The following is a 57,671-nucleotide window of genomic DNA, read 5'->3' as shown; positions in this document are numbered from 1 at the left end:
CCCCTAATTAATATCATAATGTTTTCTATATGGACATTCGGAAAAAAGTCTAATATGAATCTGAGAAATTTTTGCAGAGCTATTTTAGTAGCAATAGTTATTGGATTTTGTTTAAAAGTTTTAAGAGACATATTTTATTTTTAGAGAAGAGGTGTATAATAAAAAATGATTTAGTATTATAAATATAAAATACTGCCATAAGAAAAAGGTTAAATAAAAGAAATACTTAAAGGAGGATTTTATGAAATACTTATTATTATGTTATCCAAGATGTACTACTTGTACGAAGGCTAGAAAGTGGCTTGATGAAAATAATATAGAATATGAAGAAAGAAATATTAAAGAAAACAATCCAACTGAAGATGAATTAAGGCAGTGGATTATCAAAAGTAATTATCCTATAAAAAAGTTCTTTAATACAAGTGGCAATGTTTATAAGGAGTTAAAATTAAAGGATAAACTGTCAGATATGAACGATGATGAGAAGATAAATATTTTATCTACAGATGGTATGCTTGTCAAAAGACCTATTATAGTAGGTGAAAAGTATGTTTTTGTTGGATTTAAAGAAGATGAATGGAAAAATATATTAGAGTAAAATGAAAATAGACTTCTAGAACAGAAATATATATTGATTGGTAAAATAAATTATGCTTTAGAAAACTTAAATAGTAAATATTTAATGAATGGGGACAATTGTCCCCATTAGTTTTACTTGTTTTTATTTAAAAAAGCTCTTACAGCCTCCACAGCTTCAACTTTAGTTGCCCAGGATGTAACAAATCGTACAGCAGTATTATTTTCATCTACCTTTTCAATAAACTCATATACGAACTCTTTTTCCATCTTTTTAAGTAAAGTATCTGGAAATATTGGAAATATTTGATTTGTATATGGTTCAGCATAAAACGTATATCCTGTTTCTTCAATGATTGATTTTAATATTTCAGCCATTTCATTTGCATGTTTTGCCAATTCAAAATATAAATCATCTTGAAATAATGCTTCAAATTGAATTCCTAAAACAAAGCCTTTAGCAGCCAATGCTCCCCTTTGTTTTATTAAAAAACGGAAGTCTTTTTTTAAATCTTTATTTAATATAATTAAAGCTTCTCCAAGTAACGCTCCATTTTTTGTTCCACCAATATAAAATACATCTACTAGATTGGCAATATCTTTAATATTTAAATCATTAGTTTTACATGTAAGGGCTGAACCTATTCTTGCACCATCTAAAAATAACAATAATTCATTTTTTTTACATATCTCATGAATTGATATTAGTTCATCTTTTGAATATATGGTTCCCAGCTCAGTGCAGTTGGATATATATACCATCTTAGGCTGTACCATATGTTCATCAGAATGATGATTTAGAGCTTTCTTTATAATATCTGGTGTCAATTTACCATCTTTGCAAGGCATAGCCACTACTTTATGACCTGTAGCTTCTATTGCACCAGTTTCATGAACATTTATATGACCTGTATCTGCTGAAATTACACATTGGTGTGGTCGTAAAAATGATGATATTACCAGCATATTGGTTTGAGTTCCACCAGGAATAAAATGTATATCTGCATCTTCTCTTTCAATTAATCTCTTAATATATTCTTTTGCCCTGTCACTATGAATATCTTCTCCATAACCTATATTGGGTTCATAATTCGAGCTCATAAGTAATTCTAAAATTCTCGGATGAGCACCTTCGCTATAATCATTTCTAAAACTATACATATCTATTCCTCCGTTTATAGTATTTTCTTATATATATAATACACCAAATAATTCTCAATTTAAACTTGTTTTAATAGCACTAATAAAATCTATTTATAAACAGTTCCAATACTTAAAATTTATGATAAGATAACAATATAGACATAATAAAAATATCAGGAATGAACTTTGTTCCTGTTATGATGGAAAGGAAGGATGAATGTAATGGAGAAAAACATGAATATAGGAATCATAGGGGCAGGAGTAGTTGCAGAAAGAATAATAAATGCTAGTAACAATCATCCAAAATCAAATATAAAAGGGATATATGATGTAAATACTAGTAGACTAAGAGAAATAACAGAGAAGTATAAGTTAAAAGCTGTAGATTCTTATAATGCGTTATTGGAGGATAAAGATATAGATATTATTTATTTAGCGGTGCCTCCAAAATATCATTATCCCATAGCTATGGATGTATTAAAGACAGATAAACATTTTATATGCGAGAAACCTTTGGCAAATTCAACAGATGAGGCAAAAGAAATGTATAAAACAGCTAAGGATAAAAATATAGTTCATGGAATGAACTTTCCTACTATATATATGAAGGCCTATGAAAAGATAGAGGAGCTTTTAGATGAGGGATTTATTGGTGATCTAGTTAGAGTTGAGTTTCAAGGTTATTTTACTCATTGGCCAAGACTGTGGCAAAAAAACGATTGGATAACATCAAGGGAGCAAGGTGGTTTTGTAAGAGAGGTGGTTACTCATTACATTCAAATGATTCAAAGGCTATTTGGAGATATAGAAGATATAAGTACTTTTATAGAATATCCTGCAAATCCGCAGATTTCAGAAGAAAGCATTATTGCTAGGGGAATGGTAAAAGGAGTTCCAGTGTTAATCAATGGAGTTACTGATGTAGGTATGGAAGAAGAATTATGTTTTAAGATATTTGGTACAAAGGGATCTATATATTTAAAGAATTGGAGAGAGCTATGGATAGCTACGAAAGATTCAGTCTTAGAGAAATTAGATATTAAAGAAGAAAATCATCTAGTTGATTTATTAGACAATGTATTTAAGGCAATAGAAGGAGAAAAGGCTAAGATTGTTGATTTTGAAGAAGGTTATAAAACTCATATGATTATAGAAAAGTTATTAGGCAGAGAATAAGTTTATAAAATAAAAAAAGGAGGGTGAATTCAAATGAACAAAGTGTTATTAGTTGTTGATATGCAAAATGATTTTATAGACGGTTCATTAGGTACAAAAGAGGCAGTAAGTATTGTTCCAAATGTAGTCCAGAAAATTAAAGAATTTGAAGGAAAGATAATATACACAAGAGATACTCACCAAGGAGACTATTTATCCACCCAGGAAGGCAGAAATTTACCTATAGAACACTGTATAGAAGGTACATTGGGATGGGAAATACATAAGGATATTCAAGAGATAATAAGCCCTCAGAATGTTATCTATAACAAAGTAACCTTTGGTTCAAAGGACTTAATTTTAGAACTAGAAGAAATGAATAAGAAAGAACCCATAGATGAAATAGAATTAGTAGGTATCTGTACAGATATTTGTGTAATATCCAATGCTCTTACTATAAAAACATTTTTACCAGAAGTGAAAATCTCTGTGGATGAAAATTGCTGTGCAGGCGTAACTAAAGAAAGTCATAAAAATGCACTAAATGCAATGAAAATTTGCCAAATACAGATTAAATAATATATCTTGCATAAATCTAATAGTTATTATACGATAATATAAATTAATTATTGGAGTGAATAATATGGAACTATTAAAACAGAGAATAAATAAAGATGGAGATATTAAGGAAGGGAATATAGTTAAAGTAGATAGTTTTTTAAACCATCAGATAGACGTAGAGCTATTAAATGAAATAGGTAAGGAGTTTAAATCAAGATTTTCCTTAGAAAAAATAGACAAAATACTTACTATAGAAGCATCAGGTATTGCCATAGCTGTTATTGTGGCACAGTATTTCAATGTACCTGTGGTTTTTGCAAAGAAAACTGATTCAAAAAATCTTGATAAAGATACATATGAAAGTAAAGTATATTCTTATACTAAGGATAAAACCTATACCATAAGGGTATCTAAGAAATATTTAAATAAGGGAGAAAACATACTTATATTAGATGACTTTCTTGCTAAGGGAAAGGCAGCAGAAGGATTAATAGATATAATAAATCAATCTAATAGCAATTTAATTGGTGTAGGAATAGTTATAGAAAAGGGCTTTCAAAATGGTGGCAAAAATTTACGAGATAAAGGTATAAAATTAGAATCCTTGGCTATTGTAGATTCCATAGAAAATGGTAAAATAATATTTAGATAATATTGTGTTAAATTAAAAAGATTATTCTTAAAAAGTTGAAGAATAATCTTTTTAATTTGATATAGAAGGACACAATTCCTAATTTTTTTTATATATAGTATAATTAATAGAAAAAGTATGTCTTTTTAGGACAGATGTCCTTTAAAATGATTTTAATTTACTATATACTTAAAGGAGCGAATTTAGTGAATATAATAGAAATTATCGAGTCTAATAAGATAATAAAAAAGATTCTAAAAGATTGCCCATACAGCATTCTTAATAAATGGGAAAGCATGAACTATACAAAGGGGCAAATAATCTGTCAACAGGGTATAGTATATGAATATTTTTATATTATAGTAAATGGATATGCCAACATATGTATAAATGGGGAGAATGGTAAAAAATATTCTCAAGCTATATATAAAAAGGGAGATTATTTTGGAGAACTGGAGATATTTGATAATAAGCCCTATGGATGTTCCATTGAAGCTTTGACAGATATTCAATTAATACGAATAGATAGAGATAGCTTTCTAAAATGGATAGATAAAGATAGACATTTCTCCCTACATATAATGAAAACATTATGTCATAATTTTTATACATTATCTAAATTAGCAGGAGAAAATACTCTATATTCCTTAAAATACAGAATATGTAATTATCTTTTATATAGAACAGATTCTGGAGTTAAATCGGGCACTGGAATACAAATTGATATAAATAAGGAACAGTTAAGTGAGCAGTTTGCAGTTACATCTAGAAGTATAAATAGAGTTCTTCAGCAGTTAAAGGAAAGTAATTTAATAGATGTATCAAATAATTATATTACCATAATAGATATTAATGGATTGAAACTTCAAGAAAAAACAAGTAAAAATGAATAACTATGAAATAGAATCGAGATAATCGATTTTATATAAAAAATAATATAAAATAAGGAGGTATTTTTCTTGAAAAAGAAACTTACGATTTTTTTAGTACTGATGCTGACAGTATCTTTAGCATTATCAGGTTGTAAAAAAGCTAATGATGTGCCAGGTGCTTCTAATAACTCAGGAGATACAGCTGGAGAAGGAGTAAAAGTAGGATTAGTATTAGCTGGTGGTTTAGGAGATCGTTCTTTCTATGATTCATCCCACGAAGGTGTAGAAAAAGCTAAAAAAGATTTCGGAATTGAGTATAAGGTATATGAATGTAGGAATGATTCGTCTTTATTAAATGATCAAGTAGTACAAGCATCACAATATGGTTCAATTGTAGCAGTAGTAGGTTTTGAATTCTTTGATGTTGTACAAGATGTTGCAAAAGAGTTCCCAGACGTTAATTATATATATGTAGATAATGAAATAGAAGGGATGGATAATTTAATTACTGTTTCTTATGCAGAAAATGAAGGAGCTTTTTTAGCAGGAGCATTGGCTGCTATGCTTACAACAGAAACATCTATAGAAGGTATAGATGACAGTAAACTAATAGGTATGGTTGGAGGAATGGATATTCCTGTAATCAGAAACTACCAAATAGGATTTGAAGCTGGAGCAAAGTATATTGATTCAGAAATTGAAATTCAAACAACATTTGCAGAAGACTTTGAAGACCCTGCAAAAGGTAAAGAACATGCAACAGTTCTTTATGGAAGAGGAGCTGATATTATATTCCAAGCAGCAGGAAAAACGGGAGAAGGTGTATTTGAGGCTGCTGCAGAACATGGTAAATATGCCATAGGAGTAGACTCAGATCAGCGTTATATTAATCCAAATAATATAGTTGCTTCAATGATTAAAGAAGTAGGAAAATCAATTTATGAAACTATAGAAAAAATCCAAAAAGATGAAGTTGAAAAAGGTAAGGTTGTTTACTATGGCCTAGCTCAAGATGGTGTGGGTATGGCTTATGGTACAGATGATATGATGCAATTTGCAACAGAAGATATGAAGAACACTCTTGAAGATATTAAGGCAAAAATCATTAGCGGAGAAATTACAGTACCAACAGGTAAGTAATAATTATTGGAGAAGTAGTTAACTACTTCTCCATTTTAAAACAGTTTTTGAGATTAAGAGGTGAAACTTAAATGTATGAAAAGGTTTTAGAGTTAAAAAATGTGTCCAAACAATTTCCTGAGGTATTGGCTAATGATAATATAAACCTTGATATTAGAAAAGGAGAAATTCATGCAATAATTGGAGAAAATGGTGCGGGAAAATCTACACTGATGAATATATTGTATGGACTTCATGAACCAACTACAGGAGATATTTATTATAATGGGAAACCCATCAAAATGACTAGTCCTTTAGATGCAATAAAAATAGGAATTGGTATGGTTCATCAACATTTTATGTTGGTTCCTTCATTTACTGTGGCAGAAAATATAGTATTGGGAACAGAACCTACAAAAAGAAAAATATTTGTAGATAAAGAAAAAGCTATAGAATCTACAAAAAAGTTATCAGAGACTTATGGTTTAACAGTTGACCCGAAGTTAAAGGTGGAGTCATTATCTGTAGGAGTTCAACAAAGAGTTGAGATACTAAAGGCTCTTTATAAAGGAGCAGATGTTTTAATATTAGATGAGCCAACGGCTGTTTTGACTCCACAGGAAACGGATGAATTATTTAAAGTAATAAAAAGATTAGTAGATGAATCGGGAAAGACAATAATAATAATTACCCATAAGCTTCAAGAAGTATTATCTATTTCTGATAGAGTAAGTGTAATGAGACAAGGAAAGATGATAGGCACTTTAGATACAAAGGACGCCAATGAAAAGATTTTAGCAGAAATGATGGTAGGCAGAGAAGTATTATTTAACAAAATAGACAAGAAGCATATAGAAAATAGAAAACATGAAGAAATGCTAAAGGTAGAAAAATTAAGGGCTAGAGATAATAGAGGTCTTATAGCTTTGAGAAGCATAGATTTAAGTTTAAAATCGGGAGAAATTCTAGGAATTGCAGGAATAGAAGGAAATGGACAGTCGGAGTTAGTAGAAGTCTTAACTGGACTTAGAGAAAAGGAAAGTGGACAAATATTTATCAATGGAGTTGAAATTTCCAATAAGTCTCCAAGGGATATAAGAGAGCTGGGTATTGCCCATGTTCCAGAGGATAGACTTGCCATGGGTCTATCTAAAGATGCCTCAATTTCAGAAAATATCCTTATGGGAAATCAGCATAATGAACCATATGCTATTAAAGGCATTCATTTGAATAAATCAAAGATTAAATCCAAAAGTAGAAAACTAATAAAAGAGTTTGATATAAGAACTCCTTCAGAAGATGTTTTAGTTGGGAATTTATCTGGTGGAAATATGCAAAAAGTAATTATAGCTAGGGAGTTTTCCTTTAATACTCCTATACTGATTATATCTCAACCAACTAGGGGAGTAGATATAGGGGCGATTGAATTTATTCATAGCCAAATAATTGAGAAGAGAAATCAAGGTTGTGCTATTTTGTTGGTTTCAGCTGAACTAGATGAAATATTTAGATTATCTGATAGGATAATAACTATTTATGAAGGAATTATTACAGGAGAATTTAAGGAAGGCGAAATTTCAAAGCAAGAAATCGGACTCTATATGACTGGAAAGAACATACAAATTTAAAGAAGGTGAATTAAATGGAAAGATTAACTAAGAATAAGAACCTCCAATATCTAAATTCCTTATTTATATCCATATTTGCATCACTTTTAATAGGAGCATTGATTATGATAGCAAATGGCAGAAGTCCATTAGTAGGATATGGGGCTTTATTAACAGGAGCATTTGGATCAAAGTATAATATAGCAACTACTTTTGCTAAAACTGTTCCCCTAGTAATTACTGGGCTGGCAACAGCCATAGCATTTAGGGCTGGAATATCAAATGTAGGAGGAGAAGGACAACTATATTTAGGTGCATTTGCTGCAGCTTATGTAGGTATTACCTTCACTGGATTACCAGGAATTATAGGTATAATATTAGCAATTATTGCAGGTGCATTAGTTGGAGGAGCTTATGGTTTTGTTCCTGCCATATTGAAAGTAAAATATAAAGTAGACGAAGTAATAACCACAATAATGTTAAATACAGTAGCCACACTATTTACTGCATATCTAGTTAATTACCCATTTGCTTCATCTCAAGGTAAAATGGGTGGTACAGAAATGGTAGCAGAACAATTTAGATTTTCTCGATTAGTTAAACTATCTACATTGAATACAAGTATATTTTATATGGGGATTATAGCTGTGGTGATTTATTATTTAATGGAGAAAACCTCCTATGGATATGACTTCAAAATAGTAGGGCAAAATAGTATATTTAGCAGATACGCAGGAATAAAAGATAAAAATCAAATGGTATTAGCCATGGTAATCTCAGGAGGATTATGTGGAATTGCTGGGGCATTGGAAGTTTTAGGAGTTCACTATAGGTTTTTACAGCATATATCCCCAGGATATGCCTTTGATGGTATGTTAATAGCATTAATCGTAAAAAACAACCCTATAGGTGTAGTATTGATGTCCATATTTTTTGGAGCATTGAAAACTGGTTCTATTGCTATGGAAAATTCCATAGGAATACCATCAGAGCTAGTATCAGTTATTCAATCCATAATAATTTTATTTATTGCAGGAGAAGCAGGTTTTAAAAATATATATAAAAACTGGAAGATGAAAAAGACAGCTAATAGTAAAGTAGGTGAAAAAATTGTTTAAGGAGCTTTTTAACCTAACATTATTACAACATACCATTAGAACAGCTACCCCTCTTATTTTAGCTGCATTAGGGGGACTTCTTACTCAGCAAGCAGGAATATTGAACATAGGTATGGAGGGAATGATTCTTTTAGGGGCATTTTTTGCAGTAGTAGGAAGTTATTTCTTTGGCAGTTCTCTTGCAGGAGTTGCATTGGCTGCTATTATAGGAATGGTTATAGGTCTAATATTTGCATTATTTGTTATAGACCTGAAATCAGATGAATTTGTAATAGGAATAGCCATAAATATGTTTGCAGGAGGACTTACTGTATTTCTATTGAGAAGTATATTTGGAGTGAAGGGTGCATTTTCTTCTCCAGATATAGTTCCTTTACCAAAACTAAACTTTCCATTTATGGATAATATAGAATTTCTAAATATAATATTTAATAATCATACTATATTTATTTATATTAGTTGGATTTTAGTAATATTTATTTATATGTATTTATACAAAACACCCCAAGGAATTTGGTTGCGTGGCGCAGGGGAATACCCTGATGCTTTGGAGACAGCTGGAATTAGTCCAAGAAAAATGAAATATACTAGTTCCATAGCTTGTGGAGTACTATGCGGACTAGCTGGTGCTCATTTATCCCTTGGATATTTAACCTTATTTACAGAAAATATGAGTGCCAATAGAGGGTTTATTGCATTGGCAGCCATAATATTCGGTAAAGCTAATCCAATAGGGACTTTTTTAGCTACCTTATTATTTGGGTTCTTTGATGCCTTAGGTGTTAGACTGCAGGTAGTGGGAGTTCCTGCTCAATTTACTCAAATGGTTCCTTATTTGGCTACTATATTTGCTCTAGTAATTGTGACTAAGAGACAGATGAATAAGGGGAAAAAGAATAAGGAAGAGGCGATAAACCTTGGTGAATAAGAAATATGATGTAGTCATAATAGGTGGTGGAATTGGCGGATATTATAGTGCTATGGCTTTAAAAAAAGGTGGGAAAACTGTAGCATTAGTAGAAAAGAACTCATTAGGAGGAACTGCTCTTAGATGGGGTGCACTACCTGTAAAAAAAGCTTTAGATTCTTTTAAAGGCATAAAAGATAAATATAATGAAACTAAAAACATTAGAGAAAACCTTATAAATAAATGGAATGAAGATTTAAGTATATTAGATAGTAAGATTAAAGAAGATTTAATAAATGAAAATATAGATATATATATTGGTAACGGCAAGTTTATAGACTCAAAAAGATTTACAGTAGAAGATGAAATATTGGATGCTCAGTACTTTATTATTGCAACAGGAACTGAACCCCATAGTATAAAGGAAATTCCCATTGATGGAGTAAATATAATAACTCATAAGGAAGCTATTGATCTAACTCATATTCCAAAGAGTATAACTATTTTAGGTGGAAATGTTGAGGGAATAGAATTTGCAGCACTATATGCTGAATTAGGTGTAGATGTTATTGTTATAGAAAAAGAAGATGGTATTTTATCTGGAAACGATGGAGATTTAGTAGAACCTATAGAAACTCATTTAATATCAAAGGGTGTAAAAATAATAAAAGGTATAGGGGCCAAAAGTGCAAAAGTAAGTAAAGGAGCAGTAGAGACACTGTTAGAGGATGGAACTATAATTTCCACTGAAAAAGCATTGGTAACATTCATGAGAAAACCTAATTTTCCATTGGGAATTGAAAATACCAATATAAAAACAAATGAAAATAATATAATAGTCTATGAAAATTTATTGACTGATGAACAAAATATTTTTGCCATTGGAGACATCAATGGAATTTTAGGAATGGCTCATGTGGCTATTCAACAAGGATTAAGTGTAGCAGATTATATACTGAACGGTATACCAGTGGACACATCATACTATATTTTACCACGAGCAGTATTTACTTTACCAGAAATGGCAGGTGTAGGTAAGCAAGAGCTAGAATTAAAAGAGGATGGTATTTCATATAAAATAGGAATCGCCTTATTTAAAGATTCTTGGAGAGGCTGGGCAAAGAATATAGATTGCGGTTTTGTAAAGGTTATACTAGATGAAGAAAATAAGATTCTAGGATTATGGATGATAGGAGAAAATGTATCTGAATATATCGGATTAATAGGTTCTGTGATAAAGGACGGAAAAACAGCAGATGACCTATTATCTAATTTAATTATTCATCCTAGTTTAGGAGAATCAATACGAGAAGCTTTATTACAAGGAAAGAATAGAAGGTGATAAAATGAAACAGCCTCATATATTATGTGAGTCAAAAGATATCTCTGAATATGTAATACTTCCAGGAGACCCAGCAAGGGTTTTAAGAGTAGGAGAATTGTTGGATTCCTATGAAGAAATAGCATATAATAGAGAGTTTAGAACAATTAAAGGCTATTATAAGGGAGTACCTATAACAGTTACTTCCACAGGAATAGGAGGACCATCAGCTGCCATAGCCATAGAAGAATTGATTTACTGTGGTGCAAAGTATATTATTAGAATAGGTTCAGGTGGTGCAGTTCAATCAAATATAAATATAGGTGATTTAATTATTTGTTCTGCTGCCATAAGGGAAGATGGTGCTACAAATATGTATATAAGTCCTAAATATCCTGCTGTAGCTGATATAAAACTTACTAATTTAATTATAGATACTTGTGAAGAATTAAAATATAAATATCATTGTGGAATAGTAAGGTCACATGATTCTTTTTATACTGATGATGAAAATAAGTTAATGGAATATTGGAATAGTAAAAATATACTGGCTTCAGATATGGAAACCTCTTCTTTATTTGTAGTTGGACAACTTAGGGGAGTAAAAACAGCCAGTATATTAAACAATGTAGTAGAATATAAATCAGATTTAAAAGAATCAGTAGAAGATTATGCCATGAAAGATATAGAGACTATAGAAGGAGAAAAAAGGGAAATCATTTTAGCATTGGAAACCTTCGTAAGACTAAGTAAATAAATAACTCCGATTTTTGGTTATTGTACCAAAAATCGGAGTTATTTTAAATTCTCACTTGATGATATACTTTTTTACCTTTTTTAATCATTATTTTTCCATCTTTGAAATCATCTAATGTAATTTGTTTATCTATGGATTCAACTTTTACTTCATCAATGGATATACCCCCTTGTTCTACTAGTCTTCTTCCTTCTCCATTGGATTTAGTAAGACCTACTTCTTTTAGCAAATCAAGAATACCTATACCATTTTCAAAACTAGATTTATCCATTTCAGTAAATGGAATAGAGCCTTCATCTATGCCACCTGAGAACAATGCTTTAGCAGCTTGTTGTGCTTTATTAGCCTCTTCTTCTCCATGGATTAATTTAGTCACTTCAAAAGCTAATATCTCCTTAGCAACATTGATTTCTGCACCTTCTAAAGCACTAAGTCTTCTTACTTCATCCATAGGGACAAATGTAAGCATTCTTAAACATTTATTTACATCAGCATCTTCAACATTTCTCCAATATTGATAGAATTCATAAGGAGATGTCTTTTCTGGGTCTAACCATACAGCACCTTTAGCTGTTTTGCCCATTTTGTCTCCTTCACTATTTGTAAGAAGAGTACAAGTCATGGCATATACTTGCTTACTAGATTTTCTTCTGATTAAATCCATACCTGCAATCATATTTGACCATTGATCATCTCCGCCTAATTGCATTTTACAATTATGCTTTTCATTTAATACATAGAAATCATATCCCTGCATTAACATATAGTTAAATTCTAGGAATGATAATCCTTTTTCTAGTCTTTGTTTGAAGCATTCAGCAGTTAACATTCTATTGACAGAGAAATGAGAACCTACATCTCTTAAAAAATCAACATAATTTAAATCAAGAAGCCAATCAGCATTGTTTTCTAAAATTGCTTTACCATCATTGAAATCTATTAATCTTTCTAATTGTTTTTTGATACAGCCTGCATTGTGATTTATGTTTTCTTTAGTGAGCATATTTCTCATATCAGTTCTTCCAGAAGGGTCTCCCACCATTGCTGTACCACCACCAACTAAGGCAATAGGTCTATGACCTGCTCTTTGCATATGAGCCATAAACATCATAGCTATAAAGTGACCTACATGTAGACTATCTGCTGTAGGGTCAAATCCTATATAAAATGTTATACTTTCTTTACCCAACAATTCTCTTATTTCTTCTTCATGAGTAGTTTGTTTTATATACCCTCTCTCCATTAAAATATCAAATACATTATCCATTTTATTCCTCCTAGTAATTTTATATTAAGTTTATAATTTTAATTTATTGACTTTGGTTAACTTGTTATGCTTGGTGTGTTAGGGATATTACGCAGTCTCGCAACTCAAATCTATTTACTCGCTACGCTCGTATAGATTTGGTGCTCATTGCCTTTTTGTCCAATCAGCGTAGCGAATTATAGACAAAACAGATAGCATAGGTGCGTTTGACTTTATTTAACTTGTTATGCTTGTTGTATTGTGTAGACTACGCAGTCTCGAAACTCAAATTCATTTACTCGTTACACTCGTATGAATTTGGTTCTCGTTGCGTTTGACCTACTAAAGCTCACTGTCGTTCGCTAAGTTAGGTCATATCACGCAGTCTCACAGCACAAATTCATTTGCTCGCTACGCTCACATGAATTTGGTGTTCGTTACGTTTGACCTACATCAACTCACTATCGTTCGTTGTGTTAGGTCATAAAAAAACGGGCATCATCTCGTCTAAAGGACGAGAGGAAACCCGTGGTACCACCTTAATTCGCATAAAGCCTCAGCCACGTAACGTGTGGAAACCGCAAAATTGAACTCTGGAATTGTAATTCACTAATTTAAGGATATAGACTTCTCAGCAATAGTCTATTCTCTGTGGATTTACCTTTAATCAGTTACTTAACTCCTTCATAGTCTACTATATATTTATATTATCTTAATACAATATAAATATGTTGTCAAGGCTAAAATAAAAAGCCTAGAAATCTTCTAGGCTTTACTACTATTCTTCAACTTTAAGTTCTACGCTATTTTCCCATAGTCCATGAATGTTACAATAGGAAGTTGCATAAATTGTACCACATTTTGATGGCTTAAATCTAAGGGATACATTTGGTTCAGTATATAATTCGCTTTCTCCATGAGCTGTAAAGTTAAATGAACCAATTTCTATAGGGAATTTATGTCCTTCTGGTTGATAGTAAACTTTTATCCATGATATGTAATGCTCAAATGTATTCGGATGTGCTATTTCTTCACCAACCATAACCTTAACATCTACTAAATCCCCAAGTTTAACTTTTTCAGGAGCGTGAATTACTGGTACATGTTTTTCACCTTTCCAATCTCCACTTTGATACAAACTGCCTATGCTTTTCATATATAACCCCTCCATAATCATTTTTATAATCTCCTACTATCTATACCCAATTATTTTTAAAAAAATCAATATTAATAGGTAAATATTTTATATTTAGAGTATAATATAGATAGATATGCTTGAAGGAGAGATAAAATGGGAAACATTCAATTAATAGCTACTGCTACCTTTGGGTTAGAGTCAGTAGTAAAAAGAGAACTAATGAATTTAGGATATAATGATTTAGTAGTAGAAAATGGTAAGGTAACATTTACAGGAACAGAAAAAGATATACCAAAAACTAATTTATGGTTAAGAACTGCAGATAGAGTTCTTTTAAAGATGGGTGAGTTTAAAGCATTAACCTTTGATGAGTTATTTGAAAAAACAAAAGCATTACCATGGGATCAATGGATTACAGAAGACGCAAACTTTGTAGTAAATGGCAAGAGTATAGATTCAAAGCTATTTAGTATTTCGGATTGTCAGAGAATCGTAGAAAAAGCGGTAATAGAAAAGTTAAAGACTAAATATAATGTAGAATGGTTTGAGAAATCAGGTGCTAAATATACTATTGAGGTAGCTCTTCTTAAGGATATAGCAACTTTAACTATAGACACATCGGGAGAAGGACTTCATAAAAGAGGTTATAGAGATAGACAGGGTGATGCACCTATAAAAGAGACTTTAGCTGCTGCTATGATACTTTTAAGTTATTGGAATAAAGATAGAGTTTTAATGGACCCATTCTGTGGATCAGGAACTATACCAATAGAGGCGGCAATGATAGGAAGAAATATGGCACCAGGTCTTGATAGAAATTTTGCAGCAGAGAACTGGCCTAGAGTAAAGGAAGAATATTGGAAGGAAGCAAGAAAGGAAGCATTTCAAGCAATAGATAATGAGACTAAATTACACATTCTTGGTTGTGATATAGACAAAAAAGCAATTCATCGTGCTAGAGATAATGCCGCAAATTTAGGATTAGAAGATGATATCGCATTTTTTAATAAAGACTTCAGAGATGCAGAGCTAAAAAACGAATATGGAGTAGTTATAACTAATCCACCTTATGGTGAAAGATTAAGTGAGAAAAGAGAAGTAGAAAGACTTCACAAAGATTTAGGGATTAAGTTTAAAGAGCTAGATACTTGGTCGTTGTATATAATTACTTCTGAAGAGGAATTTGAGAAGCAATATGGAAAGAAAGCAAATAAAAAAAGAAAGCTATACAATGGAAGAATAAAGGTAGACTACTATCAATACTATGGACCAAGACCAGAAAAATAGTTAATAGATTCTAGTTTACTAGAAACTTCCACAACTATTCACTAGATAAACAAACTAAGGGATGCACACAAAATTGAAAACCACAATTTTGGTACCCTGCTTATATTAATTATTAGTTATTAGTTGTTTACTAAATATACGGAGGTGTAGACATGACCATATATACTAAAACTGGAGATAAGGGTTCCACGAGTTTGTTTGATAATAAAAGAGTATCAAAGGATGATATTAGAGTGGAAAGTTATGGAACTGTTGATGAACTAGGTTCTTTTATGGGTTTAGCAAAGAATTATGTAGATGATAAGGAAATGTATGAACTAATTGAATCCATTCAAAACAAGTTATTTACAGTTGCCACAAACTTAGCCACAGAGGACAGTAAAAAGGTAAAGCATCATATACTAGAAAAAGATATAGATGATTTAGAAAAGATAATTGATTTATATATGGGAAGATTAAATAATCCCACTGGTTTTATAGTGCCAGGTTCAGGAAAGAAGTCTGCATATCTTCATGTGGCTAGAACTGTGTGTAGAAGAGCAGAAAGAAGGATTATCACTTTATCAGGTCATGCAGAAGTAGACCCTTTAGTCATAAAATATGTAAATAGGTTATCAGATTGTTTATATGCAATGGCAAGATATTCTGAAGAAAAAGAGACTCATGTAAAATATATGTAAAATTTAGAAAAAGTTTACCGAAATAAAGCAATAAAATCAAAAAAAGGTAGAAATTATTATATAAATAGTATAGAATGTTACAAAGAGTAGTTTTATTATACAAATAAATATTATATGGGTGATAAGCATGCTAAGTAAAGAAGATTTAAGTCCAGTAGAAAAAAAAATAGAAGAATATGGTATGCTAAATTATCATGTGTTAGAAGGTATGGCAGACTGGGTTCGAGTGGTGGATAAAGAAGGCACTATTATATATGCCAATAAAACAATGAAAGAACATTTAGGAGATAATATTGTTGGCATGAAATGTTATAAAGCCCATTGCAAAGTAACTCCTTGTACTTTTTGCATTACAAAAAGAAGTATAAAAACTGGTGAAACTGTGCAAAAAGAAGAGGAAATTAATGGAAGATATTTTTCAGTAAAATCATCACCAGTTACTAATTCCAATGGAGAAGTGTTTGCAGCAGTAGAAGTATTTAGAGATGTAACAAGAGAAAGAAAGCTAGAGTTAGAGTTAATTGATAAAAATAAAAAGATGAGTAAAGACCTTGGTTTTGCTAAGAGAATTCAAGAAAAAATTCTACCTGGTAAAGAAGTATTAGAAAATATTTTCGTTGACTATATATATAAACCATCAGAGATGTTAAGTGGAGATATGTTTGATGTATTTCACATTGATGATGAAAATATAGGGATATATATATCAGACGTGTCAGGTCATGGTATAGCTGCAGCTATGATGACCATGTTTATTAGGCAAACTATGAGGGCTATAAAGGATGATATTTTGGATCCATCAGCTACATTATCAGAACTATATAAAAGATTTAGGACATTGAATTTAGAAGTAGATAAGTATTTTACTATGTTCTATGGTATTTTCAATAAAACCACCTATGAATTTAAATATGCAAATGCAGGACATAATTGTATACCAATTAAGTATAATGATGATGGTATGGAAATGTTAGAAGTAAAAGGATACCCTATGGTTTTATTATTTGATGAGATTGTATATGATGAAGAAGTTATTAAATTAAAAAAAGGTGATAAAATACTATTTTATACAGATGGAATAACAGAAGCCAAAGATAGAACAGGCAGAGAATTTGGTATAGAAAGCGTAATAGATATGATAAGGAGTCATAAAGAAGATATTTTAAATGAAATAAATAATGAAATTATAACCTATAGTTGGGGAGAACAGCAAGATGACTTTGCTCTAGTTCTTATGGAAGTAATTGAATAGATAATAATAGACTGAATAGCTTTGGCTATTTGGTCTTTTGTTATTTAATGATGTATTAATAGAACTAGTACCTACATAATATATAAAAGGTGTTGATTTATAAAAAAGAGTTTGATATGATATTGACAATAATAGCCGTGAATTTACTAAGGGGGGATAGGTTTGAATTGGAAAAGTCTATTATTTAAGAGAGAAGGAAACATTGGAATTTTATCAATCAATAGACCCGAGGCATTAAATGCTTTGAATGAAGCAGTATTAGATGAATTAAATGAAGCAATAGACATAATTAATAATGATGAAAATATTTATATACTTATACTAACTGGTGAGGGTAGGTCTTTTGTAGCTGGAGCAGATATAGGGGAAATGAAGGATATGAACTCTATGGAAGCTAGAAAATTTGCTGAAAAGGGATTATCTGTATTCAGGAAGATAGAGTTAATGGAAAAGCCAGTAATTGCCGCAGTAAATGGATTTGCATTAGGCGGTGGCTGTGAACTTTCTATGTGTTGTGATATAAGAATAGCTTCCGAAAAAGCTAAGTTTGGACAACCAGAAGTAGGACTTGGAATTATTCCAGGATTTGCTGGCACACAAAGATTAGCTAGATTAGTTGGAATAGGCAGGGCAAAAGAACTTATATTTACTTGTGACATAATTGGTGCAGAAGAAGCGGCTAGAATTGGATTAGTTAATAAGGTAGTAGCATCAGAAGATCTAATGAATTCAGCTATGGAAATGGCAAGTAAAATTATATCTAAAGGACAGGTTGCTGTAAGATATGCTAAAACTGCAATAAATAGAGGAATAGAAACAGATTTATCTACTGGAATGGTCATAGAAAAGGATTTATTTGGTTTATGTTTTTCCACAGAAGACCAAAAAGAAGGTATGAGGGCTTTTTTAGAAAAACGTATACCTAATTATAAATTAAAATAATTTCGGAGGTGCTTTATGAAAAATATAGGTATTTTAGGTAGAGGAACTATGGCTTGTGGAATTGTACAAATTTTTGCTCAGAAGGATTACAATGTAACTATGTGGGTTAGAGCCATAGATGAGGAAAATCCAAGAGGAAGCATCAAGTCTATAGAGAAAGGATTAAATAGACTAGTAGAAAAAGAAAAGATTACAAAAGAAAACATGGAAAATATATTAAACAATATTTCCATAACTACCTCCTATGAAGACTTAAAGGACTGCGACTTAGTTATTGAAGCCATATCTGAAGATATGGAACTGAAAAAAGAGATATTTGGTAGACTAGATAAGTTATGTAAGGAAGATACAATCCTTGCTACCAATACATCTTCTTTATCAATTACTGAAATTGCTAACTCAACTAATAGACCAGATAAAGTTATAGGAATGCACTTTTTTAATCCAGTTCCAATGATGAAATTAGTTGAGGTTATAAAAGGAATTGCTACTTCAGAAGAAACAAAAAATATAATTATAGAATTATCTAAAGAACTAGGAAAAACTCCAGTGGAAGTAGAAGAAGCACCAGGTTTTGTAGTAAATAGAATACTTATTCCTATGATAAATGAGGCTGTAGGTATTTTAGCCGATGGAGTAGCTACTGCAGAGGATATAGATGAAGCTATGAAATTAGGTGCAAATCATCCAATGGGACCTTTAGCTTTAGGGGATTTAGTAGGTCTTGATGTTTGTTTAGCAATAATGGATGTTTTATATGAGGAGTTTGGAGATCCTAAATATAGAGCACATCCACTACTAAGAAAAATGGTTAGAGGTGGCTTGTTAGGAAGAAAAACTAAAAAAGGTTTCTTTGAATATTAATTTTAAATAGAATATTAATTTTAAAATACTCTTCAGTTTACTGAAGGGTATTTTTTTCTGTAATTTTAAATTTAAAATTATTTTTTTTGGTTACAATATACTAATAAGAATCCACATTAGAAAGGTGGCATTATATGAGAACTTTTTCAAAGGTTTTTATTCTATCTTTTATATGTTTTTTAATGGCAATATCCATTGGTTCTTATTCCTATGTAAAAGAAAAAGATATTAAACTTGAAACCAATATAGATAATTCCATGAAAGAACAATTAGATATAAGCAAAAAGATTATGGAAAAGCTAGAGACGGAACCAAAGGAACCAGAAGTTTATTCCACTTTAAAGGAAGCAGTAGAAAAAAGTAACAGAATAAATTTTTTAGTAATGGGACTAGAAGATGTTAGAACAGATACTATTATTTTCGCCTCTTTTTGTCCAGATACTAAAAAAATGAATTTAATGAATATACCAAGAGATACTTATATTCATAGAAAAGGATATAATACAGCAGAACAAAGAAAAATAAATAGTATATATGAAAAACATGGTGTAACTGGAGTTAAAAAGACTGTATCTTATATTTTAGATAACGTACCAATACATCATTATGTTATGCTTGATTATGAAGGTGTGGAAAAAATAGTTGATAGTTTAGGTGGAGTAGAGGTCAATGTACCTATTCATATGAAGTATAAAGACCCTACAGGAAAACCACCCTTGGAAATTGATATACAACCAGGAAATCAGATACTAGATGGAAAGAAATCATTGGAATTTCTAAGGTATAGAAAAGGAAATAACAATAAAGGGGGATATAGAGATGGCGATTTGGGAAGAATAAAGGCTCAACAAGAGTTTATGAGTTCTTTTATAAGTAAAGCTTCAGATAATATGCTTACGGTGATTACAAAGGGATTTAAACATGTTAAAACAGATATAAGTTTGGTGGACTCTTTATCTTGGGGAAGAAAAGCCATAGGAATGACAAAGGAAGATTTTGAGATGATAACATTACCTGGCAAACCAGAGTTTAGGAGAATAAATAAAAAAGTTTTATCCTATTTTATTTATGATAAAAAAGAAGCAAGAAAATTATTGGAAGAAATATATAATGTAGACTATAATCGTTAATTAAAAAAGATTCTGTTTTTTGGTTACAATAACCAAAAAACAGAATCTTTTTTAATCTCTTAAATTAGAATTCAACATTCACAATTCTATACTGCTTCTTTTTCTTTGTTTTGGCTTATTATTGAATCTCCAACCATATAAACATTTCCAGCTCCCATAGTTACTATAATATCATTCTCTTTTATATTATCTAATAAATAGTTTTCTACTTCATTAAAGGAACCTAAATAAATGGCATCAGATCCTTTATCAATAATTGCATCTACTAAATCTTTAGAATGAATAAGTCCATTATCTTTTTCTCTAGCAGCGTAAATATCTGTAATTATAACTTTATTTGCATCTGTAAATGATTCTGCGAAGTTGTTTAGTAAAAGTTTTGTTCTAGTAAATGTATGAGGTTGAAATACACAATATATATTACCTTGAGTAGATTTTTTAATTGCATTTAGTGATGCCTTAATTTCTGTTGGATGATGAGCATAATCATCAATTATTTTTATATCGTTGAAATATCCTTTTAGTTCTAATCTTCTATGAACTCCAGAATAAAGAGAAATATTATTTTGAATATCTTCTATAGGCACACCATATATATGTGCTGCGGCAATACTGGCCAAAGAATTATATACATTATGCTCTCCCATTACATTTAGATGAATAGTATATAATCCTTCTCCCTTAATTCTAAGAGTATAGGATGGATACCCTTCTGGAGAAAAGTTAATATTTTCTGCAGTATAATCCCAATCACCATTTTTACCAAAAGTAATTACCTTGGCTTTTGTTTTTTCTATAACTTTTTTTGCGTTTCCATCATCTGCATTTATCAATAATCTACTATGGCTGGAAAGGTTCTCACCATATTGCACAAAAGTATCAAGTATGTGATCCATATTCTTGAAGAAATCTAAATGGTCTGCATCAATATTTAATATAATAGCCATTGTGGGAAAATATTTCAAAATATTTCCTTTATATTCACAAGCTTCTGTAAGAATAAAATCTTTAGATCCTAGTCTTACATTGCCATTGATTTCATCTAATTGTCCTCCTAAAAGAATAGTAGGATTAAGTGTTGAACGATTTAATATAGTAGACAACATACTAGTGGTTGTAGTTTTTCCATGAGTACCAGATACTGCAATAGAATTTTTATAATTCTTCATTAATGCACCTAAAAAAGTTGCCCTATCTATTACAGGTACTCCAATGCTGAAAGCCTTTGTAAGTTCTTCATTATCTTTAGATATGGCGTCAGTATATATTATTAAATCTGCATCATTTACATTATCTTCGTTATGATTTATGTAAATTTTGGCTCCCATATCTCTAAGTTTTTCAATTATTGGACTATCTTTAGCATCTGAGCCACTTACAGAATATCCTTCACTCAATAAAATTTCTGCTAAACCACTCATAGAAATACCACCTATTCCTATGAAATGAACTTTTGAATATTCCTTACTATCTATACAAAAATTGAACATAATATTTCCTCCTATTTAGATACTATATATGTATTATTACCATTCTTATATATATTAATATTATTTTATTCTAATATTATTAAATTGTCACTGATAGATTATATCATAAACCTAAGATATTTAAACATAAATTTAATAGATTATGTAAAGTATATGGTAATTTCATATAAAAAAGTAAAAAAATAAAAAAAATTTCAAAAAAAAGAAGGAGTTTTAAAACTTTTATAGAATATATAGAATATTCAATAGTTTCATGACTTAAATAAAGGGGGCTAAATACAAAATGAAAATCACAGATGTAAGATTAAGGAAAATAACAGAAGAAGGAAAGATGAAAGCAATAGTATCAGTAACTTTTGATGAAGAATTTGTAGTTCATGACATCAAAATAATAGAAGGTCAAAATGGACTTTTTGTTGCTATGCCAAGTAGAAAAATGGCAGATGGGGAATTTAGAGATATAGCACATCCTATAAATGCTGATACTAGACAGAAAATTCAAGAAGCCATATTTGAAGAATACGAGAAATCATTAGCTACAGTATAGCCAAAGCTTCTATATAGAAGCTTTTTGGTAACTTTTGTTTAAATTAATTGAAGTAAATTGAAAATTATTGATTTGAAAAATAAAAAGTAGAATTTTTCTATTTACTATAAAAAGAGTTAGAGGCTCTTTTTTATAAGGGATAGGAATGTTCTGCTTTTTTTATATTTTTAAATTAAAACTTGTTATAGTTTCAAAAAAAGACTTCCTTATATTTATAGGAAAAATATAAATTATATTAAATTTTATATTTTTTTGTAGACTTATATTTTAAATGGGTTAAAATAATAATGATAGACAATTGAAATCGAGGTGTAAAAAATGAATATTTCTATTATATTAGCAGCTGGCGAAGGTACTAGAATGAAATCAAAACTTCCTAAGGTATTACATAAGGTATGTGGAAAACCTATTTTACAATATGTAATAGATGCTAGTAAAGGTGCAAATGTTGAAAAGAATGTAGTTGTAGTGGGTTATGGCGGAGATATAACTAAGGAATATTTTAAAGAAGAACCTATAATCTTTAAAACACAGCCTATTGGAGAAGGAATTCCTTATGGCACTGGTTATGCTGTAATGCAGGCAATAGATCACATAGATGATAATAGTACAATAACAATACTATATGGAGATACACCACTTATTACAGAATCAACTATAAATAAATTGATTAATTACCATAATAAAAGTGGATTCCAAGCTACTGTACTAACAGCTATATTTGAGGAACCTACAGGATATGGAAGGATAATAAGAGAGGACTCAGGAAATATACTTAAAATTGTTGAGCAAAAAGATGCTTCAGAAGAAGAGAAAAAAATAAAAGAGATTAATTCAGGTATATATTGCTTTGATGGAAAGCTGTTAAAATATGCTTTAAGTAAGATTGATAACAATAATGCTCAAAATGAATACTATATTACTGATGTTATAGGTATATTAAAAGAAGAAGGGCATAGAGTAGGAGCCTATATAATTGAGGACTCTACAGAAATTCATGGAGTTAATTCTAGAGTACAACTTAGTTTTAGTGAAAAGATAATGAAAGATAGAATTAACGAAAGGCATATGGAAAATGGTGTAACCATAATAGACCCTTCTAACACTTATATTGAAGATACTGTAAAAATAGGTAGAGATACTATTATTTATCCTGGAGTGAGTTTAGAAGGAAGTACGGAAATAGGAGAAGATTGTATTATAAGGAATAATTCTAGAATTGTAAATAGTATAATATCCTCTAATGTAATTATTGAATCTTCAACTATAGAAGACAGTCAAGTTGGAGAAAATACCCATATAGGTCCCTTTGCTCATCTTAGACCAAATAGCAATATTGGTGAAAATGTTAAGATAGGTAATTTTGTTGAAGTGAAAAATTCAGTTATTAAGGATAATACAAAAGCTGGACATTTAGCATATATAGGAGATGCAGATGTTGGACATGATGTTAATATTGGTTGTGGAGTTATATTTGTAAATTATAATGGAAAAGAAAAGTTTAGAACAACAGTAGGAGATAATTCTTTTATTGGAAGTAATTCTAATTTAGTAGCTCCTGTAAAGGTTGAAGCACGGGGATATGTGGCAGCAGGTTCTACAATAGTAGAAGAAGTTCCAGAAGGTGCATTGTCTATAGCAAGGGCAGCACAAGTTAATAAGATAGGTTGGGTGGAAAAGAAAGACTTAATAAAAGATAAATAAACTTAGGAGGAATATGTAAATGAATTTAGGTAGAGGTGGCATGAAGGTTTTTTCAGGCAATGCAAATAGGGAATTAGCAGAAAAGATTTGTAAAGAATTAGGTATTCCATTAGGTACTTGTGATGTCAGTCAATTTAGTGACGGAGAAATAAATGTAAATATTGATGAAACCGTAAGAGGAATAGATGTATTTATAATACAACCAACTTGTTCTCCTGTAAACGATAATTTAATGGAAACATTAATACTTATAGATGCAGTAAAGAGAGCATCTGTAGGAAGAGTAAATGCTGTAATTCCATATTATGGTTATGCTAGACAAGATAGAAAAACTAAGGCTAGAGAGCCAATTACAGCAAAACTAGTAGCAAATCTATTTACTACAGCAGGTGCAGATAGAGTAATAAGCATGGATTTACATGCTGCACAGATTCAGGGATATTTTGATATTCCAGTAGACCATCTTTCAGGTGTTCCTATACTGGCAGAATACTTCAAAGATTTTATAGAAGAGGAAACAGTAATAGTTTCTCCAGATTTAGGTGGAGTAAGTAGAGCCAGAGCTTTTGCTAATCACTTGGATTTACCTATAGCCATTATTGAAAAAAGAAGACCTAAGGCAAATGTATCAGAAGTAATGAATGTTATAGGAGATATTAATGGAAAAAATGTAATCATAGTAGATGATATTATAGATACAGCAGGAACCATAGCTAAAGCGGCATCAGTGCTTAAAAACTTTGGTGCTAAAAAGGTTTATGGATGTGCAACTCATGGAGTGCTATCAGGTCCTGCCATAGAAAGAATAAGAGATTCAGAATTAGAGAAGTTTATTATTACAGATACAATACCTCTTCCATCAGATAAGAAAATAGATAAAATAGAAATAGTATCTGTTGCTCCACTATTTGCTGAGGCCATAAGAAGAATTCATGATAATGAGTCTGTAAGCAAGTTATTTGAATAAAATAATGGGAGATGATTTTTTGTTTGTTGTAGTAGGTCTTGGTAATCCAGGGAAGGATTATACAAATACAAGACATAATGTAGGATTTGATACAATAGATATATTGGCAGAAAGAAATCATATTAATATAAATAAAATTAAATTTAAATCTGTATATGGGGAAGGAAATATAGGAGGCTCCAAAGTTCTACTTGTAAAGCCACAAACATATATGAATAATAGTGGAATTACAGTCAGAGAAATATCTAGTTTTTATAAGATTCCTCCAGAGAATATTATTGTTATAGTAGATGATATTGATATTGACTTCAGTGCTGTTAGAATAAAGAGAAGAGGAAGTGCTGGTTCTCATAATGGATTAAAATCCATAATATACCACCTGCAAAAAGATGATTTTCCTAGAATAAAAATAGGAATTGGAAGGAAAAGGGAGAATCAAAATTTAGCAGATTTTGTACTAAGTAGATTTTCTAAAGAAGAAAGAAAATTAATTGAGGAATCTATTTTAATTGGAGCAGAATCAGTAGAATCTATTATAAAAGATGGTATAGAAGAAGCAATGAATAAATTCAATAATAAAGGAAACAAGGCCCAGGATTAAACCTGGGCTTGAGGTATTTACCTAAGAGGTGAAAAAATGTCAAACATTTTAATAGATCCGTTAAATAGCTTAGACTCATATAATAAATTAAAACTAGATATAGAAAGAAAAGTTAGTCCTATAGGTACTTATGGTATAATCGATGAAAGTATAGGACATATTATCTATGCCCTAAAAGAGCATACTAAAAAACAAATATTAGTTATTACCTATAATGAAGTAAAAAGTAAAAAAATATATGAAGATATAAAAAATATAGGTAACAATAATGTAGTTTTGTTACCAAAAAGAGAATTGGTTTTCTATGAAGTAGATGCCTTTAGTTATGAAAGGAATAATGAAAGAATAGGAATAGTTTCTAAACTTATGGAAGGTGAAGACTTACTTATAGTTACCTCAATAGAAGCAATACTTCATAAACTAATGTCTAAAGATATATTTAAATCCTACTCGAAGAATATATCCCTTGGAGATGAGATAGATTTGGACAATTTAATAAATCTTCTCATAAATGGAGGATATGAAAGAGTTAATATGGTAGAAGGTGTGGGACAATTTAGTATCAGAGGTGGAATTATAGATTTCTTTCCTCCTTATAGTTCAAATCCAATTAGAATTGAATTATTTGATGAAGAAGTGGATTCCATAAGAACTTTTGAAATTACAAACCAGAGGTCCTTGGATATAATGGATCATACACTTATATCTCCAGTAAAGGAAACTTTAATTTTAGAAGACTATAGAGAAAATATTATTGAGAATTTAGACAAGGATTTAAATAGGGCATTATCTAAGACTAAAATCAGTGGAATAGAGAAGGAAAACTTAGAAAATAAGTTCAACAAGTATAAAGAAAGTTTGGCAGAAAAATTGTTTATTTCCAACAGAGAAATGATAATTCCCTATATACCTAAAGAGAACCTATCTTCTATAATAGAGTATTTAAAAGAAGACGCATTAATTTATATGGACGAACCTAAAAGAATAGAAGAAAGTATAAAATTTATGGAGGAGAATTTTAGGTTAAAGCTTACAGACCTTTATGAAGTAGGAGAAATTTTACCTTCTCATTCCAATGTTTTATATGATTATACAGATGTCCTAAAAGAAATAAAGGAAAAAATATGTATTACAAATAGTGCATTATTAAGTGGTACTAATAGCTTTAATCCAAAATCAATTCATGATTTTTCCATTAAAAGTACTCACTCATATCACAATAAGATGGAAATCTTAAAAGAGGATATTAATCATTTCAAATATAGAGGCTATAAAGTAATAATACTTTCTGGAACAGAAGAAAGAGGAAAAAGACTTCAAGACACCTTAGTAAATATGGATATAGAGTCTAGTTTTTTAATGGATAAAAATACAGAAATCAAATCTTCTCAAGTGTTTATTACTCCTGGAAGTATTGGAGGGGGATTTGAATACCCTCTTTTAAAATTCATAGTAATAAGTGATAAAGAAATATTCGGAGCAGGAAAGAAAAAATCTCGAAAAGTAAAAAATAAGGGTACTAAACAAGTTAACTTTTCCGACTTAAATGTAGGAGACTATGTAGTACATGAAAACCATGGAATCGGTCGTTATGAAGGTGTAGAACAGTTAAATATTCAGGGTATTAAAAAAGATTATATGACCATAAGATATAGGGGAGAAGACAAGTTATATGTACCTATAGACCAAATGCACTTAATCCAGAAATACATTGGATCAGATAGTATAAAACCTAAGGTCAATAAATTGTCTAGTGCTGAATGGGCTAGAACAAAAGAAAAGGCTAGAAAAGCAGTAGAGGATATGGCCCATGATTTACTGGAACTATATGCGAAACGGGAAGCATATAGAGGATTTGAATTTTCTAAAGATGGAAACTGGCAAAGGGAGTTTGAAGATTTATTCCCCTATGAAGAAACAGATGGTCAGTTGAGAAGTATCTTGGAAATTAAGAAAGATATGGAAAAGCCTAAACCTATGGATAGGCTTCTTTGTGGAGATGTGGGATATGGAAAAACTGAAGTAGCTTTAAGAGCGGCATTTAAAGCTGTAATGGATAGTAAACAAGTTGCTATTCTAGTACCTACTACAATTTTAGCACAGCAACATTATAATACTATAGTAGAAAGGTTTTCAGGTTTTCCAATTAAAGTCGATGTACTAAGCAGATTTAGAACTAAGTCTCAGCAAAAGCTAGCCATAGACAATATTAGGAATGGAGTAATAGATATTGTAGTAGGTACTCACAGACTATTATCTAAGGATGTTTCGTTTCATGATTTAGGTCTATTGATTATAGATGAGGAGCAAAGATTTGGTGTAAAACATAAGGAATCTCTAAAGAAATTTAAGGAGACAATAGATGTACTAACTCTTACGGCCACCCCTATACCTAGGACATTACATATGTCTCTATCGGGTATTAGAGATATGTCTGTTATTGAAGACCCACCAGAAGAAAGATACCCTATACAGACCTATGTAGTTGAATTTAACGAACAAATGATTAGAGATGCTATTTTAAAAGAAATAGGGAGAGGTGGGCAGGTATATTTTTTATATAATAGAGTTGAGACCATAGACAAGATAACTTCAATTCTTAGGAAGCTAGTACCTGAGGCCACCTTTGCCATAGGACATGGACAAATGTCAGAAAGAGAACTAGAAAAAGTAATGGTAAGTTTTTTAGAAAATGAAGTAGATGTTTTGGTATGTACTACTATTATTGAAACAGGGCTAGATATTCCAAATGTAAATACCATAATAATTCATGATGCAGACAAAATGGGACTTTCCCAATTATATCAATTAAGGGGAAGAGTAGGAAGATCCAATAGAATTGCCTATGGATATTTTACCTATGAAACCAATAAAGTTTTATCAGAAGTTGCAGAAAAAAGACTTAGAGCTATAAAGGAATTTACAGAATTTGGGTCAGGGTTTAAAATTGCCATGAGAGACTTGGAAATAAGAGGAGCAGGAAATCTACTGGGAGTAGAACAACATGGACAAATTGAAGCCATAGGATATGACTTATATGTAAAATTCTTAAGTGAAGCTATTAGAAAATTAAAAGGAGAAGAAGTAGAGGAAAGTATAGATACTACAGTGGACATTAAAGTAGATGGATATATTAAAGAACGATATATCGAAGATGAGGAACAAAAGATAGAGGTATATAAAAAAATTGCTTCAATTTCTAATATAGATGATTATAGGGAATTATTAGATGAGTTAATTGATAGATTTGGAGATTTACCTAAGGAAGTTGAAAATCTAATGGATATTTCCTATATTAGATACTTAGGAAGTAAAAATAATATTAAAAGTATTACTCAAATAAATAAAGAAATTCGATTAGAATTTAGTGATACAGATAAAATCTCAGTAGAACTACTTCACTATTTATCTACTGAATATGGAAAAAGACTATCATTTAATCTATCTCAAGAACCATCTTTTAATTACAAAATAAAATCTAATGTATTAGATGAATTAAAATCTTTAATTGAAAAGATTCATGGTTTTGATTATAAGGGAAACAATATTTAAAAGGCTTATTACAAATAGATAAGAAAGGATGTTACTATTGAAAAAAATAAATTATAGAAAGATTTTAGTCATGGGATTACTATTAGCAATGGTTTTTACCATAGGTGGATGTACAAAAAAAGAAGATGGATTTGTGGCTAAAGTTGACGGAGAAGGTATAACAACTGAAGAATTTGAAAGTGATTTCCAAGTATATAAGAAAATATATGAACAACGACTTGGAGAAGGAGCCATGGCAGAAGTAGGAGAAGACGGAAAAACCCTAGAAGAGAATCTTAAAAATGAAATAGTTCAAAGATTAATCATGGAAAAGATAGTATCAAAAGAAGCAAATAAAATGAATATAACCATAACAGATGAAGAAATTGAAGAGCAAACGTCAAGCTATGTTTCTATGATGGGTGGACAAGAAAAATTTGATGAATTTTTAGAGAATAATAAAATCTCACAGGAATTTTTCAAAGAAAATTTAAGAAAAGAATTATTGTTTAATAAACATAGAGAAACATTTATGGCTGAAACTGATGTAACTGAGAAAGAAGCAAAAAAATATTTTGAAGCCAATAAGGATGATTTAGTTGTAATAAAGGCAAGCCATATTTTGGTAAAGACAGAAGAAGAAGGTAAAAAGGTTTTAGAAAGATTAAATGCAGGTGAAAAATTTGATGTATTAGCCCAAGAAGTGTCTATAGATAAAGCTTCAGCCGTAGAAGGAGGAAATTTAGGATACTTTACTAAGGGCAGTATGATCTCCGAATTTGAAGAAGCTGCATTTGATTTAAATATTGGAGAAGTCAGCAACTTAGTAAAAACAGAAGTAGGATACCATATAATACATCTTGAAGATAGAAAAGATACCTTTGAGGCTTTGAAAGATGATATAATCAAACTGTTAAAGGAACAAAAATATCTGGAAGCTATTCAAGGTTTAAGGAATAGTGCTAAGGTTAAAGTATATTTAGATTTAAAGGATTCAAAATAGAGCAATTAATTAATAAAAAAGGTTAACAACTATGTTAGAGCCGTATTTTGCAAATATGATAAAATAGCGTTATTTTACCTTATATTAAAGTAGTTAATGTAAACACTTTAACATAAAGTAACAAAGATGAATAAAATTTTCCTTTTGGTTGAATAATAATTTTACTACACAATTATTGTTTAAGGAGGAAAATAATGAAGGCCACAGGAATCGTTAGAAGAATAGATGAACTAGGCAGAGTTGTAATTCCAAAAGAAATTAGGAGAACTCTTAGAATTAGAGAAGGTGACCCTTTAGAAATATTTACTGATAGGGAAGGGCAAGTAATTCTTAAAAAGTATTCACCTATAGGAGAACTAAATGAATTTGCTCAGGAGTACTGTGACTCTCTACATGAAAGTACTAACCATACAGCTTTGATTTCAGATAGAGATTATATAATAGCAATATCTGGAGGTTCTAAAAGAGAATACTTAGAGAAAAGGATTAGCCCTGAATTGGAAAAGTTGACTGAAGGTAGAAGCACTTATACAACTAATGCCGATAATAATCCTATGAAGATAATATATGAGGACCCTAATTTAGATAAGTATTCAGCTCAAGTAATTGCACCTATAATTATGCAGGGTGACCCAATAGGTTCAGTTATACTTATATCAAAGGAACCAAATTCTATTATGGGAGAATTAGAAGTAAAGTTAACGGAAACAGCAGCAGGATTTTTGTCTAAACAAATGGAAAATTAGCAACCTACCCATATAGGGTAGGTTTTATCTTTTATTTGTATTATTTTACTAAATTAAGTGATATAATATAAAAGATTATGTTATAGGGGGAAAATTAATGACTAAGAAAAATAATTTCCTAAAAGGTGCCGTTATTTTAAGTATAGCTGGAATAATTGTAAAGATTTTAGGTGCAGTTTATAGAATACCATTATCTAATATAATTCAATCAGAAGGTATGGGATATTATTCTACAGCATATCCTTTATACTCTTTATTACTTTCTATATCTACAGCAGGTTTTCCTGTAGCAATAGCTAAGTTGGTATCAGAGAAAAGAGCAGTAAAAGATTTTAAAAGTGCAGAGCGAGTTTTTAAAGTTGCATTAACAGGGCTTTCCATAGGTGGATTACTTACATCTTTATTCTTATTTTTTACTGCTGGTAGTATGGTAGAGAAAATGGGTAATAGCAATGCCTACTATGCTCTCATTGCATTAGTACCAGCTTTATTTGTTGTTCCTATTATGGCTGTCTTTAGAGGATATTTTCAAGGACGCCAATTAATGACCCCAACTGCATTATCACAGATAATGGAACAGTTATTTAGAGTAGGGTCAGGACTTTTACTAACATATTTTTTATTAGATAAAGGAATTCCCATGGCAGCAGGAGGGGCATCCCTTGGTGGCTCCATAGGTGCTATAATGGGAACCCTTACTATGATATTCATTTACTTTTATGGTCGAAAAGAAGCAAAAAAAGAGTTGGAAAATAGTATATATACTGAAGAGTACAAAATAGGCACTATAATAAAAGACCTTCTTATAATAGCAATTCCTATTACTTTAGGTTCAGCCATTGTTCCAATAATGGACACCATAGATGTGGCAGTTGTATTAAAAAGATTACAATCCATAGGATATTTAGAATCAGAAGCCAATGGATTATATGGTAATCTAAAAGGAATGGCTCAAACGGTAATTAATTTACCTCAAGTTTTCTCCTTGGCGATTTCCATGAGTTTAGTGCCAGTTATTTCAGATGCCAATGCAAGAAGAAAAAAGAAAGAAATAGAAGCTATCTCTGCCTCTGGTATTAGAATGACACTATTAATCGGGTTACCTTGTGCATTTGGTTTATTTGTATTGGCAAGACCAATAATTGGATTATTGTATTATAAAAATGATTTAGAAACCATAATTAATATAGGGAATTTACTATCAATTTTATCCTTTGGTGTAATATTTTTAACTTTAGTTCAAACTTTGTCTGCAATCCTCCAAGGTTTAGGTAAACCAATAGTTCCAGCTATAAATTTATTTATAGGAGCCATAATTAAAGTAATACTTTCATATACTTTAACTGCTGTACCCAGTATAAATATTTATGGTGCTGCTATCTCAACTGTAGTAGCCTTTGGTATTGCAGCAATTTTAGACTTAATAAGTGTGAGGACTTTAGCTAAGGTAAAGCTAAGTTTTAAAGATATATTTATTAAACCTTTCATTTCATCCTTATCTATGGCCATAGCAGCTTTTCTTTCTTATTTATTTTTAATGGATATAATTGGAGAAAAGTTGGCTACAATAGTTGCAGTATTAGTTGGAGTACTTGTATATGGGGTATTTTTAATTATAACAGGAGCTATTACAGAAGATGACTTTAACCTACTGCCTAATGGTGTTAAAATAGGTAAAAAACTAAGTAAATTTAAATTATTTTAATAGAAGTATACAAAGGAGAAAGACTATGGGAAAGATATATATAATAGGATTAGGACCTGGAAGCGTAGATTCCCTTACATTAGGGGCGGTCGATAGAATAAATTCAGGAGATAAAAATTTTTTAAGGACTGAAAAACATCCTACTGTTGAATATTTTATAAATAAGAATATACCTTATAAATCTTATGACTTCTTATATGATAAGGAAGATGATTTTAAAGATGTATATGAAAAAATTGCTATGGATTTAATAGAGGAATCTAAAAAGAATTCTCAAATAAATTATTTTGTACCGGGAAATCCTTTAGTAGCTGAAAAAACTGTAGAAATTCTAATGAATGAGAATATAGATATAGAGATAGTATCTGGTATGAGCTTTATAGAACCTATGATAGAATTAGTGGGGATAGATCCTATAAATGGACTTAAAATAGTAGATGGAGTAGGATTTAATAGCTTGATAGTAGATATAAATTCGGACACTATAATTACTCAGGTATATAACCATAGAATATTATCTGAGGTTAAGCTTATATTATCAGAAATATACGGTGATGAATATGAAATATATTTAATCCATAGTGCTGGAATAAAAAAAGATGAAAAAAAGTACTTTATACCTATTTATGAATTGGATAGAGTTGAAGAAATAGGAGCATTAACTAGTATATATGTGCCTAAAATGGTAAAAATAGATAAGAAAGTATTTGACTTCAACGATTTATTAGGTATAATGAAAATATTAAGATCTGAAAATGGTTGCCCTTGGGATATAGAACAGACTCACGAAAGTATAAGGCAATGTTTAATTGAAGAAGCCTATGAAGTAGTAAATGCCATTGATGAAAATGATATTGATGGACTGGTGGAAGAATTGGGAGATTTATTACTTCAAATTATCTTTCATGGAGAAATTGCCTCTGAAGAAGGAGAGTTTACTCTATATGATATAACGTCAACTCTTGCTCAGAAATTAATTTATAGACATCCTCATGTTTTTTTAGAAAAAAGTGTGGAAAATAGCCAAGAAGTAGTATATAATTGGAATATGCTAAAGTATGCCAAGAGAGATATTCATAGCTTTACTGATAAATTGAAAAATATACCTAAGTTGCCGGCTTTAATGACTAGTTTTAAGATTCAAGAAAAAGCAGCAGAGATTGGATTTGACTGGGAAGACATAAAAGGGGCATTGGATAAGGTAATGGAAGAATATCAAGAAGTAATAGAAGCTATGGAACAATTCGGAGGTGGTGGCGAAGAAACAGAGGACGAAATAGGAGACCTACTTTTTGCTGTAGTCAATCTTTCTAGATTTTTAAATGTAAATCCAGAAATAGCTCTAAACAGGACCATTAATAAATTTATTAATAGATTTGAATTTATTGAGGATGGATTAAAGAAAGTGGGCAAAAGTATTGAGAATGCAAATTTAGATGAAATGGATAGATTATGGAATGAGGCAAAGATACATAAAATCCATTAAAATGCTAACAATTATATAATATAAAGAATGGTTTTAAATTTGCAAAGAATTATTATTTAAATAATAAAACTACGAGGAGGAATTAATTATGAACAAAGCTGAATTAGTATCAAGTATAGCAGAGAAAAGTAATTTAACTAAGAAGGACGCAGAAAGCGCACTTAACGCATTTATGAAGACAGTAGAGGAAACATTAGCAGGTGGAGATAAAGTTCAACTTGTTGGATTTGGAACATTTGAAGTAAGAGAAAGAAAAGCTAGAGAAGGTAGAAACCCAAGAAACCCAGAAGAAATAATTAAAATAGCAGCATCTAAAGCTCCAGTATTTAAAGCTGGAAAGGCTTTAAAAGAAACAGTAAATAAATAATAAAATCAGGTCTTTGACCTGATTTTTTTGTAGGAGTGGTTTTATGAGAATTGATAAGTTTTTGAAAAATGCCAGAATCATAAAAAGAAGAACTATTGCCAAGGAAGCTTGTGAACAAGGTAGAGTATCCATAAACGGAAAAGTGGCCAAGCCTGGGGACGAGGTTAAAGTTGGAGATAGAGTTCAAATTGCTTTTGGAACTGAGCCAATGAATTTTGAAATATTAAATATATCGGATAATGTAAAAAAAGATGATGCTCTAGGGCTATATAAGAAGATAGAATAAAAAAGACTTTGTAATAAAAGTCTTTTTTTATTCATAAATATTAGTGTATGACTATATAAGAAATAGGAGGGATATAATGACTGAAAATAAAATTAGATTTAAAAATCAAAATATAATGGTTGAAGATAGGGATAAAATGACTGTAACAGGAGTAGAGCAGGTAGAAAGTTTCAATGACAATACAATTATATTGACAACGATTAAAGGTGGTATGATAATAAAAGGAGAAGGGTTAAATATATCTAAACTTAACTTAGATGATGGTGGAGTAAAAATAGATGGAAGAATCAATGGACTACATTATACAGATAAGGACCCAAACCCAAAGAATATAATGAGTAAGCTATTTAAATAATTTATAAGGAGAAAAAAATGGATACTTCACTAATATTAGAAATACATATTTTTCTTACAGTTATTTATAGTGGCTTAATGGCAGGATTTATTTATGACTTATATAAAGCCATAAGGTATTTTTTAAGGCCTAATAAAATTATAACTTATTTAGGGGACTTATTGTTTTGGACAGCTATAGCTTCCATATTTTTTTACACTATAATAAAGACCAATTGGGGTGAAATAAGAGGATATATTTTACTTGGTTTTTTTCTAGGAATAATTATATATTATAAATTATTTAGCAAATATATCTATGGACTATGTATTAAAGTTGGAAAAGTCATAAGTACATTTATTAAGGGAATCATTTCTCCAATTTTATATCCTTTTAAACTTCTAAAGAAGAAATCATTGCCAACACTTAGACGAATAAAAAGAATTCCGACGGAAATCATTCAACAAACAAAGAAATACAAAAAAATAATTTCTTCAAAAAAATAGAGGAGTTTTTTGATTTTTGTAGAATAAGTATATATGGGTGGTGAAATAATGCAAAAGAAAAAGAATAAAAAAAGACTTAGTTTATTAAATCTTATTATTGGTTTTTTACTTATATATGTAGGACTTACACTGTGGAATCAAAGGAGCTTAATGAAGAACCTAGAAGCGAAGCGGAAAGAAGTCCAAAAAGAAGTACAAACTCTAGAGAAGGAAATAAATGTCCTAAGTAAAGAAATAGAGGATAGTGACTCTTTGCAATTTGTAGAGAAAGTAGCAAGGGATGAACTAGGAATGGTAAAACCAAGGGAAATTATATATATAGATAAAAATAAAAATAAAAATCCTTTTTTAAATCCTATAAAAAATGAGAACTAATTGACATTAAAAGAGTTCTAATATATACTAAATTAAGAAAACTATTTTTAAGGAGGAATCATTAATTTATGCCAGTATCTGTGGGAGCAGTAGTTGATGGTACTGTTACAGGAATAACAAACTTTGGTGCCTTTATTCAGCTACCAGAAGGTAAAAGTGGACTTGTTCATATTTCGGAAATATCACATGATTATGTAGAAAAGGTAACTGATCATCTGAAAAAAGATCAAAAAGTAAAAGTAAAAGTTTTATCAATTTCAAATGAAGGAAAGATTAGCCTTTCCATCAGACAGGCAAAGCCAAAAACTACTAAACCAGTAGAAATTGAATGGAATAAGCCTGATGATAAAATGAAGCATATGTCTTTTGAAGACAAAATCAGTAAATTTTTAAAAGATAGTAATGAAAAGCAAGACCAATTAAAGACTAGAGATAGTAGTAGAAGAAGTACAAAGCCCAAGAAAATGAGTGGTATGGATGTATAAAACCGGTTTATCCGGTTTTTTTTATTTTGAACCTTTTATGACTGAATGAAGTTTAAAAAAAGACTTTCTTAAAAATAATTTTATAAAAAACTTTTTTATTTTATTCTTTAACTCTAAAAACTACAATTTTCTACATTAACTATGAAATTAGCCACATGAAGCTCTAACTCTTTGAAATCCTCTGTTTTAAAGTTAAAGTAAATTATATTAAGTTCTCCTTATGAAAAGTTAAGGTTATGGGAAATACAAATGATTTATGTCTTAAAATTCTTCAGTTTAAGTCCTTAGATTTGACAAATTACTATGACCTCTTTTGTTAATATGTATCTAAATACAAATAACAGGAGTGATTTTTATGATGAGAACGGATTCTTTAAGGACTCAAGGTCATTGGTATGGAGTAAATCTCAAAATGGATAAGACAACAATAATAACTATAATTATTGGATTTTTCTTAGGAAGGGCAAATTTATTAAATAAACTTACTCCCTTTGGATTTGCATTTTTAACTGCATACATTATAATGAAGAGTTTAAATGTGCCTATGTTATTATCCATTATTATTGGAACTCTAACTTTTCAAGGAGCCAAGGGAATAGGCTATGTTTTATCTTATTTATTGATTTATGGATTTTTCTCTCTATTTAAGGAAGAAAAGACTTATTCGTTAATAAAAGCATCATTAGTATCTTCTATTATATTTACAATTTGTAGGGGAGTAACTGTCCTGATAAGCAAACAACTATTTATTTATGATTTGTTTATGGTGCTATTTGAAGGTATTATTGTTTTTACAATGATTTATATATTTTCTTTTAGTTTACCTATTGAAAAAATAGGTAGTGCAAGTTTTAATAATGAAAAGACGATTTGTTCCTTTATTACGTTGGCATTAGTTTTAGCAGGGGTTAAAGATATAATTATATTGGGAGTTGGAATTAAAAATTTAATTAGTGTAATAATTATTCTATACTTATCCTATAGTTATGGAGCATTTATTGGTGGAACAACTGGAATAATATTAGGAATGGTAGGATATATATCTCAGCCAGAGATGCCTTTTATTATAGGAATACTTGGTATCTCAGGACTTTTAGCAGGTATATTTAAAGACATAGGAAAATCTGGTTCAGCCTTAGGATTCATACTTGGAAATGGAATTATTTCCTTTTATGTCAATGGATTAGGAACTAGTTTCTTAGGAGTGAAAGAAATTGCAGTTGGAATAATATTGTTTTTAATAAGTGCAAATAAAGTAAATGAAAAGTTCTCTGAAAGCTTTGTTTTTGATTTAGATACAAAAAAGGATTACAATCAAAAAAGAGATGATATTATTATTAAAAAGTTAAATAGAATGACAGAACTTTTTAATAATTTAAGTACTACCTTTAAAGAATCAGCAGCGGAAAGAGATTTTCATTCTACAGGTGAGGTATATAGCATGGTAGATAGTATTGCCAATGGAATATGTACAAATTGTCCTAAATATCAAGAATGTTGGGAAGAAAACTACTATAGCACATACCAAAACTTTTTTAATTTAGTTGGTATGGTGGAAATGAAGACGTCAGATAATGAAATCGTTTATGAAGAAGCCAAAAAGTTTTGTATTAAAAGTAGTAGCACTATAGAATTAATTGATAGAGCAGTAGAAAAACTTAATATAGACCATAACTGGAAGCTAAAACTAAGAGAGAATAGACTTCTACTGTCAGAACAACTAGAAGAAATAGGAAAAGTAATACAAAACATGACTAATGAAATATATGTAAATCCAAAATTTAATGAAGAAATAGAACAAAATCTTTATAAAGACTTAAAAAATAATAGATTAGATATAAAGGATATATCTGTAGTACAAATAGGAGAAGAAGAGTTTGAAATATTTGTAGATTTAAATACACCTATAAATTCAGAGGGAAAACTAAAAAGAGCAATAGCACAAAGTTTAGGACACGAGGTAGTAGGTGACACTAATTTTAATAGTATATCTAACAAGAGTCAGAGATTTAAGCTTTTAAGGACAAATCGGTTTAGTGCTATGACCAAGGTGGCCACTATGCCTAACTCAGAAGAAAAAATATCAGGAGATAGTTTTACCTTTGGAGAAATGGAAAACACCCACTTTTCAGCATTAAGCGATGGGATGGGAATTGGAAGAAAGGCTAATGAAGAAAGTAAGGTTGCTATTTCTCTATTGGAAAGACTTATGGAAGCAAATGCAGATAAAGATATAATTTTAAAGACTATTAATTCAGTGCTTAGAGTAAAATCCAATGAAGAAATGTTTGCTACCTTAGATCTTGCATTTATAGATTTATATGCAGGGAAGCTGCAAATGATAAAAACAGGAGCACCAGCAACTTTTATAAAGAAAAAAGATAGAGTAGATATGATTAGTGACGGAACTTTACCTGTGGGAATACTAAGAGATGTGGATTTCAATCTTTACGAAGAGTATATTGAAGATGGTGATATTATCATTATGATGTCAGATGGGGTATTAGATGCAAATAGATATATATATGATTCAGAGGATTGGATGAAAAATATAATAATGAACATAAACAGTATAAATCCTCAAGTTATAGCCAATGAAATACTGGCTACAGTTAGAGGAGTTGCATCTATTGATACTGATGATATGACAGTTCTAGTAACAAAGGTTTGGAAAAATCTTTAAAAGGGAAATACTTAATAGTAAATAGTTGCTTGTAGGCTAGCTTTGCTAGCCTAAACTTTTGTCTTAAATTTAAAATTAGTTGACAATTAGGTTATAATAAGGATATAGTTCATATATAAATAAAATTTAAGGTGATTTGATGAAAGAAAAGGTATTGGCTGCAATTAAAGAGTATAATTTAATTGAAGAAAATGATAATATAATAGTAGGGGTTTCAGGGGGACCAGATTCCATGGCCTTATTATATAGTTTATTGGAAGTTCAAAACTCTATTCCATTTAATGTACATATTGCTCATGTAAATCATGGTGTAAGAGGAGATGACGCTGAGTCAGATCAACTATTTGTAGAAAGAATTGCAAAAGAGTTGAACTTACCCTATTATACAAAAAATGTAGATATGGTAGGGTATGGGAAAGAAAAGGGTATATCTTCAGAGGAAGCAGGACGGGAATTAAGATACGGATTTTTTAGGGATATTCTCTTAAAAGTAGGTAAAGGGAAAATAGCAGTAGCCCATAATAAGAATGACCAAGCTGAAACTTTAGTTATGAGATTTTTAAGAGGTACAGGGATAGATGGCTTGAAAGGGATGGAATTTAGAGTCGAAGATATAATTCGCCCTATACTGGGTATAGATAGAAGGGAAATTGAAAGTTACATAGAAAAAAACAAGATAGAAACTGTATTAGATAAGACAAATTTAGAACCTATATATAGTAGAAATAAAGTAAGATTGGAATTGATACCCTATATAGAAGAAAATTTCAATCCTAATATAATAAATACACTGTGGAGAATGTCTAATATAGCTGCAACAGATGGCAGATTTCTCGAAGAATATTCTAAAGAAAGATTTAATATTATAGTGAAAAATAAAGATAAACATAGTATAATTTTAGAGAGTGGTAAATTCTTGAAGGAACATAAATCTATTCAACAACGAATTATACGAGTGGCTATAGAGAATCTAAATGGAACTTTACAAGGAATTACTGAAACACAGATTAATATAGTATTACGCCTTTTTTTGGCCTTAGAAACAGGGAAGGAAGTTCATTTATCAAATAATATAGTAGCCAAAACCAGATATAATGATTTAATTATTGCAAAAGACCATGAAAGAGATGTAGTTAAATATTTTTATAAGCTAGGTATAGGAGAGACTAACTTAGAGGGTATAGAATATTCTTTTAAAGTTCGTGTATTTCCAAAAGAAAAGAATCTTATATTAGACAAATCAAAGAATACTAGATATTTTGACTTTGATATGGTCAAAGGAAGTCTAGGAGTACGAAATAGACTTGATGGTGATAGAATAAGACCCTTTGGAATGAAGGGTACTAAAAAGCTTAAAGACTATTTTATAGATGAAAAAATACCAAAGGAATTAAGAGATAGGATTCCACTAATTGTAGATGAAGAAAATATTATATGGGTAGTAGGATATAGAACCAATGATTTATATAAAATAACAGAGAATACAAAGAAAATCCTATCAATATCATATAATTAATTATATAATACATAAAAGGAGGATTATAATGGAGAAAATAATTAAGACTGTATTAGTCAGTGAAGAAGATATTGAAAAAAGAGTAAAAGAGCTTGGAAAACAAATTACTGAAGATTATAAGGATAAGGATTTGATTTTAGTAGGCATATTAAAAGGTGCCGTTATTTTTATGTCTGACCTGGCTAGAAATATAAATATGCAGATAGGATTAGATTTCATGGCTGTATCTAGCTATGGCAGATCATCTACATCTACTGGAGAAGTTAGAATAATAAAGGATTTAGACTTTAGTGTAGAAAATAAGGATATACTTATTATAGAGGATATTATAGACACTGGATATACTCTTGCATACTTAACAGATAATCTAAAGAAAAGAGGAGCTAGATCAGTTAAGGTTTGTACTCTTTTAGATAAACCTGAAAGAAGAAAGGTAGATGTTCCAGTGGATTATTTAGGATTTGCTATTCCAGATGAATTTGTAGTGGGATATGGATTGGATTATGCTGAAATAGGCAGAAATTTACCTTATGTAGCAGCTCTTAAAGAAGAAGTATATAGCAAGTAGAAGGTTGAAAAAACCATGTAATTGTGTTATAATGTGTAGATATTATCTGCTCATAAAGAGGAGGGAGGACTTGTATTGAAAAGGTTTTTCAAAGGTATTAGTATGTATTTACTAATAGTAATTATTATAATGTTTCTAGTAACAACTCTTGGAAATGACGTGGAACAGATCAAAACAATAGATGTAACTGAATTAGTAGAACATTTAAATAGCAATAAAGTGGAAAGTATCAAAATTGTAGGCAGAGAGGTCACAGGAAAACTAAGGGATAAGACACAGTTTACGACTATTTTGCCTGTTCAAATGCAGGATACATTCTTTGATAATTATTTAAAGGATAAAGTGGATAATCAGGAAATTGCTTTAAGTTCTGATTTAGAGCCAACGCAACCATTTTGGATAAGTGCAATTCCAACTATATTGATGATTTTAGTCATTGGAGTTTTTTGGTTTGTATTTATGCAGCAATCCCAAGGTGGAGGTGGCGGCAAGGTAATGTCTTTTGGTAAGTCTAAAGCAAGACTTCATAACCAAGAAGATGGTAAGATTATTACTTTTGCTGATGTAGCTGGATTAGAGGAAGAAAAAGAGGAATTAAAGGAAATCGTAGATTTTCTAAGATCTCCTAGAAAATATATTGAAATTGGAGCAAGGATACCTACAGGAGTTCTAATGGTTGGTCCTCCAGGAACAGGTAAAACGTATTTAAGTAAAGCAGTAGCAGGAGAAGCAGGAGTTCCGTTTTTCAGTATATCAGGTTCAGACTTTGTAGAAATGTTTGTAGGTGTAGGTGCAAGTAGAGTTAGAGATTTATTTGAACAAGCAAAGAAAAATGCACCTTGTATAGTTTTTATAGATGAGATTGATGCTGTAGGTAGAAGAAGAGGAGCGGGTCTTGGTGGTGGCCACGATGAAAGAGAGCAGACTTTAAATCAACTTTTAGTAGAAATGGATGGATTTGCTACTAATGAAGGTATTATCGTTATGGCGGCAACCAATAGAGCTGATATACTTGACCCTGCATTACTTAGACCAGGTAGGTTTGACAGAACTGTTTATGTTGGGGTACCTGATGTAAGAGGTAGAGAAGCAATACTAAATGTTCATACAAAAAATAAGCCTTTAGATTCAGATGTTGATTTAGGAGTAGTTGCTAAGAGAACTGTAGGATTTACACCGGCTGACTTAGAAAACTTAGTAAACGAAGCTGCAATTCTTTCAGCTAGATACGGTTTAAAAACAATACCTATGCATTTAATAGAAGAAGCGTCTATAAAGGTTCAAGCTGGTCCTGAGAAAAAGTCTAAAGTTGTAAGTGAGAAGGAAAGAAGACTTACTGCATATCATGAGGCAGGTCATGCTCTTACTTCTAGACTTACTCCAGATACAGATCCAGTACACATGGTAACTATTATTCCAAGGGGAATGGCTGGTGGATTTACGGCTTATATACCAGAAGAAGATAGAAGTTTTCTAACTAAAAAACAAATGGAGGCTAGATTAGTTACTCTTCTAGGTGGAAGAGTGGCAGAGGCATTAGTTTTAGGAGATATAAGTACAGGAGCACAGAACGATATTGAAAGAGCTACTAAAATTGCTAGATCCATGGTTACACACTATGGTATGAGCCAAAAACTTGGACCTATGACTTATGGTACTGATGATGAAGAGGTATTTGTAGGCAGAGATTTTGGCAGAGCTAGAAATTACAGTGAAGATGTGGCAGCTGCCATAGATAAAGAAATGAGAGAGTTAATAGATACAGCTTATAATCAAGCAGAGAAACTATTAGAAGAAAATATGAATAAACTTCATAAAATAGCAGAAGTTTTACTAGAAAAAGAAACAATAGATGGCAAAGAATTTGAAGAAATATTTATAGGTTCATAAGAAAAGTAGGAGAATTTCTCCTGCTTTTTTTTATGAATAAAAAGAAATAAGGGAAAGATTTATATGAAAATATGCAATATAACATTCATTTTTAAAATATATTGAAATATATGTTGCAAAAAACATCCAATTGTTACTATAATAGGGTAGGTAGAACTTTTTATAAAGATTAGAAATTACCATAAATAGGAGGCAAGAAAATGTTTGATGATAAAAAGATCAATGAAATTAAATCATCAGTTGATCAATGGGAAAAAGAAGTGGTGGAGAAGTCCATATCAAGATTTCCAGAAAGGAAAGAAAAATTCACAACAGGATCAAATATAGAAGTTAATAGACTATATACTCCTGTTGATGTAAATGAGTTGAACTATAATGAAGATTTAGGCCTTCCGGGGGAATATCCATTTACCAGAGGTGTTCAATCTACCATGTATAGAGGTAGACTTTGGACAATGAGACAATATGCTGGATTTGCATCAGCTGAGGAGTCAAACGGAAGATATAAATATCTTTTGGAACAAGGACAAACTGGGCTTAGTGTTGCCTTTGATTTACCTACACAAATAGGATACGATTCAGATGACGGTTTATCTGAAGGTGAAGTTGGTAAAGTTGGAGTAGCCATAGACTCATTAAAGGATATGGAAACTTTATTTGATGGAATACCTTTAGATAAGGTAAGTACATCTATGACCATAAATGCACCTGCATCTGTTTTACTTGCCATGTATATTGCTGTTGCAGAAAAACAAGGTGTATCAAAGGAAAAACTAAGAGGAACTATTCAAAATGACATTTTAAAGGAATACATAGCAAGAGGTACTTATATATTTCCGCCAGAGCCATCTATGAGATTAATTACCAATATATTTGAATATTGCTCAAAAGAAGTTCCTGGATGGAATACCATAAGTATTAGTGGATACCACATAAGAGAAGCAGGTTCTACTGCGTCACAAGAAGTTGCATTTACATTGGCTGATGGTATAGCCTATGTTGAAGCTGCTATTAAAGCAGGACTTGATGTAGATGATTTTGCACCAAGATTATCATTCTTCTTTAACGCTCATAACGATTTACTAGAAGAAGTAGCGAAATATAGAGCAGCCAGAAGACTATGGGCTAAGATAATGAAGGAAAGATTTAATGCAAAAAATTCAAAGTCAATGCAGCTAAAATTCCATACACAAACAGCAGGTTCTACTTTAACAGCACAACAACCGGATAATAATATAATAAGAGTTACAATCCAAACTTTAGCAGCAGTTCTAGGAGGAACTCAATCTCTTCATACAAATTCAAGGGATGAAGCATTAGCACTACCTACTGAAGATTCAGTTAGGATTGCTCTAAGAACACAGCAGATAGTAGCTCACGAATCAGGAGTAACAGAAACAATAGACCCGTTAGCGGGATCATATTATATAGAAAACTTAACTAATAAAATAGAAGAAGAAGCTTTAAGATATATAGAAAGTATAGATGAACTAGGTGGAGCACCTAAAGCTATAGAAAAAGGATATATTCAAAAAGAAATTCAAAATGCTGCTTACAGATATCAAATGGAAGTGGAATCTTTAGATAGAATTGTTGTAGGAGTAAATAAATTTAAAATCGAAGAAACAGATAAAAAAGAGTTATTAAAAGTAGATAAGACAGTAGAAATAAGTCAAAAAGAAAAATTAAAAGTATTAAGATCAGAGAGAAATAATGAAGATGTGGAAAAAGCATTAAATACATTAAAAGAAAAGGCAAATACTCAAGAAAATCTAATGCCATTTATCCTAGATGCAGTAAAGACATATGCAACTTTAGGTGAAATATGTAATGTATTAAGGGAAGTATTTGGAGAATATCAACAATCAGTAATACTATAGTCAAGGGAGGCTTGACTAATTGTGAATGTTGAATGTTGAATTGTGAATTAAAACCATGAATAGAATTAGGATTCTGAATTTCACTTTAATTCGACATTCAAAATTTAAAATTCAAAATTCGTGAGTTGTACTCACGCTGGGAGGTATATATATGGATAAACCAATTAGGGTTTTAGTTGCAAAGCCTGGACTAGATGGACATGATAGAGGTGCTAAGGTAATAGCAAGAGCTTTAAGGGATGCAGGAATGGAAGTAATATATACTGGACTTAGACAAACTCCAGAACAAATAGTAGCTGCTGCAATTCAAGAGGACGTAGATGCCATAGGTATGAGTATATTATCAGGAGCACATAATCATTTGTTTCCAAAGGTGGTGAACCTACTAAAAGAACAAGGAGTAGATGATGTGTTAATAGTAGGTGGGGGAGTTATTCCAGAGGACGATATTCCTTTTCTAATAGAATCAGGTGTAGAAGCAGTATTTACTCCGGGAACACCAACAAAGGATGTAGTAGATTTTATCACAAATAACCTAAAAAGGTAAATAGGTGGTGCTTTATTTGGATATTCGTGAAAGAATTTTAAAGGGAGATAAGAGAGCCTGTGCCAGACTCATTACAATGATAGAAAATAACAATGAGGAAGCAATAGATATTTTAAAAGAGTTATATAAAAATACAGGCAATGCTTATGTCGTCGGTATAACTGGACCTCCAGGAGCGGGAAAGTCTACTTTAACAGATAAATTGACTAAGGAACTTAGAAAGCTTAATAAAAAGGTAGGAATAGTAGCAATAGACCCTACTAGCCCCTTCAGTGGTGGTGCAATATTAGGAGATAGGATTAGGATGAATGACCTTTCCTTAGATAAAGATGTATTTATAAGAAGTATGGGAACCCGTGGTTCATTAGGTGGTATGTCAAATTCCACTTGGGGTGCAGTAAAAGTATTAGATATATTTGGTTGCGACTATATTTTCATAGAAACAGTAGGCGTAGGTCAATCGGAGGTAGATATAGTAAAGACAGCAGATACAGTACTTATGGTTATGGTACCTAATCTAGGTGATGATATTCAAGCCATAAAGGCGGGAATAATGGAAATTGCAGATGTATTTTCCATAAATAAATCAGACCTTGATGGTGCAGATAAAACTAAGGTGGAAATAGAAATGAACTTAGATTTAAATGAGCAGAAGGACTATAGACCACCAGTAGTTAAGGTATCAGCTGGACAAAATAAAGGTATAGATACTCTGTTGGAAAAGATTCTAGAGCATAGAGACTATCTAGAGCGAACAGATAAGCTAAAAGAAATAAGAACAAGAAATAATAAATTAGAATTGTTAAAGATGGTAGAGGAAGATTTAATGAAAATAATATTAGATAAGGCAGTAAAAGAAGATTTACTAGAAAATTTAGGAAAGAAAATTACATCAAAAGAAACGGACCCATATAGTGCTAAAGATGAAATAATTGCACTGATTAGAAAATAGTAATTCACAATTTACAATTCACAATTAAAGTAATTTCAAAAACTTGCTTATCATCAGTGTATTGTGAACTGTACATTGTATGATGAAAGGAGAAAATATAATGGTAGGTAAAGTGGACCATATAGGAATTGCAGTAAAGAATTTAGATGAAACTCTTAAGTTTTATGAAGACATATTAGGCATGAAATGTGTAGATAAAGAAGTAGTAGAAGAGCAAAAGGTAAAAGTTGCTTTTTTACCTATAGGGGATACTGAAGTAGAATTACTTGAATCAACAGAAGAAGACGGTCCTATAGCTAAGTTTATTGAGAAAAAAGGTGAAGGAATCCAACATATTGCCTATAAAGTAGATGACATAGAAAAATCAATAGAGGAATTAAAGGCAAAAGGTATTAAGATGATAGATGAAAAGCCAAGATATGGTGCTGGTGGTGCTAAAATTGCGTTCTTACATCCAAAGTCAACCTTTGGAGTTCTTATAGAACTTTGTCAAAGAGATTAGGCATTTTAAAAAAGGAGGGTAAATATGAAGGAAAAAATTGAAAGGCTCCTGGAAACTACTAAGAAAATAGAACTTGGTGGCGGGGAGCAAAGAATTGAAAAACATCATAAGTCAGGGAAACTTACTGCTAGGGAAAGAATCAACCTATTATTTGATGAAGGTAGTTTTGTTGAGGTTGATAAGTTTGTAGAGCATAGATGTACAAACTTTGGTATGGAAAAAGTAGAAGCAGCTTCTGATGGAGTAGTAACTGGATATGGTACAGTAGAAGGAAGACTTGTATTTACTTATGCTCAAGATTTTACTGTAGTAGGTGGCTCTCTTGGAGAGATGCACGCTGCGAAAATCTGCAAGGTCCAAGATATGGCATTAAAAATGGGTGCACCAATTGTAGGATTTAATGATTCTGGTGGAGCAAGAATTCAAGAAGGTGTAGACGCCTTGTCAGGATATGGAAAGATATTTTATAGAAATACTATTTCATCTGGAGTAATACCTCAAATATCAGTTATAATGGGGCCATCAGCAGGTGGAGCAGTTTATTCACCAGCGTTGACAGATTTTATATTCATGGTAGATAAAACTAGTATGATGTTTATAACAGGACCACAGGTAATTAAATCTGTTACTGGAGAAGAAGTAACTCAAGAAGAACTAGGTGGGGCAAATACACATAACAAAGTATCTGGAGTTGCTCACTTTATGGACAACACAGAAGCCGAATGTATAGAGCGAATAAAGGAGTTACTATCACTTTTACCTTCTAATAATCTAGAAGACGCACCAGTTTATACAATGGAAGATGAAATCAATAGAATAGAAGAGCAACTAAATGAGATAGTTCCAGTAAATCCTAATAAACCTTATGATATGAAGGAAGTTATAAAGCTTATAGCGGATGGAGGATATTTCTTTGAAGTTCAGGAGAAATTTGCTCAAAATATAATAACTGGATATATAAGATTAAATGGAAAAACCATAGGAGTAGTTGCTAATCAGCCAAAAGTATTAGCAGGATGTTTAGATATTAATGCCTCAGATAAAGCTGGAAGATTTATAAGAACTTGTGATGCTTTTAACATTCCTTTACTTAACTTAGTAGATGTTCCAGGATTTTTGCCAGGGGCAACTCAGGAATATGGTGGAATAATAAGACATGGTGCAAAGATGCTTTATGCTTATAGTGAAGCGACTGTACCAAAGGTTACACTAATAGTTAGAAAGGCTTATGGCGGAGCCTATCTTGCCATGTGCTCTAAAGATTTAGGGGCAGACCAAGTATTTGCATGGCCAAATGCAGAAATAGCAGTTATGGGACCAGATGGAGCTGCAAATATTATATTTAAAAAGGATATTGAAAACTCTAATGATCCAATAGCAACTAGACAAGAAAAAATAGCTGAATATAGGGATACTGTAGCTAATCCATATATAGCTGCTCAAAGAGGATTTGTAGATGATGTAATAGTTCCAAGTATTACCAGACCAAGACTTATTTCTGCCTTTGATATGTTAGAATCAAAGAGAGAAAATAGACCTGCTAAAAAACATGGTAATTTACCAGTATAAAAGAGGTGAGATAATTGGGTGAATATGTTAGTTTTGGGGAAAGTATAGTAATTACAATATTTAGTATGGTAGTAGTATTTGTAGGATTAATTGTACTTGCAATGCTAATATCTGTATTAAAGGCAGTAGGAAATAAAGCGGATAAAACTGAAAATCTTAGCAAGATAGATGATAATGTGGAAAAAAACATAGTAAAAGAATCAAAAAAAGATAATGTAGATGATGAAGCGTTAGTTGCAGTTATAGCAGCTGCTGTAGCAGCAAGTTTAGGTGTTAATGTACCAGAAGTAAATATAAAAAGTATTAAAAGAGTGCAACAAAAGAATTTAGTTTGGTCTACAACTAGTAGACAGGAGCAAATATACGGAAAACTATAAAATTTATTAAGGGGGAGAAGTTATGAGAAAGTTTATGATAAATGTTAACGGTAATTCTTATGAAGTTGAAGTTGAAGAAGTAGGAGTAAGTGGGACGTCACAAAGGTCAGTAGTATCAGCACCGTCAACACCAGCACCAACACCATCAGCTCCTAAAGCAGCTCCAAAAGAAGAAAAGAAAGAAGTTGTAGTATCAGCAGGGCAAGAAGTAGTAGAAGCACCAATGCCAGGAAATATCTGGAAGATAGATGTTAAAGAAGGAGATACGGTTAAAGCGGGAGATATATTATTGATACTTGAAGCAATGAAAATGGAAAACGAAATTTTGGCTCCAAGAGATGGAGTGGTTGCAAGTATAAATACTACACAAGGAGCAGCTGTAAATACAGGAGATAAATTAGTAGTATTAGACTAATTCCATTAAGAAAGGAAGGTAAATTTCATGAACTTAGGACAGATATTGCTGGAATTTTTCCAGAGCACAGGAATTGCAGCCATAACCTGGGGACAGGCTTTGATGCTTTTGGTATCCTGTATACTGTTATACTTAGCAATTGCTAAAGGATTTGAGCCTCTATTACTTATTCCCATTGCTTTTGGTATGTTATTGGCGAATTTACCAGAAGCGGGATTAATGGCTCCGCCAGTTGTACAGATTGCCCCAGACCCTATAACTGGAGAACTAGTTTCTACCACCATAGAAAATGGAGGACTTCTATATTATCTATACCAAGGTGTTAAATTAGGTATATATCCACCACTTATATTCCTTGGAGTAGGAGCGATGACAGACTTTGGACCATTAATAGCCAATCCAAAGAGTATATTACTTGGTGCAGCAGCACAATTAGGTATTTTTATTACATTTATAGGAGCTACTTTATTAGGATTTACAGGACCAGAAGCAGCTAGTATTGGTATCATAGGTGGAGCAGATGGACCTACGGCATTATTTTTAACATCTAAACTAGCACCACATTTATTAGGACCAATAGCAGTAGCAGCATATTCATACATGGCTTTAGTGCCAATTATTCAGCCACCAATTATGAAGGCATTAACAACTAAAGCCGAAAGAGAAGTAGTAATGGGACAGTTAAGACCAGTGTCTAAAAAAGAAAAAATTATTTTTCCTATTTTAGTTACATTGTTGGTTTCTTTATTATTACCATCAGCAGCAGCCTTAGTAGGTATGCTAATGTTCGGTAATCTATTTAGGGAGTCATTAGTAGTAGATAGATTGTCAGAAACAGCACAAAATGAGCTGGTAAATATAGTTACAATATTCTTAGGAACTACTGTAGGAGCAACGGCAAATGCAGAAACTTTCCTTACAGTAAGAACTCTAAGTATAATAGCCTTAGGACTTATAGCATTTTCCATAGGAACAGCAGGTGGAGTATTATTTGGTAAGATAATGTATAAGACTTCAGGTGGAAAAGTTAATCCTCTTATAGGTTCAGCAGGAGTATCAGCAGTACCAATGGCAGCTAGAGTATCACAAAAAGTGGGACAAGAAGCTAATCCAAGAAATTTCTTATTGATGCACGCTATGGGACCCAATGTAGCAGGAGTAATAGGTTCAGCCATAGCAGCAGGGTTATTGCTGAATTTCTTTGGCGGATAAAATTTAGTGAATAACTAATGTAAGTAGGAACCAAAATTGTGGTTTTCAATTTGGTGTACATTGCTTAGTTTGTTTATCTAGTGGATAGTGAATAGTTAAAGAAATATCTTTTAAAACTATTCACTATTCATTTTTCACTATTTACTGTTTTTAGGAGGTGGTTTTATGTATGAAGGTTATATAACTGATGTAGAGGGCATTAAAGTTGGTCACCACCAATCAGAAGAGGGAATGACAGGATGTACTGTAATTATTTGTGAAAAAGGTGCTACTGGAGGAGTAGATGTAAGAGGCTCAGCTCCTGGAACTCGCGAGACTGATTTATTTAAGACTGAAAAAATGGTTGATAAAGTTCATGCAGTAGTTTTGTCAGGTGGTTCTGCTTTTGGTTTAGATGCAGCAGCAGGTGTTATGAAATATTTGGAAGAACAAGAGGTAGGGTTTGATGTTTCCGTAACTAAAGTTCCCATAGTGGCCTCGGCAGTGATATTTGATTTACATATTGGAGATTATAGAATAAGGCCTGATTTTGAAATGGGTTATATAGCAGCGAAAAATGCCAATGAATATACTACTAAGCTACAAGGTAATATAGGATGTGGTATGGGAGCAACCATAGGAAAAATATTGGGGCCACAAAATTCTATGAAATCAGGACTGGGTTCTGCCACTGTAAAATCAGGGGAGTTAATAGTATCTGCCTTAGTCTCTGTAAATAGCTTTGGTGATGTATATGATTTTACAACTAATGAACAAATAGCAGGTGTTTATGATTATAAAAACAATAAACTTCTTAGTACTATAGACATAATGAAGAATATAAATAAAGATTTAGGTTTTAGCATAAGTAATACAACCATAGGAGTAATAGCCACTAATGGGATTTTAACTAAAGCCCAGGGGAATAAAATAGCAGAAATGGCTCATAATGGATTTGCAAGGTCTATTAATCCAATTCATACTATGTTAGATGGGGATACAATATTTACCATGGCAACAAATGAAGTAAAGGCAGATATAAATCTTTTAGGAACCTTAGCAGCTGAAGCCATGAGTAGAGCCATAACCAATGCTATAATATTTGCAGAAGGTTATAATGGATTAAAAGCTTATAAAAATATTTAAAAAATTAATAATTGATTTTTATTGAATTAATATGAAAATACAATTATAATAATTGTATCAATTAGCCAATATCAAAATTGAGTTGGACTGGATAAAAGTTAAATTGAATATTAAATCGACTGGTATCCAAAATAATAGGAACTAGAGCGGAGGGATTTTAATGGAAAAAGAAAAGAGATTTACTGTAAGGAAAATGACTATTATAGGAGTATTAGGAGCTATATCAGCAGTACTTGGAATGACTCCCTTAGGGTTTATTCCAGTAGGACCTACTAGAGCAACTATAATGCATATACCTGTAATTATAGGAGCATTAATGGAAGGACCTGTAGTAGGAGGCTTTGTTGGGCTTATATTTGGGATATTTAGTATTTTTCAAGCTATAACCAATCCAACACCAGTATCATTTGTATTTTTAAATCCAATAGTATCTGTATTACCAAGGGTGCTAATAGGTATAGTATCTTCTTATGTATATAATAGACTGAAGAAAATAGGAAAAGAAAAGACAAAGATATTGTTATATCTGATTTTAACAGGAATTATATCCTATTTGTCCTATGGAATATATATAAATATTAAAAATCAAAGCAGTATATGGTTAAGTCTAATGAATATAGGACTGATAGCTTTAACCTTAATAATAATTTACTTTACTGCAACTAAGCTTAAAGATAGGGCATTAGACATTATTATATCCACTACAATAGGTACACTGACTAATACAGTTGGAGTTTTAACTATGATATATATTTTCTATGCTGAGAGATTTGTAGGTGCCATAGGCGGTGATATAAATACAGCAAGAAAGGTTATATTGGGAATAGGAGTGGCTAATGGTTTACCAGAGACTATTATAGGGATTATAATAGTAACTTCAGTAGTAGGAGCTTTAAAGAGCAGAAGATAAGGATGGAAGGTGAAATCATTGTTATTAGTTATAGATGTTGGAAATACAAATGTAGTATTTGGAGTATATCAAGAAGAGAAGCTATTATATGATTGGAGAATAGCCACAGAAAAAGATAGAACCTCTGATGAATATGGGCTTCTATTTGAACAGATTTTTAGGTATCATGGATTAGATCCAAAACAAGTAAAAAATGTTATTATTTCATCTGTAGTACCACCACTTATGCATACTTTACCTGCCATGAGTATAAAGTATTTTGGAATAGATCCTATTGTAATTGGTCCGGGAGTAAAAACTGGAATGAATATAAAATATGATAATCCAAAAGAGGTAGGGGCAGATAGAATAGTAAATGCTGTAGCGGCCTACGAAAAATATGGAGGGCCTTTAATAATAGTAGATTTTGGTACTGCCATAACATTCTGTGCTGTATCAAAAAATGGGGATTATTTAGGCGGTGCTATTACTCCAGGAATTAAGATTTCATCAGAAGCATTGTTTATGAGAACAGCTAAACTTCCTAAAGTGGAAATTGCAAGACCTGAAAAAGTAATAGCAAAGAATACAATAAATAGTATCCAATCTGGTTTAGTATATGGATATATAGGAATGGTAGATTATATAATATCAAAGATGATAGAAGAAATGGAAGAAGATGAAAGAACAGTAAAGATAGTGGCTACTGGTGGATTTTCAAGTTTAATTGCTTCAGAAAGTAAATATATAAATAGAATAGATAAATTGTTGACTCTTGATGGACTCCGAATAATATTTGAACGAAATAAGTAAGTAGCTTAATAGCTACTTACTTTTGTAATGTGTATTGAGGTGAATATATGAAAATAGGAAATATAGAATTGGAAAACAATATATTCTTGGCTCCAATGGCAGGAGTTACAGATTTAGCCTTTAGAATACTATGTAAGGAAATGGGTGCTGGATTAGTTGTATCAGAAATGGTAAGCAGCAAAGGAATGTACTATGAAGATCCAGGTACCAAAACTTTGTTGCAAGTAAATCCTAAAGAACGACCAATAGCCATACAAATCTTTGGTTCTGATTCAAAGATTATGTCAAATATAGTTGAAGAGTATCTAAATCCGAGGAAAGACATAGATATTATAGATATAAACATGGGCTGTCCAGCACCTAAAATAGTTAAAAATGGTGATGGAAGTGCCTTAATGAAGGAACCCAAATTAGTAAGGCAAATATTGAGGGAAGTAATAAGAGTATCTCAAAAACCTGTAACCTTAAAGATAAGAATGGGCTGGGATGAAAGTAGTATAAATGGAATAGATATTGCTAAAATAGCAGATGAAGAAGGAGTTGCTGCTCTTACTGTTCATGCAAGAACTAGGGATATGTTTTACTCAGGAAAGGCAAATTGGGAATTTATAAAAGAGGTAAAAGAAAATGTTAGTATTCCTATAATAGGAAATGGAGATATATTTGGACCACAAGATGCAGTAGAAATGTTTAAACTAACTAACTGTGATGGAGTTGCCATAGGTCGAGGATCCCAAGGAAATCCTTGGATATTTAAGAGAATAAGAGATATAATGGTAGGGAAGGAAGATAGGCCTCCGACAAATGAAGAAATAATACAAATGTGTATTAGGCATTTGGAACTCCTTTGCTCTATAAAGGGTGAAAGAGTAGGAGTAAGAGAAATGCGAAAACATACTGCCTGGTATTTAAAGGGTTTGAGAAACTCCAATGAAATAAAAAATTTAATATATACTATTGTTAGTAAAGAAGAAATAAAGAAAGTTTTATATGAATATATTGCTTCTAATCCATAGAGTTGTAATAATAATAAACTCTCCTCATATAATAAAGTAAAAATTATATAGGAGGGATAGTATAGGACTTATATATATATTAAGTAATGAAAGATATTTGGAGTTTTATAAAAAAGGATTTTCAAAGTATATACCTGAATTTCTATTGCCCAAAATTAAGCCTAAAATAATAGAAGACATTTTAAAGGAAGATAAAGTAATTGGTAAAATAGTAGGAATAAATTTAAAGCCTATGGATTTGAATAATCAAGAAAATCTAGAAAAATTTCTAGAAGCCTTATTAGAACTTAAAGACGAAGACAGCAATACACTATTTATTGAAGGCTATGAGAACTTAAGCTCATTAACATTGGAATCTATACAGGATATTACTAAAATGAAAATTTTTAATGGAGAATATACTAGATTATCTAATATTTTAGTAGTCATTAGAAAAATATTTAGTATTCTAAAGGAAGATTTAGAGGATAAGGAAATTTTAGTTGTTTGTGATGAAAAAGAAATAGCAAAGAGAATAATAAAGGAAATTTCAAAAGGTTTTAGGTTTATAACTTCCATAGGTTGTGAGGAATATAATGATGAAATCTATGAATATATACTAGATGAAACTGGTTTATCTTTATTTTATCCTATAAGTATTCATAAGATTTTAAGTAGATATAGTGTAATAATTAATTATACAGAGAAATTGGAATTTGATATTTCAAAGGTTAAGAGAAATGCCATAGTATTTAATTTCAGTAAGATAGACTTGAAAGACAATAAAAATAGAACACATTTTATAGAGGATTATGGCTTTGATTTTAAAGAATTAGGTATAAAAACTGAATGGATAAACCATAAAATTACTTCAAGTTTATTTGAATCTTTATTAGGAATGGAAAATCATAGCATAAACTATTTAATATCAGGAAATAATTATTATTCATTAAAAGATTATGTTAATTTATTTATAAAGGTAAAAGGAAGATTCTAAGACTTGACATTATAGACTCACTTGATTATAATATCTTGCATACAATAAGGAATTATACTTTTATTTTATTGATTTCATAGCTTATATATAGAAATAATATTACTATACAACTTAAATTACTAATATTTGTTAGTCAAAGGAGAGAGATGTAAATGCCAGAAAAAGATGTTTTTTTAACAGAAGAGGGATTGAAGAGATTAGAGGATGAATTAGACGAATTAAAAAGTGTTAGAAGAAAAGAGGTAGCTGAAAAAATAAAACAGGCTTTAAGCTTTGGTGATATAAGTGAAAACTCAGAATATGATCAAGCCAAGAATGAACAGGCACAACTAGAAGAAAGAATTGCAAAATTAGAAACTATGTTGAGAAACGCAAGAATAATAGATGAAGATGATATTACAACAGATGTTGTAGGTATAGGCTCTAAAGTCTTAGTAAAGGATTTAGAATATGATGAAGATATGGAGTTTATAATAGTAGGTTCAGCAGAGGCGGACCCATATAACGGTAAAATATCAAATGAATCACCAGTAGGCTCAGCACTTCTAGGATGTAAATCAGGAGATACTGTAGAAGTAGTGGTACCAGATGGAAAAATAGAATATCAAATAGTAAATATCACAAGATAGAGCTAGAACAAACTAAGGAGGGAATGCAGTGGGAGATACTGAATTAAATTTAAATGAAATGCTGATGATGAGGAGAGAAAAACTTAAAGAATTAATAGAAAAAGGAAAAGATCCATTTGTAGTTGAAAAGTTTGACTATACTCATCATAGTTCTACTATTAAAGATAAATTTGAAGAATTAAACGGACAAAAAGTAGCTGTTGCAGGAAGAGTAATGTCAAGACGCGGACACGGTAAAGTTAGCTTTATTGATCTTCAGGACAGTGAAGGACGTATTCAGATATTTGCTAAACAAGATGTAATGGGAGAAGAGCAATATAAGGATTTAAGCCTGTTAGACCTTGGAGATATTATTGGAGTTAATGGAGAAGTATTTAAAACACAAGCTGGTGAAATATCCATAAGAGCTGAAGAAATACTTATAATGAGTAAGTCATTACAAATCTTACCAGAGAAGTTCCATGGATTAAAGGACCAAGATTTAAGATATAGGCAGAGATATGTAGACTTAATAGTAAATCCTGAAGTAAAAGAAACTTTTATTCTTAGAACGAAAATAATCAAGGCTGTTAGAGAGTATTTAGATGACAGAGGTTTCCTAGAGGTAGAGACTCCAATTCTAAGCCCTATAGCAGGTGGCGCAAATGCAAGGCCTTTTGCAACACATCATAACACCCTAGATATAGATATGTATTTAAGAATAGCAAATGAATTGTACTTAAAGAGATTAATAGTAGGTGGATTTGAAAAGGTTTATGAAATGGGCAGAATGTTTAGAAATGAAGGGATGAGTCCAAAACATAACCCTGAGTTTACCAATATTGAACTTTATCAAGCTTATGTAGATTATGAAGAAATGATGAGATTAACAGAAAACCTATTTGCATATGTTGCAGAAAAGGCATTGGGAACTACAAAAATAAACTATCAAGGCACAGAATTAGAACTAGCTCCACCTTGGAGAAGATTAGATATGGCAGATGCAGTAAAAGAATTTACAGGAGTAGATTTTTCTACAATAAATACTGATGCAGAAGCCATAGTAGTGGCTAAAGAAAAAGGAATAGAAGTTAAACCTGGTATGACTAGAGGACATATTATATCAGAAATGTTTGAAGAATTCTGTGAAGAACACTTAATTCAACCTACATTTATTACAGGACATCCTGTTGAAATATCACCTCTTGCTAAGAGAAATCCTGAAGATCCAAGAAAGACAAATAGATTTGAAGCTTTTATTAATACTTGGGAATTGGCAAATGCCTTTTCAGAGTTAAATGACCCTATAGATCAAAGACAAAGATTTGAAGATCAAGTTAAGCAAAAAGATTTAGGTGATGATGAAGCTCATCCAATGGATTATGATTTCATCAACTCTATTGAAGTAGGTCTTCCACCTACAGGTGGTCTTGGTATTGGAATTGATAGAATGATTATACTTCTTACAAACCAACCAAGCATTAGAGATATACTTTTATTCCCAACTATGAAACCATTAGATGAATAAGATATAAAGATACGGCAGGATATAGTCCTGCCTTTTTCATTTAATAGGAAAGTCCTACTTTTCCTATTAAATAAAAAAAAGGCAGCCCAGGAATCTTGAGCATGCCAATAAAGCCTAAGATTGTTAGACTATTTTCTGTACTCGTAATGAACACCACGAATACCAG

General features: G+C 31.1%; 56 protein-coding genes (1 of these 56 running past the window's edge). 52 read left to right on the top strand and 4 right to left on the bottom strand.

The window, feature by feature from the left end; all coding sequences use genetic code 11:
• Together FYJ83_RS06325 and FYJ83_RS06320 are read left to right on the top strand one after the other, a co-directional pair.
• Positions 1-144, top strand: the 3' end of a protein-coding gene (locus tag FYJ83_RS06325) for a hypothetical protein (protein WP_154439491.1). 189 nt of this gene lie to the left of the window's left edge; 144 of the gene's 333 nt are visible here — the last part of the coding sequence; the start codon falls outside the window, past its left edge; the stop codon is at positions 142-144.
• A gap of 97 nt (positions 145-241) precedes the next feature.
• On the top strand, positions 242-598 hold the full coding sequence (locus tag FYJ83_RS06320; RefSeq protein ID WP_154439490.1) for an arsenate reductase family protein: 357 nt from the start codon (positions 242-244) through the stop codon (positions 596-598).
• Positions 599-711: 113 nt separating this feature from the next.
• Here the strand turns inward: FYJ83_RS06320 and FYJ83_RS06315 are convergent, their stop codons facing one another.
• Positions 712-1,737: a threonine aldolase family protein gene (locus tag FYJ83_RS06315; protein ID WP_154439489.1), complete on the bottom strand. Its 1,026-nt coding sequence runs from the start codon at positions 1,735-1,737 to the stop codon at positions 712-714.
• A 204-nt stretch (positions 1,738-1,941) separates the two neighbouring features.
• Here FYJ83_RS06315 and FYJ83_RS06310 point away from each other — a divergent pair, with 204 nt between their 5' ends.
• From FYJ83_RS06310 to FYJ83_RS06265, 10 genes are all read left to right on the top strand, one after another.
• Positions 1,942-2,895, top strand: coding sequence for a Gfo/Idh/MocA family protein (locus FYJ83_RS06310; RefSeq protein ID WP_195837933.1), 954 nt, complete (start codon positions 1,942-1,944; stop codon positions 2,893-2,895).
• A 33-nt stretch (positions 2,896-2,928) separates the two neighbouring features.
• A complete protein-coding gene (locus FYJ83_RS06305; protein ID WP_154439487.1) occupies positions 2,929-3,453 on the top strand; it encodes a cysteine hydrolase family protein in 525 nt (174 codons plus the stop codon).
• 64 nt (positions 3,454-3,517) lie between these two features.
• Positions 3,518-4,087: a xanthine phosphoribosyltransferase gene (locus tag FYJ83_RS06300; RefSeq protein WP_154439486.1), complete on the top strand. Its 570-nt coding sequence runs from the start codon at positions 3,518-3,520 to the stop codon at positions 4,085-4,087.
• A gap of 185 nt (positions 4,088-4,272) precedes the next feature.
• Complete coding sequence (locus FYJ83_RS06295) at positions 4,273-4,959, top strand: Crp/Fnr family transcriptional regulator (protein ID WP_216584878.1); 687 nt, start codon at positions 4,273-4,275, stop codon at positions 4,957-4,959.
• Positions 4,960-5,025: 66 nt separating this feature from the next.
• Positions 5,026-6,078, top strand: a complete 1,053-nt coding sequence (locus tag FYJ83_RS06290; RefSeq protein ID WP_216584879.1) for a BMP family lipoprotein — start codon at positions 5,026-5,028, stop codon at positions 6,076-6,078.
• Between the two features lie 71 nt (positions 6,079-6,149).
• Positions 6,150-7,685 (top strand): ABC transporter ATP-binding protein, encoded by a 1,536-nt coding sequence (locus FYJ83_RS06285; RefSeq protein ID WP_154439484.1) that lies wholly within the window; start codon positions 6,150-6,152, stop codon positions 7,683-7,685.
• 14 nt (positions 7,686-7,699) lie between these two features.
• Entirely contained in the window at positions 7,700-8,782 is a 1,083-nt protein-coding gene (locus FYJ83_RS06280; RefSeq protein ID WP_154439483.1) for an ABC transporter permease, read from the top strand.
• On the top strand, positions 8,775-9,710 hold the full coding sequence (locus FYJ83_RS06275; RefSeq protein WP_154439482.1) for an ABC transporter permease: 936 nt from the start codon (positions 8,775-8,777) through the stop codon (positions 9,708-9,710). Before FYJ83_RS06280 ends, FYJ83_RS06275 begins: the two co-directional genes overlap by 8 nt.
• The gene (locus FYJ83_RS06270; RefSeq protein WP_195837932.1) at positions 9,703-11,031 is read left to right on the top strand and encodes a dihydrolipoyl dehydrogenase family protein; all 1,329 of its coding nucleotides are present in this window, start codon (positions 9,703-9,705) and stop codon (positions 11,029-11,031) included. The genes FYJ83_RS06275 and FYJ83_RS06270 overlap by 8 nt, the downstream gene beginning before the upstream one ends.
• A 4-nt stretch (positions 11,032-11,035) precedes the next feature.
• Positions 11,036-11,767 carry a nucleoside phosphorylase gene (locus FYJ83_RS06265; RefSeq protein WP_154439480.1) on the top strand — a complete coding sequence of 244 codons (732 nt, stop codon included), beginning with the start codon at positions 11,036-11,038 and terminating at the stop codon, positions 11,765-11,767.
• Between the two features lie 43 nt (positions 11,768-11,810).
• On the opposite strand, the gene tyrS is transcribed toward FYJ83_RS06265, so the two are convergent.
• Both tyrS and FYJ83_RS06255 read right to left on the bottom strand, forming a co-directional pair.
• Entirely contained in the window at positions 11,811-13,034 is a 1,224-nt protein-coding gene (tyrS, locus tag FYJ83_RS06260; protein WP_154439479.1) for a tyrosine--tRNA ligase, read from the bottom strand.
• A gap of 757 nt (positions 13,035-13,791) precedes the next feature.
• Positions 13,792-14,169, bottom strand: coding sequence for a class II SORL domain-containing protein (locus tag FYJ83_RS06255; protein ID WP_154439478.1), 378 nt, complete (start codon positions 14,167-14,169; stop codon positions 13,792-13,794).
• 135 nt (positions 14,170-14,304) lie between these two features.
• On the opposite strand from FYJ83_RS06255, the gene FYJ83_RS06250 reads away from it, so the two are divergent.
• The 6 genes from FYJ83_RS06250 (at position 14,305) to FYJ83_RS06225 (ending at position 20,306) form a co-directional block, all read left to right on the top strand.
• Positions 14,305-15,438 carry a THUMP domain-containing class I SAM-dependent RNA methyltransferase gene (locus tag FYJ83_RS06250; RefSeq protein ID WP_154439477.1) on the top strand — a complete coding sequence of 378 codons (1,134 nt, stop codon included), beginning with the start codon at positions 14,305-14,307 and terminating at the stop codon, positions 15,436-15,438.
• A 152-nt stretch (positions 15,439-15,590) separates the two neighbouring features.
• Entirely contained in the window at positions 15,591-16,118 is a 528-nt protein-coding gene (locus tag FYJ83_RS06245; RefSeq protein WP_154439476.1) for a cob(I)yrinic acid a,c-diamide adenosyltransferase, read from the top strand.
• A gap of 127 nt (positions 16,119-16,245) precedes the next feature.
• Positions 16,246-17,370 (top strand): SpoIIE family protein phosphatase, encoded by a 1,125-nt coding sequence (locus FYJ83_RS06240; RefSeq protein ID WP_154439475.1) that lies wholly within the window; start codon positions 16,246-16,248, stop codon positions 17,368-17,370.
• Positions 17,371-17,532: 162 nt separating this feature from the next.
• The gene (locus tag FYJ83_RS06235; protein ID WP_154439474.1) at positions 17,533-18,312 is read left to right on the top strand and encodes a short-chain-enoyl-CoA hydratase; all 780 of its coding nucleotides are present in this window, start codon (positions 17,533-17,535) and stop codon (positions 18,310-18,312) included.
• Between the two features lie 15 nt (positions 18,313-18,327).
• Positions 18,328-19,176, top strand: a complete 849-nt coding sequence (locus FYJ83_RS06230; RefSeq protein ID WP_154439473.1) for a 3-hydroxybutyryl-CoA dehydrogenase — start codon at positions 18,328-18,330, stop codon at positions 19,174-19,176.
• A gap of 134 nt (positions 19,177-19,310) precedes the next feature.
• A complete protein-coding gene (locus FYJ83_RS06225) occupies positions 19,311-20,306 on the top strand; it encodes an LCP family protein (protein ID WP_154439472.1) in 996 nt (331 codons plus the stop codon).
• Positions 20,307-20,392: 86 nt separating this feature from the next.
• Here FYJ83_RS06225 and murC read toward each other — a convergent pair whose 3' ends face one another.
• Positions 20,393-21,796 (bottom strand): UDP-N-acetylmuramate--L-alanine ligase, encoded by a 1,404-nt coding sequence (murC, locus tag FYJ83_RS06220; RefSeq protein WP_154439471.1) that lies wholly within the window; start codon positions 21,794-21,796, stop codon positions 20,393-20,395.
• A gap of 283 nt (positions 21,797-22,079) precedes the next feature.
• On the opposite strand from murC, the gene spoVG reads away from it, so the two are divergent.
• From spoVG to lysS, 34 genes are all read left to right on the top strand, one after another.
• Complete coding sequence (gene spoVG, locus FYJ83_RS06215) at positions 22,080-22,343, top strand: septation regulator SpoVG (RefSeq protein WP_154439470.1); 264 nt, start codon at positions 22,080-22,082, stop codon at positions 22,341-22,343.
• Positions 22,344-22,661: 318 nt separating this feature from the next.
• Entirely contained in the window at positions 22,662-24,047 is a 1,386-nt protein-coding gene (gene glmU, locus FYJ83_RS06210; protein WP_154439469.1) for a bifunctional UDP-N-acetylglucosamine diphosphorylase/glucosamine-1-phosphate N-acetyltransferase GlmU, read from the top strand.
• Between the two features lie 19 nt (positions 24,048-24,066).
• Positions 24,067-25,014: a ribose-phosphate diphosphokinase gene (locus FYJ83_RS06205; RefSeq protein WP_154439468.1), complete on the top strand. Its 948-nt coding sequence runs from the start codon at positions 24,067-24,069 to the stop codon at positions 25,012-25,014.
• A 19-nt stretch (positions 25,015-25,033) separates the two neighbouring features.
• Entirely contained in the window at positions 25,034-25,615 is a 582-nt protein-coding gene (pth, locus tag FYJ83_RS06200; protein WP_154439467.1) for an aminoacyl-tRNA hydrolase, read from the top strand.
• 36 nt (positions 25,616-25,651) lie between these two features.
• Positions 25,652-29,167 (top strand): transcription-repair coupling factor, encoded by a 3,516-nt coding sequence (gene mfd / locus FYJ83_RS06195; protein ID WP_154439466.1) that lies wholly within the window; start codon positions 25,652-25,654, stop codon positions 29,165-29,167.
• 37 nt (positions 29,168-29,204) lie between these two features.
• Positions 29,205-30,149, top strand: coding sequence for a peptidylprolyl isomerase (locus FYJ83_RS06190; protein WP_195837931.1), 945 nt, complete (start codon positions 29,205-29,207; stop codon positions 30,147-30,149).
• Between the two features lie 194 nt (positions 30,150-30,343).
• Positions 30,344-30,895, top strand: a complete 552-nt coding sequence (gene spoVT, locus FYJ83_RS06185) for a stage V sporulation protein T (protein WP_154439464.1) — start codon at positions 30,344-30,346, stop codon at positions 30,893-30,895.
• Between the two features lie 97 nt (positions 30,896-30,992).
• Positions 30,993-32,600, top strand: coding sequence for a putative polysaccharide biosynthesis protein (locus tag FYJ83_RS06180; RefSeq protein WP_154439463.1), 1,608 nt, complete (start codon positions 30,993-30,995; stop codon positions 32,598-32,600).
• Between the two features lie 25 nt (positions 32,601-32,625).
• Positions 32,626-34,086, top strand: coding sequence for a bifunctional methyltransferase/pyrophosphohydrolase YabN (yabN, locus tag FYJ83_RS06175; RefSeq protein ID WP_154439462.1), 1,461 nt, complete (start codon positions 32,626-32,628; stop codon positions 34,084-34,086).
• A gap of 88 nt (positions 34,087-34,174) precedes the next feature.
• On the top strand, positions 34,175-34,453 hold the full coding sequence (locus tag FYJ83_RS06170; RefSeq protein WP_154439461.1) for an HU family DNA-binding protein: 279 nt from the start codon (positions 34,175-34,177) through the stop codon (positions 34,451-34,453).
• Between the two features lie 43 nt (positions 34,454-34,496).
• Complete coding sequence (locus FYJ83_RS06165) at positions 34,497-34,739, top strand: RNA-binding S4 domain-containing protein (protein WP_154439460.1); 243 nt, start codon at positions 34,497-34,499, stop codon at positions 34,737-34,739.
• A gap of 76 nt (positions 34,740-34,815) precedes the next feature.
• The gene (yabP, locus tag FYJ83_RS06160; RefSeq protein WP_154439459.1) at positions 34,816-35,094 is read left to right on the top strand and encodes a sporulation protein YabP; all 279 of its coding nucleotides are present in this window, start codon (positions 34,816-34,818) and stop codon (positions 35,092-35,094) included.
• Positions 35,095-35,111: 17 nt separating this feature from the next.
• Entirely contained in the window at positions 35,112-35,579 is a 468-nt protein-coding gene (gene yabQ / locus FYJ83_RS06155; RefSeq protein WP_154439458.1) for a spore cortex biosynthesis protein YabQ, read from the top strand.
• Positions 35,580-35,627: 48 nt separating this feature from the next.
• The gene (locus FYJ83_RS06150; protein ID WP_229768511.1) at positions 35,628-35,954 is read left to right on the top strand and encodes an FtsB family cell division protein; all 327 of its coding nucleotides are present in this window, start codon (positions 35,628-35,630) and stop codon (positions 35,952-35,954) included.
• Positions 35,955-36,022: 68 nt separating this feature from the next.
• Complete coding sequence (locus FYJ83_RS06145; RefSeq protein WP_154439456.1) at positions 36,023-36,439, top strand: S1 RNA-binding domain-containing protein; 417 nt, start codon at positions 36,023-36,025, stop codon at positions 36,437-36,439.
• A gap of 355 nt (positions 36,440-36,794) precedes the next feature.
• On the top strand, positions 36,795-39,122 hold the full coding sequence (gene spoIIE / locus FYJ83_RS06140) for a stage II sporulation protein E (RefSeq protein ID WP_154439455.1): 2,328 nt from the start codon (positions 36,795-36,797) through the stop codon (positions 39,120-39,122).
• 139 nt (positions 39,123-39,261) lie between these two features.
• Complete coding sequence (gene tilS, locus FYJ83_RS06135; protein ID WP_154439454.1) at positions 39,262-40,638, top strand: tRNA lysidine(34) synthetase TilS; 1,377 nt, start codon at positions 39,262-39,264, stop codon at positions 40,636-40,638.
• Between the two features lie 28 nt (positions 40,639-40,666).
• Complete coding sequence (gene hpt / locus FYJ83_RS06130) at positions 40,667-41,206, top strand: hypoxanthine phosphoribosyltransferase (RefSeq protein WP_154439453.1); 540 nt, start codon at positions 40,667-40,669, stop codon at positions 41,204-41,206.
• 75 nt (positions 41,207-41,281) lie between these two features.
• Positions 41,282-43,096 (top strand): ATP-dependent zinc metalloprotease FtsH, encoded by a 1,815-nt coding sequence (ftsH, locus tag FYJ83_RS06125; protein WP_154439452.1) that lies wholly within the window; start codon positions 41,282-41,284, stop codon positions 43,094-43,096.
• A 200-nt stretch (positions 43,097-43,296) separates the two neighbouring features.
• Positions 43,297-44,976, top strand: coding sequence for an acyl-CoA mutase large subunit family protein (locus FYJ83_RS06120; protein ID WP_154439451.1), 1,680 nt, complete (start codon positions 43,297-43,299; stop codon positions 44,974-44,976).
• A 151-nt stretch (positions 44,977-45,127) separates the two neighbouring features.
• On the top strand, positions 45,128-45,523 hold the full coding sequence (locus FYJ83_RS06115; protein WP_154439450.1) for a cobalamin B12-binding domain-containing protein: 396 nt from the start codon (positions 45,128-45,130) through the stop codon (positions 45,521-45,523).
• Positions 45,524-45,539: 16 nt separating this feature from the next.
• Positions 45,540-46,475, top strand: coding sequence for a methylmalonyl Co-A mutase-associated GTPase MeaB (gene meaB, locus FYJ83_RS06110; RefSeq protein ID WP_154439449.1), 936 nt, complete (start codon positions 45,540-45,542; stop codon positions 46,473-46,475).
• 100 nt (positions 46,476-46,575) lie between these two features.
• Positions 46,576-46,977, top strand: coding sequence for a methylmalonyl-CoA epimerase (gene mce, locus FYJ83_RS06105; protein WP_154439448.1), 402 nt, complete (start codon positions 46,576-46,578; stop codon positions 46,975-46,977).
• Between the two features lie 24 nt (positions 46,978-47,001).
• Complete coding sequence (locus FYJ83_RS06100; protein ID WP_154439447.1) at positions 47,002-48,546, top strand: acyl-CoA carboxylase subunit beta; 1,545 nt, start codon at positions 47,002-47,004, stop codon at positions 48,544-48,546.
• Between the two features lie 14 nt (positions 48,547-48,560).
• The gene (locus FYJ83_RS06095) at positions 48,561-48,923 is read left to right on the top strand and encodes an OadG family protein (protein ID WP_154439446.1); all 363 of its coding nucleotides are present in this window, start codon (positions 48,561-48,563) and stop codon (positions 48,921-48,923) included.
• Between the two features lie 22 nt (positions 48,924-48,945).
• Positions 48,946-49,338, top strand: a complete 393-nt coding sequence (locus FYJ83_RS06090; RefSeq protein ID WP_154439445.1) for a DUF2118 domain-containing protein — start codon at positions 48,946-48,948, stop codon at positions 49,336-49,338.
• 27 nt (positions 49,339-49,365) lie between these two features.
• On the top strand, positions 49,366-50,550 hold the full coding sequence (locus FYJ83_RS06085; RefSeq protein WP_154439444.1) for a sodium ion-translocating decarboxylase subunit beta: 1,185 nt from the start codon (positions 49,366-49,368) through the stop codon (positions 50,548-50,550).
• Between the two features lie 165 nt (positions 50,551-50,715).
• A complete protein-coding gene (locus tag FYJ83_RS06080; protein WP_154439443.1) occupies positions 50,716-51,675 on the top strand; it encodes a P1 family peptidase in 960 nt (319 codons plus the stop codon).
• 160 nt (positions 51,676-51,835) lie between these two features.
• Positions 51,836-52,585: an ECF transporter S component gene (locus FYJ83_RS06075; RefSeq protein ID WP_154439442.1), complete on the top strand. Its 750-nt coding sequence runs from the start codon at positions 51,836-51,838 to the stop codon at positions 52,583-52,585.
• A gap of 9 nt (positions 52,586-52,594) precedes the next feature.
• Entirely contained in the window at positions 52,595-53,377 is a 783-nt protein-coding gene (locus FYJ83_RS06070) for a type III pantothenate kinase (RefSeq protein ID WP_459443306.1), read from the top strand.
• A 47-nt stretch (positions 53,378-53,424) separates the two neighbouring features.
• A complete protein-coding gene (gene dusB, locus FYJ83_RS06065; RefSeq protein WP_154439441.1) occupies positions 53,425-54,393 on the top strand; it encodes a tRNA dihydrouridine synthase DusB in 969 nt (322 codons plus the stop codon).
• A gap of 145 nt (positions 54,394-54,538) precedes the next feature.
• Positions 54,539-55,369 carry a hypothetical protein gene (locus FYJ83_RS06060; RefSeq protein WP_195837930.1) on the top strand — a complete coding sequence of 277 codons (831 nt, stop codon included), beginning with the start codon at positions 54,539-54,541 and terminating at the stop codon, positions 55,367-55,369.
• Between the two features lie 152 nt (positions 55,370-55,521).
• Entirely contained in the window at positions 55,522-55,998 is a 477-nt protein-coding gene (greA, locus tag FYJ83_RS06055; RefSeq protein ID WP_154439439.1) for a transcription elongation factor GreA, read from the top strand.
• A gap of 58 nt (positions 55,999-56,056) precedes the next feature.
• Positions 56,057-57,505 carry a lysine--tRNA ligase gene (gene lysS, locus FYJ83_RS06050; protein ID WP_154439531.1) on the top strand — a complete coding sequence of 483 codons (1,449 nt, stop codon included), beginning with the start codon at positions 56,057-56,059 and terminating at the stop codon, positions 57,503-57,505.
• Positions 57,506-57,671: the final 166 nt, after the last annotated feature.

The sequence above is a fragment of the Tissierella pigra genome, assembly GCF_009695605.1.
Taxonomy (GTDB): Bacteria; Bacillota; Clostridia; order Tissierellales; family Tissierellaceae; genus Tissierella; species Tissierella pigra.
Note: the sequence above shows the minus strand (reverse complement) of the source record. Positions and strands in the feature narration are given on the sequence as shown.

What these genes read in the sequence shown, in the direction of transcription:
- FYJ83_RS06320 (WP_154439490.1), top strand. Translation starts at nt 242, where the DNA reads ATGAAATACTTATTATTATGTTATCCAAGATGTACTACTTGTACGAAG.
- FYJ83_RS06315 (WP_154439489.1), bottom strand. Translation starts at nt 1,737, where the DNA reads ATGTATAGTTTTAGAAATGATTATAGCGAAGGTGCTCATCCGAGAATT.
- FYJ83_RS06310 (WP_195837933.1), top strand. Translation starts at nt 1,942, where the DNA reads ATGGAGAAAAACATGAATATAGGAATCATAGGGGCAGGAGTAGTTGCA.
- FYJ83_RS06305 (WP_154439487.1), top strand. Translation starts at nt 2,929, where the DNA reads ATGAACAAAGTGTTATTAGTTGTTGATATGCAAAATGATTTTATAGAC.
- FYJ83_RS06300 (WP_154439486.1), top strand. Translation starts at nt 3,518, where the DNA reads ATGGAACTATTAAAACAGAGAATAAATAAAGATGGAGATATTAAGGAA.
- FYJ83_RS06285 (WP_154439484.1), top strand. Translation starts at nt 6,150, where the DNA reads ATGTATGAAAAGGTTTTAGAGTTAAAAAATGTGTCCAAACAATTTCCT.
- FYJ83_RS06280 (WP_154439483.1), top strand. Translation starts at nt 7,700, where the DNA reads ATGGAAAGATTAACTAAGAATAAGAACCTCCAATATCTAAATTCCTTA.
- FYJ83_RS06265 (WP_154439480.1), top strand. Translation starts at nt 11,036, where the DNA reads ATGAAACAGCCTCATATATTATGTGAGTCAAAAGATATCTCTGAATAT.
- tyrS (WP_154439479.1), bottom strand. Translation starts at nt 13,034, where the DNA reads ATGGATAATGTATTTGATATTTTAATGGAGAGAGGGTATATAAAACAA.
- FYJ83_RS06255 (WP_154439478.1), bottom strand. Translation starts at nt 14,169, where the DNA reads ATGAAAAGCATAGGCAGTTTGTATCAAAGTGGAGATTGGAAAGGTGAA.
- FYJ83_RS06250 (WP_154439477.1), top strand. Translation starts at nt 14,305, where the DNA reads ATGGGAAACATTCAATTAATAGCTACTGCTACCTTTGGGTTAGAGTCA.
- FYJ83_RS06245 (WP_154439476.1), top strand. Translation starts at nt 15,591, where the DNA reads ATGACCATATATACTAAAACTGGAGATAAGGGTTCCACGAGTTTGTTT.
- FYJ83_RS06240 (WP_154439475.1), top strand. Translation starts at nt 16,246, where the DNA reads ATGCTAAGTAAAGAAGATTTAAGTCCAGTAGAAAAAAAAATAGAAGAA.
- FYJ83_RS06230 (WP_154439473.1), top strand. Translation starts at nt 18,328, where the DNA reads ATGAAAAATATAGGTATTTTAGGTAGAGGAACTATGGCTTGTGGAATT.
- FYJ83_RS06225 (WP_154439472.1), top strand. Translation starts at nt 19,311, where the DNA reads ATGAGAACTTTTTCAAAGGTTTTTATTCTATCTTTTATATGTTTTTTA.
- murC (WP_154439471.1), bottom strand. Translation starts at nt 21,796, where the DNA reads ATGTTCAATTTTTGTATAGATAGTAAGGAATATTCAAAAGTTCATTTC.
- spoVG (WP_154439470.1), top strand. Translation starts at nt 22,080, where the DNA reads ATGAAAATCACAGATGTAAGATTAAGGAAAATAACAGAAGAAGGAAAG.
- glmU (WP_154439469.1), top strand. Translation starts at nt 22,662, where the DNA reads ATGAATATTTCTATTATATTAGCAGCTGGCGAAGGTACTAGAATGAAA.
- FYJ83_RS06205 (WP_154439468.1), top strand. Translation starts at nt 24,067, where the DNA reads ATGAATTTAGGTAGAGGTGGCATGAAGGTTTTTTCAGGCAATGCAAAT.
- mfd (WP_154439466.1), top strand. Translation starts at nt 25,652, where the DNA reads ATGTCAAACATTTTAATAGATCCGTTAAATAGCTTAGACTCATATAAT.
- spoVT (WP_154439464.1), top strand. Translation starts at nt 30,344, where the DNA reads ATGAAGGCCACAGGAATCGTTAGAAGAATAGATGAACTAGGCAGAGTT.
- FYJ83_RS06180 (WP_154439463.1), top strand. Translation starts at nt 30,993, where the DNA reads ATGACTAAGAAAAATAATTTCCTAAAAGGTGCCGTTATTTTAAGTATA.
- yabN (WP_154439462.1), top strand. Translation starts at nt 32,626, where the DNA reads ATGGGAAAGATATATATAATAGGATTAGGACCTGGAAGCGTAGATTCC.
- FYJ83_RS06170 (WP_154439461.1), top strand. Translation starts at nt 34,175, where the DNA reads ATGAACAAAGCTGAATTAGTATCAAGTATAGCAGAGAAAAGTAATTTA.
- FYJ83_RS06165 (WP_154439460.1), top strand. Translation starts at nt 34,497, where the DNA reads ATGAGAATTGATAAGTTTTTGAAAAATGCCAGAATCATAAAAAGAAGA.
- yabP (WP_154439459.1), top strand. Translation starts at nt 34,816, where the DNA reads ATGACTGAAAATAAAATTAGATTTAAAAATCAAAATATAATGGTTGAA.
- yabQ (WP_154439458.1), top strand. Translation starts at nt 35,112, where the DNA reads ATGGATACTTCACTAATATTAGAAATACATATTTTTCTTACAGTTATT.
- FYJ83_RS06150 (WP_229768511.1), top strand. Translation starts at nt 35,628, where the DNA reads ATGCAAAAGAAAAAGAATAAAAAAAGACTTAGTTTATTAAATCTTATT.
- FYJ83_RS06145 (WP_154439456.1), top strand. Translation starts at nt 36,023, where the DNA reads ATGCCAGTATCTGTGGGAGCAGTAGTTGATGGTACTGTTACAGGAATA.
- spoIIE (WP_154439455.1), top strand. Translation starts at nt 36,795, where the DNA reads ATGATGAGAACGGATTCTTTAAGGACTCAAGGTCATTGGTATGGAGTA.
- tilS (WP_154439454.1), top strand. Translation starts at nt 39,262, where the DNA reads ATGAAAGAAAAGGTATTGGCTGCAATTAAAGAGTATAATTTAATTGAA.
- hpt (WP_154439453.1), top strand. Translation starts at nt 40,667, where the DNA reads ATGGAGAAAATAATTAAGACTGTATTAGTCAGTGAAGAAGATATTGAA.
- FYJ83_RS06120 (WP_154439451.1), top strand. Translation starts at nt 43,297, where the DNA reads ATGTTTGATGATAAAAAGATCAATGAAATTAAATCATCAGTTGATCAA.
- FYJ83_RS06115 (WP_154439450.1), top strand. Translation starts at nt 45,128, where the DNA reads ATGGATAAACCAATTAGGGTTTTAGTTGCAAAGCCTGGACTAGATGGA.
- mce (WP_154439448.1), top strand. Translation starts at nt 46,576, where the DNA reads ATGGTAGGTAAAGTGGACCATATAGGAATTGCAGTAAAGAATTTAGAT.
- FYJ83_RS06100 (WP_154439447.1), top strand. Translation starts at nt 47,002, where the DNA reads ATGAAGGAAAAAATTGAAAGGCTCCTGGAAACTACTAAGAAAATAGAA.
- FYJ83_RS06090 (WP_154439445.1), top strand. Translation starts at nt 48,946, where the DNA reads ATGAGAAAGTTTATGATAAATGTTAACGGTAATTCTTATGAAGTTGAA.
- FYJ83_RS06085 (WP_154439444.1), top strand. Translation starts at nt 49,366, where the DNA reads ATGAACTTAGGACAGATATTGCTGGAATTTTTCCAGAGCACAGGAATT.
- FYJ83_RS06080 (WP_154439443.1), top strand. Translation starts at nt 50,716, where the DNA reads ATGTATGAAGGTTATATAACTGATGTAGAGGGCATTAAAGTTGGTCAC.
- FYJ83_RS06075 (WP_154439442.1), top strand. Translation starts at nt 51,836, where the DNA reads ATGGAAAAAGAAAAGAGATTTACTGTAAGGAAAATGACTATTATAGGA.
- dusB (WP_154439441.1), top strand. Translation starts at nt 53,425, where the DNA reads ATGAAAATAGGAAATATAGAATTGGAAAACAATATATTCTTGGCTCCA.
- greA (WP_154439439.1), top strand. Translation starts at nt 55,522, where the DNA reads ATGCCAGAAAAAGATGTTTTTTTAACAGAAGAGGGATTGAAGAGATTA.
- lysS (WP_154439531.1), top strand. Translation starts at nt 56,057, where the DNA reads ATGCTGATGATGAGGAGAGAAAAACTTAAAGAATTAATAGAAAAAGGA.